Raw genomic sequence first — 57671 nt, forward strand, 5'->3', positions numbered from 1 at the left:
ACATACGAAAATAGTGCTCCGCTCTCCCGATCCTCGCCCCGCATCGCGCCCTCCATGATCGCAAACCAAACGCCATAGAGAATCACGACCAAAAGACTTCGGCGAGCCCTTTTTCAGCAGCCTGCTAGAGCAGATCCCGGTCGGATGGAATTGCCGGAGGCGATCCATCGACCGGGATCTGCTCTAACTGTTTGATGGCGATCGGATTCACATGTTTTGGCGCAACCACAAAGTGATTCCGTCAAAACATGATCCGATCTAGGCCGTCCAGTAGGTCCGCAACAGCGATAATCTGTAACCCCCACGATCTAGGCTCAGGACCCATTAATCCAGCAGGGTGGCACGACCGCACTGCGCCCTTTGTGGGTATTGGCACGTACCGCTGGAAATGTGCGGATGAGGCAGCCGGCATTCCGGTCGGAGACGCCCAGCGGTTTGCCGCTGATCGGTCTTGGGCGGCAGTCCGCCGATCCTTCTGCTCTACCTCCTCGGTCCAATGCTCCCGTCCGAGGGGGGAGAACATTTCCAGGAGATTGCCTTCCGGATCGCGTAGATGGACGGCTCGGATTGTCCAGCCGGGATAGTCCTTTGGCGCGTTCACGAAATCGGCGCCTTTCTCTGCAAGGCGCTTGTGGGCAGCATCCACATCATCGACCTGCAAAACGACCACAAAGGAATCCTGTTCACGTGCAGCGGACGGAAGGTCTGCCGTGCCGACGGCTTCTGACATCAGATCTCGAGAGAACAGGGCGAGCATCGTCTCATCCCCAACCCGAAAGTCGGCATAGGGTCCCGATTCATCTCCCCAAACCGGTGCCAGTCCGATGATGTCTCGGTAGAACCTGAAGCAGGTGCCGAAATCCTGCACCAGCAACCGAACGCTGTACATCCTCATTTTGTACGTCTCCGACAGAACCGGATCTTGTGAGGGTAGATGAACAAACGGCCATCGCAATGACATCGATCAACTTACCCACTGCCTGTAGCGCCGTGGAATCGAACCATCTGCCGGCTGCCCATGATGTCTGCTTCGTTCCGCATCTCAGTCATTCACCACTTTATCGGTTCCGTACCCGCGCAACGCGTGATTCAAGTGAGCAAGAGAATCTGCTCATGCCAGATAACTATTGGATCAGCGAAACCCAACTCGAACGCATCAAACCTTACTTCCCGCGATCTCACGGTGTGCCGCGTGTTGACGACCGACGCGTGATCAGCGGGATTATCCATGTCATCCGCAACGGCCTCAGATGGCGGGACGCGCCCGAAGTCTATGGAGCGCACAAGACCCTCTACAATCGGTTCGTCCGTTGGTCACGGATGGGTATGTTCCGCCGGATATTCGAGAGCTTGGTCAGCGAAGGCATGCAGCCTGAGCAACTGATGATCGACGCTACACATCTCAAAGCGCATCGCACGGCGGCAAGTCTAGCAGAAAAGGGGGCTCTCCGCGCAGGATAGGGCGAACTAAGGGTGGCCTGAATTCCAAGCTTCATGCCGTGACCAATGGCGAGGGCAAGCCCATCATGCTGATGCTCTCAGAGGGCCAGATGAGTGACCACACAGGGGCGAAGCTGCTCTATCCCCATCTGCCTGGCGCCAGCATGTTGATCGCCGACAAAGGTTACGACAGCGATGAGTTCCGGAATGCGCTCGCGGCGAAGGGCATCAAGCCCTGCATTCCGCCAATGCTAAACCGGCGTGAAGATATTCACTACGACAAGGACGTCTATAGAACGCGCGGTCGTATCGAGATCATGTTTGGCAGACTAAAGGGCTGGCGACGCATCGCCACGCGCTATGATCGCTCCGCCCACACCTTCTTCTCGGCAATCTGCATCGCTGCCACTGTTATCTTCTGGCTCTGATTAATGAGTCCTGAGCCTAGATATTTTGCAGACGACACCGATCACCGTCAGCACGACGCGGCATTTCAAGGCCTGAATACAGGTACAAATCGAGGGCGCGCGGCAAAATCCAGCAATACTCAACCCTGTTTTGAATCCAGATGAGTTGCCTTCCTCCATTCCGGCGAGAAGACCGCAACATCAAGTACCGGGATCGCAAACCTAGTTGATCCGCTCGCCGGTCGCGCTTTCGAAAAGATGCACGTCATCAATCGCCCGGTCGACAAACACTGCCTTTCCAGCGTCATGCTGGTAGCGTCCCTGTACCAGTAGCGCACCGCGAACCTGCTCGCCGAAGCTGACCAGAACTTCGGTTTGAGATCCCGTGGGCTCGACCAGATCGATCGTGACCGGAATACCTGTAGTGGCAAAGTTCAAGGCCTCGGGACGAACGCCTACTGTAACCGACCGGCTTTTGAGCCCCTTGACCTCCGGCAAAGAAACAACGGCATTCGCGCCGATCCTTACGTCCATACGCCCGCCATCTGCCTGCTCTACCACGCCATCCCACAGATTGATCTTGGGTGTGCCAAAAAAGCTGGCAACGAAGGTGTTGACCGGGCGCAGATAAAGATCATCCGGTGCGCCGAACTGTATGATTTCCCCCGCCCTCATGATCGCAATACGGTCGGCCATAGTCATAGCCTCGATCTGATCATGGGTAACGTAGACCATCGTGCGCCCCAAGCGTTTGTGCAGCGCTTTGATCTCGCTGCGCATGGCATTTCGCAGGGCTGCGTCCAGATTGGACAGCGGCTCATCCAACAAAAACGCGCCGGGCTCACGCACCATGGCGCGCCCCATCGCGACCCGTTGTCTCTGCCCCCCGGACAGCTGGCGTGGCTTGCGATCGAGGTAATCGCTGATCTCTAGGGTTTTAGCGATGGCCTCGGTCCGCCGATTGATCTCATCTTTGCTCATGCCGGAGATCTTCAGACCAAATGAGAGATTCTTGCGCACCGACATCTGCGGGTAGAGCGCGTAATTCTGGAACACCATCGCCAGATTTCGCTTCTGCGGTGGAACAGATGTCATGTCCCTGTCGCCGATCAGTATCGCGCCGCCACTTGCATCCTCAAGGCCGGCGATAATCTTCAGCAGCGTGGATTTACCGCATCCCGACGGGCCAATCAGGGTAACGAATTCGCCCTCATCGATATCCAGGCAGATGCCCTTCAAAACGGAGTGGTCTCCGTACTTCTTCTCAAGATTTTGAATGGATATGTTGGACATCTTGCCTCAGGGTCCCGCTATTTTTCCGAGCCGGCCGACCGCACCGCACAAAGTCAATGGGTGGCCGGTGAATTGCCTAAACGCCTGAAAGGTCGGCGAGACTGGGTTCCAAGCGACGGATTCCCAGTGGCTGCCCGGCCTGTCACAGAGCCGGACCGCGAATCCCCCAATCTGTTATTCGCTGATACGCATCGCCCAATCCGATAACAGCGGCCTCGCCGATTGGCTGGGCGATGGCCTGGAACGAGTGGGGCTGATCAGCAGCGGTTACCCCACAGGGCCTGGCCATCGCCGGGACAACCCGGTCACATTCGCGTGTGCGGACAGACGAACGACGACAGGTGGCCGGCACGCCCGCGGCATCGTGGCGTTCCTCGATGCCGATGTGATGCACCGGCGCACGATAGCCCTGCACCGAACGGCGGACGGGATTGGTGGCCACCCGGCCCTATGACCTGACACCCGGCGGCCAGGTCAAACCTCAGCCTGCAGAAACTGCAGAAACAGCGCCAAGGCTTCGCTTTTTTCTCTGTCTTTGGGCCAGACCAGAAAATACGTGCCTTCAACCTCCATGTAGTCCGGATAGGCGGGCACAAGCCTACCCCTTCGAACCTCCGATTCTGCGAGGAACTCCGGTAACAGCGCAATTCCGATCCCCTCGGCTGCGGCTTCGGCCATGTTGGTGAATTGATCGAACAACATTCCGCCCAGCCTGTCGGCCGGAACACCGTGACGTGAAAACCAGGACTCCCAGGATCCGGGGCGGCTTTCCAGGTGAAGCAAGGGCAAGTTGGTCATTTCTGCCGCAGACAGCGGCGTGCTGTCGACGAAGTCCGGAGCGCATACCGGGATCATTCTTTCCTTGGACAAGGGAAGGTAATTGACTCCCATCCAGTCCCCGGTCCCATAGTGAACGGCTGCGTCGAACTTTTCGCGGTTGAAATCAAACGGCGCGATCCGCGTGGCCTGGTTCACAAGAATGTCCGGATGTTTTCCCGTGAAGGCGCGTAAACGTGGGCTTAGCCAGTACATTGCAAAAGCCGGCAAGACAGCAAGGTTGACGCTGCGACGCGACCCGTTCGCTTTGATCTTCAAGCTGGCGCGGGCAAGGTCCTGCAGGCACTCACGAACGGACTGAGCATAGGTTACGCCGGCTGGCGTAAGCTGCAGTCCCTTCCCTTCACGTATCAACATCGTGACGCCGATCTGCTCCTCAAGGACTTTCAGCTGCCTGCTTACTGCTGAGTGCGTCAACGAGAGTTCTTCAGCAGCTGCGGTAGCAGTGCCAAGTCGTTCCACAGCCTCAAGTGCAAGAAGGGAATTGATTGACGGCAGGAAGCGGCGGGGGGCAATCATGTGAGTTTTTCTCCAAGGAATGGGAGATTATATTGATATTTTGCTGGAAGAAAATCCGGTAGTTTCGCAAAAATGGCAAAGGTATGGAGTGAGTTGACTGGATGAACGTTCTTCCAGGGTTTCGGCGAGCCTCACGGATCGCGTCTCTCGAAATATCTGAAATCGTGCAGTTGACCGAGCACGCGGCGGCGCTTAGGGCCGAGGGGCGAGACGTGATCGCACTTTCGACCGGGGAACCGGATTTCCCGACGCCCGCCCATGTGATCCAGGCCGCTCATGCTGCGGCCTTGGCGGGCAAGACACGTTACCCGGCAACGGCGGGAACACCCGAACTGCGTGACGCCATCGCGCAACGCAATGGTGTGACGCGGGCCGAGGTGATCGTATCCACCGGGGCTAAGCAGGTTCTTGCGAACGCGATGCTGGCCTCGCTCGACGAAGGCGACGAAGTCATTGTGCCTGCGCCTTATTGGACCAGCTATTCCGACATCGTTGCCATGGCGGGCGGAACGCCTGTCGTTGTGCCCTGTTCAATGGCGCAGAGCTTCAAAATCACGCCGGCGTCGCTGCGGGCCGCGATCACGCCGAAAACCCGGTGGATCATGCTGAATTCGCCGTCCAACCCGTCGGGGGCGATCTACTCCGCCGGCGAACAGCGGGCCTTGGCGGATGTTCTGGCGAAGCACCCACATGTTTTGATCCTTGTGGATGAGATCTACGAGCACCTTAGTTACGTTCCGTTCAGCTCTTTCAAGAGTGCCGCGCCGGAGCTCGCAGAGCGCATTCTGATCGTGAACGGCGTCTCCAAGGCCTATTCGATGACCGGCTGGCGGATTGGTTGGGGCGTCGGACCGGCAGCGATGATCCGGGCCATGGGGGCGGTACAGGGGCAAGTCACGTCTGGAGCATGTTCTGTCTCGCAGGCCGCCGCGCTTGCGGCCCTTCAAGGCGACGAGAGCCTGCTTGAATCGCGCCGCGAAACGCTGCACGCACGGCGGGACAAGGTCGTCGCCGCCCTCAATGCCGTCCCCGGGATCCGATGCCCGACCCCCGACGGCGCGTTTTACGTGTTCCCCGACGTAACGGGCGCCATGCAACGGGGCGGCTATGCGAACGATGCGGATTTCTGCGCGGGTCTGCTTGACAGGGCTGGGCTGGCAATCGTGCCCGGTCGCGCCTTTGGGCTTCCCGGCCATGTCCGCCTGTCTTTTGCCTATTCCGAAGCCGAGCTGGATGCAGGCTTGTCGCGCATCGCCGAGATACTGAAAGGAAACTAACATGCCGACGACTGCTTTCACCCCGATGGACCCGTTCCTTCTCGACAAACAGCTGACCGAAGAAGAACGCATGATCGCCGAGGGCGCCCGCGCCTATTGCGCCGACAAGTTGGCGCCGCGGGTCGAAGAGGCCTATGAGGACGGGAAAACAGACCCGGCGATCTTCACCGAAATGGGCGCTCAGGGCTTTCTGGGCGTGACCATTCCCGAAGAATACGGCGGGCTCGGCGCCGGCTATGTCACCTACGGCCTCGTGGCCCGCGAGGTTGAGCGCATCGACTCCGGCTACCGCTCGATGATGTCTGTGCAGTCTTCGCTGGTAATGTATCCGATCCACGCCTATGGCACCGAGGAACAGCGGAGGAAATATCTGCCCAAACTGGCCAGCGGTGAATGGATTGGCTGTTTCGGCTTGACGGAACCTGACGCCGGCAGCGACCCGGCGGGCATGAAAACCCGGGCTGAGAAGACCAGTGATGGCTACCGTTTGACAGGTTCCAAGATGTGGATCTCGAATTCCCCCATCGCCGATGTCTTTGTGGTTTGGGCCAAATCCGACGCCCACGATGGCAAAATTCGCGGCTTCGTCCTGGAGAAGGGCATGGCTGGGTTGTCGGCACCGAAGATCGGAGGCAAACTCTCACTCCGCGCTTCGGTGACCGGCGAGATCGTGATGGACGGGGTCGAGGTCGGTGAAGACGCCCTGTTGCCGAATGTGCAAGGACTCAAAGGCCCGCTTGGCTGCCTCGACCGCGCCCGCTTCGGCATTGCCTGGGGCGTCATGGGGGCCGCCGAGGATTGCTGGCAGCGTGCGTTGCAATATGGGCTCGACCGGACCCAGTTCAGAAAACCGATCGCCGGGACACAGCTGTATCAGAAGAAGCTTGCCGATATGCAGACAGAGATCGCCCTGGGCCTGCAGGCGGCGTTCAGGGTTGGGCGGCTCTTCGATGAAGGCAGCGCCGCACCTGAAATAATTTCGCTCATCAAGCGCAACAATTGCGGCAAGGCGCTCGACATCGCGCGGCACGCCCGCGACATGCACGGAGGCAACGGCATTTCAGGTGAATTCCAGGTGATGCGGCACATGATCAATCTGGAGACGGTGAACACCTATGAGGGCACCCATGACATTCACGCCTTGATCCTGGGCCGGGCGCAGACCGGCCTGCAGGCTTTTTATTGAGAGTTGCCGCGATATGGACCGGTCTGTCATCGTTCATGAAAACTTCCTGAAGCGAGTCACTGAGGGTGATTTGCCAAACGGGGCATCTCCGCAGGGACCGCTCGGTCGTGAACTGGCGGTTTCGATCTACCGGTCGGGCTGCCTATCGCGCGCGCTCGATCGCAAAGGCCGCGCCATGCAGGCAGCCGGACAGGGGTTTTACACGATCGGCTCGTCAGGCCATGAGGGAATGGCGGCCATCGCCGCCGCCTTACGACCCACCGACATGGCTTTCCTGCACTATCGCGATGCGGCGTTCCAAATTCAGCGCGCGGGACAGGTCCCTGGCCAATCGATAACGTGGGAGATGCTGCTGTCCTTTGCCTGTTCCCTGGAAGACCCGATCTCGGGCGGGCGGCACAAGGTGCTCGGCTCAAAGGCACTGACGATCCCGCCGCAGACCTCGACCATCGCCAGCCACCTGCCCAAGGCGGTTGGGGCGGCCTATGCCATTCCGGCGGCGCGGCGACAGCGGCCCGAACATGCCGGTCTGCCAAAAGACTCCATCGTCTTTTGCAGCTTCGGCGACGCCTCGGCCAACCATTCCACGGCGCAGGGGGCGTTCAACACGGCACAGTGGACGTCGTTTCAATCGGTGCCGCTGCCCTTACTCCTTTGTTGCGAGGACAACGGCATCGGGATTTCGACCAAGACGCCGAAGGGCTGGATTGCGGCGGCATTCGCAAACCGTCCGGGCTTAGAGTATTTCGCCTGCGACGGGCTCGACATCTACGACACCTATGCCACCGCCCTGAAGGCGGCAGACTATGTCCGTCGTCGCAAAAAGCCTGCGTTTCTGCATGTCCGCACCGTGCGACTGTATGGGCATGCGGGGGCCGATGTGCCAACCACCTATCTGCCGGTCACCGAGGTCGAGGCGGATGAGGCCAGTGATCCGTTACTGCATTCCGTGCGACTGCTGTCAGAGGCCGACGCTCTTTTGCCGGACGAGGCGCTCCGCATCTACGATGAGACCAATGCAAGGGTCGAGCGCGTCGCCCGGGAAGCCGTGACACGTCCACACCTGGCATCTGCACGGGAGGTGATGGACAGTCTGATACCACCTGCCCGCGCCTGCAAACCCAGCAATGGGCCTACGCCAGAGCAGCGCGCAGCAGCCTTTGGTGCCGATCTGAAGGCGATGGAAGAGCCGCAGATCATGTCGCGGCTGATCAACTGGGCGCTAACCGATCTGATGCTGACCCATCCCGAGGTCGTCATGATGGGCGAGGATGTGGGCCGCAAGGGCGGTGTCTATGGCGTGACGCAAAAGCTGCAGAAGCGGTTTGGCCCGGACCGGATGATCGACACGCTGCTTGATGAGCAATCGATCCTGGGGCTGGCAATCGGCATGGCGCATAACGGCTTCGTTCCGATACCGGAAATCCAGTTCCTGGCCTATCTGCACAATGCCGAGGATCAGATCCGGGGCGAGGCGGCGACGTTGTCTTTTTTCTCCAAGGGGCAATACACCAACCCGATGGTTCTGCGGATCGCCGGACTGGGCTATCAGAAGGGCTTTGGCGGGCACTTCCACAACGACAACTCGGTTGCCGTGCTGCGTGATATCCCCGGGGTGATCCTTGCCGTGCCGTCGAACGGGGCGGATGCAGCTGGTATGATTCGGGAATGCGTGCGGCTGGCGCGCGAAGAACAACGGGTGGTGGCGTTTCTTGAACCCATCGCGCTCTATCCAATGCGCGACCTGCATGCGGCCAAGGATGGCGCGTGGATGCGCCACTATCCCGATCCCTCCGAGAAAATTACCTTGGGCGAGGTCGGCGTGAACGGCGATGGAACGGATCTGGCCATCGTCACCTTCGGCAACGGGGTCTACCTGTCGAACCAGGCACTGCCCCGGATTGAGAAAGCCGGGATCACGTCGCGAATTGTCGATATGCGCTGGCTCTCGCCCCTACCGAAAGAGGCGCTCAACAGAGCCGTGGAAGGCTGCCGAAACATCCTGATTGTCGACGAGACGCGCCATTCCGGCGGCGTAGCCGAGGCGCTGATGGCACATTTCCACGAGACCGAGTCGGCAAGGCTCGCGCGGCTCACGGCCGAGGACAGCTTCATAGCCACCGGGCCGGCCTATGCAGCGACGATGCCGTCAAAAGACAGCATAGCCGCGGCCGCTCAGACGCTTGTTGGACAGCCGAAATGACGCGCACTGCCGTTGTCATCTGCCCGGGGCGCGGCACCTACAACGCGACCGAGTTGGGTTATCTGGCGAGGCATTTCCCCGACCCCGCCCTCCTGAAGGTCTTTGACGCAGAGCGCGAAGCCTTGGGACAGGACACGCTGAGCGCGTTGGACGGCGCCGTGAATTTCTCGTTGTCGAAACACAGCCGGGGCGACAATGCTTCAGGACTCATCTTTGCTGCGACGCTGGGCGACTTCCGGTCTATCAACCGTGCGGGCATCGATATCGTGGCCGTCACCGGGAACTCCATGGGCTGGTATTCGGCACTGACCTGCGGCGGGGCATTGTCGCCGGAGAACGGGTTTCGCGTGGCCAACACCATGGGCACACTGATGCAGCAAGCGCTGATCGGTGGGCAACTCATCTATCCCTGGGTGGACACGGACTGGGTGCCGCAACCGACCCGGCGAGACGCTCTTCTCTCCCTGATCGAAGAGATAAATCGGCGGCGCGAACATGCACTGGCGCTTTCAATCGATCTTGGCGGAATGCTGGTACTGGCCGGCAACGAGGTCGGCCTAACGGCCTTTGAAACCTCGGTCGATCCTCTGCAAGGCCGCTTCCCGATGCGGCTCGGCAATCATGCGGCCTTCCATACTGGGTTCCAGGCGCCGGTCGCTGAAAAAGGGCGCGCGCAGCTGAAGGCAGAGCTCTTTGGCCAGCCCGAGATCCCGATGATCGACGGACGCGGGGCAATCTGGTGGCCCGGTGCGACGGATCCGCGGGCGCTCTGGGAGTACACGCTGGGGACGCAGGTCACCGAGACATTCGATTTCACGCGGGCGATTGCTGTGACAGCTCGAGAATTCGCCCCTGATCTTTTCATCATAACCGGCCCGGGCACCACATTGGGCGGCGCCGTTGCACAGTCCCTGATCCTCACCGATTGGCGCGGGCTGCGGGACAGGAACAGCTTTCAGGCGGTTCAGACAGAGGATCCATTGCTGATCTCCATGGGAATGGACGATCAGCGCGCGCGCGTAACTCAAGGAGACGCTCAATGACCCATTCTGAAACCCTCGCCAAAGCTGGCCTGACCGAAGCCGAACTCTCCGGTGGCACACTTGCCGTGCATTCGCCCATCGACGGCGCGGAGGTCGCGCGCCTCAAGCAAACGGATCCGTTCGACATGCCTGCCATCATCGCAACTTCCCAGGAAGCGTTCCAAATCTGGCGCAGAGTGCCCGCACCGCGACGTGGGGAACTGGTACGTCTCCTGGGGGAAGAGTTGCGCGCGGCGAAGGACGAACTCGGGGCCCTGGTGACCCTGGAAACGGGCAAGATCACCGCAGAAGGTCTTGGTGAAGTGCAAGAGATGATCGACATCTGCGACTTCGCCGTCGGTCTGTCGCGGCAGCTTTATGGTCTGACCATCGCCTCGGAACGCCCTGGCCATCGCATGACTGAAACCTGGCATCCGATCGGGCCGGTTGGCGTGATTTCGGCCTTTAACTTCCCGGTCGCAGTCTGGAGCTGGAACACGGCGCTGGCACTTGTCTGCGGCGACCCGGTGATCTGGAAACCCTCGGAAAAGACTCCGCTGACCGCCCTGGCCTGCAAGAAGATTTTTGAAAAGGCGGCGGCAAGGTTTGGCGATGATGCGCCCGAGGGGCTGTTGCAGCTGGTGATCGGTGGTGCTGAAGTTGGCGAAGCGCTTGTGGCGTCCAAGGGCGTTCCGGTCATCTCGGCAACCGGTTCGACCCGCATGGGTGGTGTTGTCGGTCCGAAGGTGGCGGCCCGTTGGGGGCGGCCGATCCTGGAGCTTGGTGGAAACAATGCGATGATCGTCGCCCCCTCGGCGGATCTCGATATGGCCGTGCGCGCCATCGTATTTTCGGCAGTGGGCACGGCCGGTCAGCGCTGCACCACACTGCGCCGCCTGATAGTCCACAAGTCGATCAAGGCGGAGCTTGTCGAGAAGCTGATCAAAACCTATGCCACCTTGCCCATCGGTGACCCCCGTTCGAAAGGCACCCTGATCGGGCCGCTGATCGATCAGGGCGCATTGGATGCGATGCAGACATCGCTTGAAGTTGCCAAGGCCGAAGGCGGCACTGTGCATGGCGGGGGCCCGGTAACCGAAGCAGTTCCGGGCGGGGCCTATGTTGCGCCCGCTTTGGTCGAAATGCCCGGCCAGACCGACATCGTGAAGAAGGAAACCTTCGCGCCGATCCTGTATGTGCTGGAATACGTGGGGCTGGACGATGCAATTGAGATACAGAACGAAGTGCCGCAGGGCCTGGCATCCTGCATTTTCACGCTGAACGTGCGCGAGGCGGAAACCTTCCTGTCGTCTGTAGGTTCGGATTGCGGCATCGCCAATGTCAATATTGGCCCGTCCGGTGCCGAAATTGGCGGCGCTTTCGGCGGAGAGAAGGAAACAGGCGGCGGCCGGGAATCCGGGTCGGACGCCTGGAAGGGCTACATGCGCCGCCAGACCTCGACGGTGAACTATTCGGCCGAGCTGCCTCTTGCCCAGGGTATCAAGTTCGATGTCTAGAGCAGATCCCGGTCGGATGGAATCGCCGGAGGCGATCCATCGACGTTGCAACCGAAGGTGTTGATGACAATATCGGATAAGGTTGGCTGAAAGCACGGACGGGGCGAACGGGCTGCGACTGGGTGAAATGCCCCAAAACGGGTTCGGTAGGGACCTTATCAGCTCTGCGTGTCGTACCTAGGATTACCGGAGAACATACCATCCGGAGGCTGAACATGGCCGAAATCACGATTGTCGAAGATCAGGGAATTCCCGCCGGCAACATCGCCACAGTGTTGAAAAACATGGGGATCGACACTGTTCGCGGTGACCGGATCGCTCCAGCCGTCCTGAACGAGATCCACGTCGTCGCGATCGTCAAGGTGAATGCTGCAGCAGCCGTCTCCGATCATGCCGAAGCCTAGGACGATCTGGTTCCTTGCGACCTCAAAGAGCGGGTTGGGACACCTGCGCCGCATCTCCAACATTGCGGGTCATATAGCGGAGAGTGACGCGTGTCCGGCTATCGGTCTTTTGACAAACGCAAGCTTGCCGCCGGGTCTGGATGAGGCGTGTGGGAAGATCTACAGCCATATGACGGTCGCCGAGCGACCCAATATGACCGGGCGGCTTGCAGGAGAAAGCGTCACCGCGATCGTTGTCGATACAGCAATTGTCCCGCGCCTTAACAGCCGGGACGAGCCCTTGGTTTTGATCCTGCGCGAGATGCCGGAGGATCGGGTCGAGGCGTTTCGGCTTCCCGGTGAACGACCTTGGGACCTGGTCATCGTCCCGAACCCTGAGGACCACTGGATGCCGAAGCTGGGACAGGGCTTTGCCCGAAATGTTGCGACGGTGGGATGGATCTATCGCCGGCCCGCCGCCGTCCCTCGACGGGCGGGTGCTGTGCCCAGGTTGCTGATCGCCACAGGTGGTGGTGGCAAGGCGGATGAGGCGGCCGTGCTGCGCGGGCAACTCGACACTATCATTGCTTCGCTGCGAACCGGCACAGCTTGTCCGTTCACGGTGGAGCAGGCACTTGCCACGCGCGCACCTACTCAAGCCCGCTTATGCGGGGCGGACAGAGTGTTCGACCCCGGCACAGCTCTCAATGACTGCTTTGCCGCGGCGGACATCGTCGTAAGCACCGCCGGATACAACTCCGTGCTGGAACTGGCGATGACGGAAACCCCAACGATGCTGGTTCCTATGGCGCGGTCAATCGACGACCAGGTGGAACGGGCGAAGGCCTGGGGGCCGCGTGTGGGCTGTTTCCTGGACCCGGCGGTGCCGGAAGCCGCGCTCGAATGGTTGAGACAGCAGATCGAAGTGCCGGTGCGGCGGCCGCCGGTGGATCTCGGCCCGTCCGGCGGCGCAGAAGCCGCTCGGCGGATTCTCGCACTGCTATGACCAAAGAGCTGGCGTCTCCGGCCAAAGATGCCGGGTTCCGCGCAACACGGAGGGAATCCCGGACTGCCGGTATCCCGCAGTTCACACTAGCAACAGAAGGGCGGTAGTCATGGTTGGTGCGATATTGGTGACGGGAGGCGCCGGCTACATCGGCAGCCACGTGGTTCTGACGCTTCTGGAAGCCGGATACCCGGTCGTCGTGCTCGACGACCTCTCGACAGGCCGGCGCGCCGCCGTGCCGAAGGCCGCGCGCTTCGTCAAAGGAGATGTCGGCGACCGCGCTCTGCTTTCACAGATTCTTGGCCAGCATGCCGTCACCAACGTCATGCATTTCGCCGGAGCGATTGTCGTGCCGGAATCCGTCGTCGACCCGCTGAAGTACTATCTTCAGAACACCGGCAAGAGCCGCAACCTGATCCAAGCCTGCATCGAAGCGGCGGTCAGCGGCTTCATCTTTTCCTCAACGGCGGCGGTCTACGGCCAGGGCGATGGGGCACCGGTTTCGGAAACGGCCCCGGCCCAGCCCGCCAGTCCCTACGGCACCTCAAAGCTGATGACCGAGTGGATGCTCCGCGACGTCGCCCGGGCCCACGGCCTGAACACGGCCGTGCTTCGCTACTTCAATGTGGCCGGTGCAGACCCCAAGGGACGCAGCGGCCAAAGCACACCCGGCGCGACCCACCTGATCAAAGTCGCCTGTGAGACGGCCTGTGGCCGGCGCCCCTCCATGAAGATCTTCGGCACCGACTACGACACGCCGGACGGCACCTGTATCCGCGATTACATTCATGTCACGGATCTGGCGGACGCCCACCTTGCCTGCCTGCAGGCGCTCGAGAACCAAGGCGGCCAGTTCCTGTTCAATTGCGGCTATGGTCACGGCTATTCGGTGAAACAGGTCCTGGAAGCCGTCGAGCGGGTCTCCGGCCGGAAACTGAAGACCCGTCAGGCAGAGCGGCGGCCCGGAGACGTGGCCAGGATCGTCGCCGACGTTTCGGCGATCCGCCGTCAGCTCGCTTGGCGGCCCCGCTGCAACGATCTGGACCTGATCGTGAAGACCGCCCTCGCCTGGGAGCGAAAGCTGGTTGCGGAGAGTGAGCAGGTTGTTGAAGAAGCTTGAAGCCGCGTGATGTCTTGTGTGGTTCACTGTCCGTGGTTCAGGCCCGAGGCAAGGAGTGTGCAGATCGGATGAGCGCTCCCACGATGAAAGAGCGGACCTGGCGAGGCGGCGCGCGGTTCTACAAGCGCGTCAACGGCCCTGCGGAAGCCAGGTGCCTGATTGGCCGCGCACATCAGATCACCGAGGCAGGAGCGCTCACGCCAGAGCCCGAATACTGCCCGGATCGAAACGTCTTGACCTTTCCGGTCATAGACGGTCCTTCCGGCACAACGTTGATCGACGCTGTCGCGTTGTCGGAGCTGTTAGCGCCATTGCAGGTTGTTCGTCGTGCCAACATGCCGGATCTACCGGTCTTCGACCCCTTTGCCAAGATTGCCGCACGACTGAAGCCGGACGCGCCGCATTGGCTGATCGACCGTGTTGCGCGGCTGCAAGGCGTGGACGCCGGCCCTGCCGGTATTGTTCATGGCGATTTCCACTGCGGCCAGTTGATCCGGGATTGCGGGGGCCGTGTCTGGATCATTGACCTGGAAGACATGTCCCAGGGGCCGGTCGAGGCGGACCTGGGTAATTTCGCGGCACATCTGGCGACGCACCCCGAGACAGGGTGGCGGGATTTGGCGGAAGGGGTTCAGTTCTGGGCCGGACGGGTTCAGGACGCCTGGAATAGGTTGGGAAAACCTTGCGACGCCGCGCTTTTCCGACGTCATGTCGATGTTGCGCTGACGCGCAGGGCACTGAAGCTACGCCACGACCGGGCAGAGCCCGAGGTCCTGGCAGCGCTGAAGAGCTTACCGGTGATTTCTTGACAGGCCGAACTTCGACATTCGGTAGCGCAACGTATCGCGGGTAATGCCCAGAAGATCTGCGGCTTTTGAAACGTTACCCTCAGTGTACTGAAGCGCTGATTGAAGGGCGGAGCATTCGATCTGCTGGAGATCGAGGTCGGGCTTTGCCCGATTCAGCGCCGACACCCCGGTCAGATATTGAATGTCGCCAACGTCGATCCTGCGATCTCCCGCCTTGAGCACGGCACGCCGCAAGCAGTTCCGAAGTTCCATAATGTTGCCCAGCCAGGGATAAGATAGAAGTTTTTTCCGCGCCTTGGGGGTGAAACGCGGCTTGGGATATCCGTGTTTACGTGCGACCTCGCGGGTCAGCACCGCGGCAATCGGCAGGATATCCTCGCTGCGTTCGCGGAGTGCCGGAACGTCGACCCAGCCTGTCTGAATGCGATAAAGCAGATCGGCGCTAAACGCACCCGACCGGATCAGCGGGCTGAGAGCGTCACTCGACGTGGCAAGGACCCACACATCGTCGGCCAGCCCGGATTCAAGCGCATAAAGCAGCCCGGCCTGGGCCGCGCCATCAAGGGCAGCGATGTTCTTCAGCAGCAAGGTTCCACCCCGCGCCTTTTCCAGCATTGGGCTCCACGGACTGCATGCCGACCCGTCTTCCGTGGCACTCGAAAACGAAGCAGCACAGTCGGACACGACGAACGGCGCTTTGCGGCGCGGGCTTTCCTCGTGCAGGGCGGCGGCAACCTTGGCCTTTGCCAAGCCCTGCTCTCCGGAAATCAGAACACTCGGTGGTTTCTCGATACCGGATGCAGCGGCAAGTCTCTTAATCGACTGCCTAAGATCGATCGCAGCGTCGGACCTGCCGATGATCCGCCCAATCCCTTTTGAAGGCTCCGTGACACTGCATTGGTTGCCCACCAGTTCTGCTGCCATCATGGCGATGGTGGCCAGCGGCGCCGGCTTGGTCAGAAAATCCCGTGCGCCGCGTTTCATGGCCTCAACTGCGACCGCGATGTCCCCATGACCAGACATTACCACGACCTGCGCTTCCGGGTTTTCTTCCCGAATCCGGCATAGAACCTCCAAACCGCACTCACGCCCGAGCCTGTAATCAACAATGGTGAGCGTCGGCCGCTCTCGCTGGAAAAGCGCGAGTCCGAAACGAGCATCAATCGCGCGGTGGCAGGAAAACCCGCGCCTTTCCAGATAGCTCGCAATAGACCGTCCGAGGACCTCATCGTCATCGATGACCAGCAGCTGTGTCATGACAAGGTGTCGCAGGTTGGGATCGTGCACATAACCTCCACGCCTCGCCTTTTCCGGTTACGCAGCTCGAGCGATCCACCAAGCCGCTCCACAATCCCCCGTGCAAGGACAAGGCCAATGCCGAGGCCGGTCGATTTTCCGCTTTCGAACGGGCTGAAGAGCCGCCGGACCATCTCCCCTGGGATGCCGGGGCCATTGTCTTCGATGAGGATGCAGACCTGACCGTCAGACTGGATATCCCGCGAGATCTTGATCTTTCCGCCGGCCTGCATCGCCTCGATGCTGTTGGACAGGATGGAGTTCAAAACCTGTTCCACCTCGCTCGACTGGGCAACGACGCAGGGACTACGGCCCCGGTAGGCGAACTCCGCAACGATGCCGCGGTCTCGCATCTGAGATAGGAAGTTCTCAAGGCATTTTCCGATGACCTGATCCACATCGGTGTTGCCGACACCCCCCACCGGATCCTCGAGAGCGCGTGTCAGGAAGGAGCGTATCCAACTTTCCAGCCTCTCGGACTGCTCGACAATGTCTGAGACCGGGCCGCGTGCGCTGGCGGGCAGGTCGTCGTCAAGGACCAGTTCGGCACAGGATCGGATCGCAGCCAACGGATTACGCAGGCCGTGGGCGACGGAAGACGCCATTTCACCCACGACGGCCAGCCTCTCCCTCTCAATCAATCTTGCCTCGTGACGCTGCAGTACCCGGGTGGTGTAGATGACTACAAGCAGAAGGCCGCAGAACAGCACTGCCCCCGCCACGGCCTCGCTGGCCCAGGCCAGGTGGGTCACCCGGCCTATCGACCCGAGCAGGGTCTCTGGAACTTTCCGGATCTCGACGGCGCCAACGATACTGGTATCGTCACTGGACCAGATCGGAATTGCAAACGTCACGAACGATGTTGCGCTGGGGGGAATGGCCGAGAGGCCGTGGCGATCTGCCTGCGGCAGAGGCCGAATTTCCGGATTCAACGTACCGCTCAGCGCTCCGGCCAGTTGGTCGTTTTCCTGGACACCCGCGCTGTTGAGCGTTCCATCGGTAGACCAGATCATGGAACCGTCCGCGCGATAGATGGTCGCCAGATAGACGTCCGGAAGATGTTGGAGATACCGTAGGATCACCGCCATTTCAGGTGTATCAGCGCCTTGGGAATCTTCGTGAAAACCACGTTCGGCACCCTCGGCACGAACCAGCGCGTTAAGCGACTCCGTCGCCTCGACGGCGTCCTGAAATGGCATCTGCCGGGTGAGATAGCTTGATAAAAAAAACCCGAGCGTGGCCGTCGTAGCGACAATTACAAGAAAGCTGAGGATCGCAAAACGCCGCACAAGCCGTATGTGATGCGATGAGCCCTGCCGCCTTGGGTTTCGTGCCACAAAGGCAAATCCAGGTTGCCTGGATTGACGTTGCCATCGGCCAACCGCAGGCAAGGGCCGGTCTTCTCCATTCGCTTGATACATCCCAATCGGCCTCCGCGTTTTGCCGCACTCGCTGGGCTCCACCGTCTGAAGTGGCGCGTGCCGGCGGCAACACCTCCGTCTCCGATACCATCGCCGATCAGCCCGGGGAGGGCTTGACTGGGCGATTAACGACAAGTGACAGAAAAGTGAATTTTTAATGAAATCCGGTCACCCGGGCCCGACTGGGTGAAATGCCCCAAAAGGGTTCCTTCGAGGACTTATCGGCCCTGCGCGTCGTGCTTAGGCTTGCCGGCAATTCTTCAATCGGAAGGCTGGTTATGACCCAGGTCATGATTATCAAAGACGAAGAGACCCTGGTCCACACCATCGCCAAGGCCTTGGCGCGGTTTTGCCCGCCAGCCCCGCGTGAAGCCACATGACCAAATCGGCCTTTCCCCACGATGCCACGATGCCCGGCATGTCTCTGGCTGTCGACCCATCGACGATGCAGGCGATATTCGCTGCCGAGCTGCTGCAGAGGAACGGGACCGCATACAAGATCGACGGATGCCGCCTCTTGCGCATCCGCTACCGACCGGCTGAACACTGTTTCGTGCACTACGAACTCGACTTACGCTCAGCGAAATCCGGGCAGCGCACGGCGGTCTGGCTGACCGGCATTATCTATCCGGATGAGCGCCCACGCCGCCGCCTGAAAAAGCTTCTCGCCGCTTGCGAGGGAGAACCGATATCCGATGGCTGGCACGCGTTCGGCCCGGCCTTTTATCTGCCGGCGCCGCATATGCTTGTGCAGACCTTCCCCTGCGACCGGCGCTTGCCGGGCTTACCCCATATCGTTTCGGGTGCGGCGGCGGACCTCGAACCCGAACTCGCCAGGGCGCTGGGTCCCGGTGATTGGGAAACAGCCGTGCGCAGCATCCAGCCGGTGCGGTATCGGGCCTTGTCTGGCGCCGTTCTGCGCTTCTCCATCGAGGCTACAGAGCGCAAAACTGGCGAGCGCAAGACAAAGACGCCTTATGTCAAGGTCAGTCGCAATGGCGAGGGTGAACGCGAGGCCCGCTTGCTTGAGACGCTGCATTCGCAGGCTCAAGCGACGAACCAGCCGTTCACGGTCACCAGACCTCTCGCATACATTGACAGTTTGTCCGCCCTCATCGTCGAGGAGGCGCCCGGCGACTCCTTCGAACAGGCTGTCCTCAACGGGATCGACGTGGAAGGCTCGGCGCGCCGAACCGCGCGCGGCCTGGCCGCGCTCCATCAATGGACCGTAACGCCGCCGGCCGCCACCAATGCGGTGATCGCCAGAGCGCTGGTGGCCGCCGAGTACGTTGGCTGGGCCTGCCCGATGCTGGCCGACGAGGCGCAGGCAATCGTCTGCGCTGCGGAAGCGGCACTGGCGCGTACGGCGCTTGGCCCAACCCATCTCGACCTCAAGCCCGACCATGTCTTCCTCGACGGTGAACGCGTCGTATTCATAGATCTCAACACCTTCGGGGCCGCCGATCCGGTACTCGACATAGCGACGCTGCTGGCACGCTTGGCAGCCATGCCCGCCCGCTTCGGCGCAGCGCCCGCACATGTCGAAACGGCGGCGCGCGCCCTCACCGAGGAGTATTTCGCTCGGGTACCGGCGGATTGGCGGCTGCGGCTCGATATAAACCATGCCGTAGCCGCAATGCAGGTCGCGTCGGAGTTTTTCCGCCATCAGCACCCGGATTGGCGCGAGCTGGTCCCAGCCTGGATCGCGCAGGCACGGCATGCCGCTGCCGCTGCCCCGCTTGGTTTGGCGATTCAGAACAAAGCGAACCAAAGGAGTTGAAACTTTGCGCCGTGTGATGTTGCCGCGCTCTTGCGGCGCGCCGCCGCGCACCGGCTGCAGGCTACCTCGTCTATCCGCCCAACCAGGACTGCTTTGGGCCGCCACAGGAAGCCGTCGCCCTATACGGCCCGGTCATACCCGGGCGCTTCTGTTGTGCCTCTTTGGCGCCACGGCGCTTCTCGCCGCACAGCGGGTCGCTGAGTCCGAGCCGCTCGCTGAGATTCCCTCAGAGGGTCCCAACGGCGCCGCGGTACAGTTCGATTTCGATGATCCGCCAGACACCAAGAACCGGCTGACGCAAGATCTGACATTCGGCGGCAAGGTCACCCTCGGCTTCGATTATGAGCAGGATTACGACCTCGACAGGGATGAGGACGACGATCTCGCGACCTGGGCGCCGGAACTTGAGGTCGCTTTTTCCTATGACCCCTATCCTTGGTTCCGCGGATTCTTGAACCTCGAAGTAAAAAGGGAATTCCAGATAGAAGAGCCGGATGGGCGAGCGCCGCAAGAGACGGAGTTTCTGGTTAAAGAAGCCTTCTTGAACTTCCGGGAGATATTGCCGGGAGTATCGATGACGCTCGGCCGGCAGGAATTCAAGGACGAGCGTGAGTGGCTCTATGACGAGGACCTGGATGCTGTCCGGCTGTTCTTGCGGTATTCCGATTTTGGTCTCGAGGTGTCTGTCAGCCGCGAAGAACTGGTCGACAAAGATCTCTTCAACGACACATCCGCGGACGAAATCAACAACTACTTTCTTTTTGGGCGCTACGCTCTCGGAGATGACTCCGAGCTCAGCCCTTACCTGTTCTTCCGGGACGACCGTACCAGCAGCGATGAGGACCTGATCTTCATAGGCCTGAGCTCGAGCGGCGAACTGACATCGGATATCGACTACTGGGTGCAGGCCGCTCACGTGCGCGGCAGCGAAGACGGCACCGATGTCAGTGGATACGGGTTCGATATTGGCGCAACCTACACCTTGGACGCATCGTGGGAGCCGTCTCTGACCCTTGGTACAGCTTTCGGCAGCGGTGACAACGACCCGGACGACACGGACCGGAACTTCCGCCAGACCGGCCTGCAGGACAACAACGATCGCTTCAACGGCGTTACAAGCGTCAAGTACTATGGCGAGGTTTTGGATCCGGAACTCAGCAACCTGTTCGTCCTGACCGCCGGCCTGGGTATTCGCCCAACCAAGCGAAGCTCAATCGACCTCATTTATCACCACTATCGGCAACATCAGGCATCAGACGAACTTCGCGATGTTTCGATCGATGCCGATCCCGATGGTCAGGACCGGACATTGGGTAACGCATTGGATCTCGTTGTCGGCTATCGCGAAATCGAGAACTTCAATGCAGAGGCGGTCTTTGGCTTGTTCGCGCCGGGGGCGGCCTTTTCGAACGATGCAAGCACGGCATATTTCGTCGGTATCGAGCTGGAGATTAGTTTTTGATTGCCCGTCTCCCCAAAGATCGCACTGCAGGCGGAGCCCCGGGATGAGCTGGGTTTTCGCAGCCTCAAAAAGCGAACCCGAGCACTTGCGGTTCCTATCCAATACAGCGCGCCAAGTGGAAGCGGCCGCGGCTGGGTGAAATGCCCCAAAACAGGTTCCTTCGGGGACTTATCGCTTCAGCACATTGTCCATAGGCTTGCCGGCAGCATTGGCACCGGAGGCTTTGAATGACCCAGGTCCTGATTGTCGAGGACGAAGAGATCCTGGCCCGCAACATCGCCACGGCCTTAAGGCGTGCGGGCGTCGAGGTGGCCGTCGCCGGATCGTGCTCGGCGGCGCGCTCCGAGATCGCAAGCAGCCCGCCCGACCTTGTTATCGCAGATGTCAACCTGGGCGACGGCGACGGCATCGATCTGCTCGCCGATTGGCGGCAGGATCATCCGGATGTTCCGGTGGTTGTTATGACGGGACAGGACAGCCTGTCGAACCGCCTGCGGGCGGAGCGGCTCGATGCGACTGCATTCTTGTCCAAACCTTTCGCCATGAGACGACTGCGGGAACTCATCCTGATTCTTCTGGCTGAAGGCAATCCGGGCCTGGGTCCGGGAATTCGCGGCCCGTCGGTGATGATGTACTCCCACGACACCATCGGCCTCGGTCATATGCGCCGCAACGCCTCCATCGCATCCGCGTTGATTGAACGGTTTCCCAACGCCTCGGTCCTGATGATGGTGGGCTGTCCCGCCGGTATGGTGTTCGAGCTGAAACCCGGCATCGACTTCGTAAAGCTCCCTTCACTTACCAAACTCGGGCGCAACCAATGGCGACCGAGCAGCCTGCGGGTTTCTCCGGACACGACACGGTCCATACGCATGGGAATACTGGAGCGCGCAGCCGAAGCGTTCCGACCCGACATTCTACTGGTCGACCACGAACCAGCGGGTGTCTGGGAAGAACTGGTTCCGACACTCAAGGCGATCCGTCTTCGCGGTGGCGCGTCGGTGATCCTGGGTCTCCGCGACATCCTCGACGATCCGAAACGCACGCGTGCGCTCTGGGACAAGCAAGGCACTGCACAGGTTGTTCGCGACCTCTATGACGGCGTTTTCGTTTATGGCGACCAGAGAGTCTTCCCCTCTTCGGACCACTACGGGCTGGAAATGCTACAACCTGACAACGTCACCTACTGCGGCTACGTCACCACCGCCCATCGGGGTTCGAACCGGGACCGCAAGAACGCGATACCGCGCCGCATTCTCGTCTCCGGCGGTGGCGGGCGCGATGCCTATCCGGTCTTGAGCGCATCGCTTGAGGCTCTTGCCTGCATACACCCTGAAAGACGGCCCGAGATGACCTTGATCGCCGGGCCGCTGATGGATGAGGAGTTGCGTGCGCCTTTGTCAGCAAGGGCAAAGCAGCTGGATGCGGAGTTTCTGGACAGCACGTCCGACATGCCCGCGTTGCTGGATGCTGCCGACCTACTGGTCACCATGGGCGGTTACAACTCCGTGACCGAAGCCATTGCCGCTTGCTGTCCAACCATCGTCATCCCCCGGATCGGCCCATCGAGCGAGCAGCGCCTGAGAGCCGAGTGTCTGGAGAGGTTCGGTCTTGTTGAAACGGTATCCCAGGAGGCGCTGGATCCAGAGGTCCTGGCCAAGCGCTTTCGCCGATACGACGGGTCACGGACACCCATGATCGAAGTGCCCCTTAATGGCGCCGTCATGGCAGCGAACTTGATCGCCGAGCGCCTGGCGACCATTCGGCCTGACACACCTAAAGACGCGAGAAGCGCCCATGGTTGAGACCGCACCCCTGCGCATCGGCTACGTCCTGAAACGCTTCCCCCGGCTCAGCGAAACCTTCATCCTGAATGAAATTCTTGCGCTTGAGCGGGCCGGAGTCGAGGTGGAGATATTCTCTCTGCTCCGTCCACCCGCCGAGGACCGGCACGCCCTGTTGAGCGAACTGAAGGCGCCGGTCACTTATCTTCCGTCCAAAGCTTCCGCCGCCCGCCTTACACTGAAAACAGGTCTGGAAGCGGAGAGAGCCAGCTTCGCTGATGTCTTTGACGATCTCGTCACGCATCCGCCGCTCTTCTCCGGCAAGTCGCCCGAGGACGTGGCGGTACTCCATCTCAAAGCGAGCGTCCTCGCCTTTCTCGCCCATCGGCGCGGCATCAGACACTTTCACGCGCACTTCGGCTCCGATGCGGCGACGGCTGCCTTGTTGCTGAGCCGGCTGACTGGGGGCAGCTTTTCCTACACCGCACATGCGCGCGATATCTATCACACCTATACCTCACCGCTGGATGATGCCCGCATGCGCCGCGCGAAGATGGCGGAGGCGCGGTTCCTGGTGACGGTGTCGGACTACAACGCAGAGCATCTGCGAAGCCTTTGCCCCAATGCCGCCCAACGAATTCACCGGCTCTACAATGGGATCGACCTGACGCGGTTTGTGGCGAACGAAACCATGCGGCAACCTGGCCGGATCATCTCGGTCGGCCGCTTCATAGAGAAGAAGGGTTTCCCGATCCTGATCGAGGCCTGCCGTATTCTGCGGGATCGCGGTCAGCTTTTCGACTGTCTGATCCTGGGTGATGGCCCGCTGCGTACGCAGCTGGAAGCCCAGATAGACCGGCTCGGGCTCACCGATGTTGTTCGGCTTGGTGGCTCACTTCCCCAGGAGCGGCTGATCGCCGAAATGCAGACCGGCGCGGTTGTGACCCTGCCCTGCATCGTGAGCGAAAGCGGCGATCGCGACGGACTGCCAACGGTTTTGCTGGAAGCCATGGCGCTTGGCCTGCCGGTGGTCACAACGACCGTCTCCGGCGGACCGGAGATCGTGGTCGAGAGTGAGACCGGTCACCTCTGCCCACCGGGAAACCCGGCTGCGCTTGCGGCGGCGCTGGAAAGCCTGCTCGTCAATCCGCTCCGCGCGGCGCAGATGGGCGCGGCTGGGCGCGGCCGCGCCGAGCGCCTGTTCGATCTGGAGAGGAATGTAGCGTCACTCCGCGTCCTATTCGAGAACGCGCAGGGTGGCACGGCAAGAATAGCAGAGGTCGGATCATGAGACTTGTCTATGTCAACGCCGACAATGGTATCCCGGTCTTCGGCAATAAAGGGGCGTCGGTCCATATCCAAGAGATGGCGCGGGCGCTTACATCGCTCGACTGCGAGCTGCGCATTCTGACAGCGCGCAAGGGTTCCGCCCCGACAGGGGGTCTTGCCGAACTGGTCGAAGCCGTAGAGGGACCGGATCGCGTCAGCACGCTGACCGGCCGGGACGAGAAGGAGCGGCTTTATGTCGAAACCGCCCATCAGATCGAGACGCGCCTGATCGCACTCCACAAATTCTGGCCTTTCGACTTGATATACGAACGCTATTCGCTTTGGTCATCCGCGGGCGTGCGCGCCGCGCGCCGCCTGGGCATCACTTGCATAATCGAGGTCAACGCCCCGCTGGTCGAAGAGCAGGCGGCGTACCGCAAACTCGCGCTGGATGAAATTGCACGGGGAATCGAAGCAGAGGTCTTCGCCAAGGCCGATGCATTGATGGTCGTCTCCAGGCCCTTGGCGGACTACGTCCACGGGCGGGGCGCCGCACCTCAGCGCGTTCATGTAACCGGCAACGCGGTCGACGGCACGCGTTTTCATCCCGGCGTCGTGCCGGCCGACGTACCTGACATTCCCAAGGATGCCTTCGTCCTTGGCTTCTCCGGATCCTTGAAGCGCTGGCATGGCGTCGATGTTCTGATGACGGCCTTCCGGAACCTGAAGTCACGCATGCCCGAGGCGCACCTGCTGATCGTCGGCGACGGGCCGAAGCATGGTTGGATCGAGGGATTTGCTCAAGGAGCGGATCTGATGGACTCGGTCACGATGACGGGCTGGCAGCCGCATGCGGCGCTTCCGGGTCTGATCGCGCGCATGGATGTCGCGACCGCACCCTATCCGCAAAGCGACAACCACTATTTCTCTCCCCTGAAGCTCTTTGAATACATGGCCGTGGGCCGACCGATCATTGCAAGCCGCATCGGGCAAACGGCGGAGGTAATCGCCGATGGCCGGAACGGTGTGCTGGTGCCGCCCGGCGACGCGGATGCACTGGCCGAAGCGGTCATGATTCTGCGCTGTGAACCGGACATCGCCCGACGCCTCGCCGCCGCTGCTGCGGAAGAGGGCAGGAAACATGACTGGAAGCGGAACGCGCGTGCCGTTCTGGACACAGCCCGGGGCGCTCGGAAGGTCGCCTGATGGGAAACCGCAGCCGCAAGATTCAGCCAAAAGTGCTTCGCCGCCTGGCCAGCCGCCTGGGTCCGCACCTGCGCCCCCATCGCAGTCCGTTGACGATCGGGGCGCTGGCGATCGTCGGCGTTGCGGTTTCGGAGATCCTGAAGCCCTGGCCGCTCAAGATCATCTTTGACGGTCTGCTGATCCCTCAAGGCAATCCAGATGCCATCATTACCTGGTCGGTCGCCACCTTCGGCGACGGCGGTACGCTGCTCGCCGCTGCATCGATCGCCATCCTGCTGATCGCAGTGATCGGCGGCGCCTTGACCTTTGCGCAATCCTTTTTGATCGCAAGCGTCGGTCAAAAGGTGGTTGCCGAGATTCGACTGGACCTCTACCGACACATTCAACGCCTCTCGCATTCGTTCCACGACACCGCCAGTACAGGGGAGATTCTGTCTCGGCTGACGGGCGACGTGAACTTGATGCGCAACCTGCTGATCGATGCGGTCGCGTTCTTCAGCGCGCGGATTCTTGTATTCCTGGGCATCCTGATCGTCATGGCGCTGATGGACTGGCGGCTTACGCTGGCCGCCCTGGTCATTCTGCCGGGGCTGGCTTACATCACCGTGCACTTCAGTCGCAAGATCAAGGGAGCGGCCAGAAAGCAGCGCCGCAACGAAGGCAAGATCGCCGTTGTGATGGCAGAAGGGCTCTCGGCCATCAACGTCGTAAAAGGCTTCGCCCGCGAAGCCTACGAAGAAGAACGCTTCGCAAAGCAGAGCAATTCCTCGGTCAGGGCGGGGGTTCACGCTACGCGCCTGGAGGCGCACATGGACCGGCTGGTACAGGTCACGCTGGCGCTCGGCACCTGTATCGTTATCTGGTATGGGGTGCTTCGGGTGCAGGACGCGGCGATCAGCCCAGGGGATCTGCTGGTCTTTACTGCTTATCTGACAACGCTTTACAAGCCGGTCCGCAAGATGGCGTCGATGACCGGGCGGGTGGCGAAGGCCTCTGCCAGCGGCGAGCGGCTGCTGGAAATCCTGGACCTTGAACCGGACGTGAAGGAAAGCCCGGATGCCATCTGCGCCGCCCACTTCAGCGGGCGGATTGTCTTTGAGAACGTCGATTTCGCCTACGCCGGCGGCCCGAAGGTGCTGGATGACGCCTCTCTGACCATTGAGCCCGGCGAGACGGTCGCATTGATCGGTGAAAGCGGCGTGGGAAAGTCCACGGCGGCGCGGTTGCTGATGCGGTTCTACGATCCGCTCGCCGGGCGGATCACGATTGACCGGCAGGACATAGCGAGCTTCACGCTCGACAGCCTGCGCGACCAGGTAGCAGTCGTCCTGCAGGAAGGCGTTCTTTTCGGGACGACGGTCCGGGATAACATTGCCTATGGTCGTCTCGACGCCCGTGACGATGAGATTGAGGAGGCGGCGCGCCAGGCAAACGCCCACGACTTCATTACGGCCCTGCCGGACGGATACAACACGATCGTCGGGGAACGCGGAGAGACACTGTCCGGTGGCCAGCGCCAGCGGGTCGCGATCGCACGGGCCATTCTGCGCGATGCGCCGATACTGATTCTGGACGAGCCGCTGACCGGCCTCGATAAATCAACGGCCGAACCCGTTCTGGACGCGCTGCGGGCGGCGGCAAAATCCCGCACAACACTACTGATCGCCCACGACGATCTGTCACTAAGCCTCGCCGACAGGGTCTTGCGTGTCCAGGACGGCCGCTTTGCCGAAGACTGGAAGCTGGAGGAGATCAGATGATGAATCCGGCGATGGACGTCTCCCGTGACATCGGACAACCGGACCCTGAGACCGTGGCGGCCCTGTTGCAGCCGGATTACGGACAGAAAGCATTCGCCCGGTTCTGCGGTGCGGAGGATTATCGAATAGAGCGGATGTATTTTTCGACTTCCAAGCCGCTTTCGCTCCACTGCCAGGCGCGGCTGCCGGATGGAATGGAGCAGACGGTGTTTGCCCAGTGGGTCGGGACAGAGGCCGTATCTTTCGCGCAGGCTGAGATCAGCCGTCTTCAGAAGTCCCGCTGCGGTCAATTGCGCAAGGAAGCTATGGGCGCGTTACTGGGTGATGCCGCATCCGGCCTGGTGCTGCGCGCACCGGGGCTCGACGCGCGGCTTCCAGGACTGCGAATGCTTCACAGCCGTCAGACCGAGCGGGACTTCGCATTGCTCTCCCCCGCGGTCACTGCGATGGACGTCACCCTGCGCGGGCATCGCCTGGGTAAGCGAGCAGTGCTTCAGTTCGATCTCTTCGGCGCCGATCCGAGGCAGGTTTTCGTGAAACTTCGGCCGGTCTCCAGCAACGCGGGCAGGCGAGCTCACGACCGGCATGTCGCTTTGTTCGAGCGGCTTCGAGGGGCCGTAGCGTTGCCCAAGCCGCTTGGCTATGACCCCGACTGCGGGGCCTCGGTGATTTCGGCGCTACCTGGTGTTCCACCTGACTTCGAGAGCAATGAGCCTACACTCATCGCAGAGGCATTGCGCCGCTTGCAGCAGGTCGCTGACCTTCCGGTTGAGAGCCACACCGCGGCCGACGAACTTGCCCTGCTGGAGGTCTGGTGCGATCGGGCGGCCACGGTCTTTCCGGATCGCGCGGGCTTGTTCACCGAGGCCTTTGATCGGGTTTGCAAGGACCTCCTTCGCCTACCCGATCTACCGCCTGTCCCCTGTCATCGTGATTTCCACGAAGGCCAGATACTCATCAACGACAACGCTGCCGGTTTTCTCGACTTCGATACCTTGCGGGTTAGCGACCCGGCACTTGATCCCGGCAACCTGATCGCGCACCTGCGGCTGGCTGAAACCAGAACAGGCCGGGGACTGTCGGCGGCTGAAACGGCAATCACGGCGGCAATGCACCCTGTTCCGGCCAACCGCATTTCAGCCTGGACGCGCGCCGCGCTGTTGCGGCTCGCCGCGATCTACTCCTTCACTTCAGAGCCCCGGGAAACGCTGCAGAAGCTACTGGAAGATGTCGTTGGAGGCACAGATGACCGTTGTCTTGACCGGCTCTAGCAGCCGTCCTGCCTTGAAGACCGCGACTGTGTCGATCCCGTGAAACGCCGCGCTGGCAGCGTGCCAGGGCCGAAAACCATGTGAGGAGCGGAAACCATGCATTTCAGAATACTGACGGCGATCCTGTTTCTGAACTTCACCATCGCAGTTGATCGCGCGGCTGCGGATAAGGTGGCTCTACCGATGACGGACTTCAACGTGATTACCGCCGTCGACATCTCTGACTCGATTACACGCCACGATGAATGGTTGCAGTATAGCGGCCTTGCCCGCGGCGTGACCGACCCAGGCTTCCTTTCGTTGATCGGCGAAGGGTTGACGCGACGTATCGGCTTCATGGTGTTCACCTGGTCGAGCAACGGTCAATCGAGTGTCATTGTACCTTGGACGATAATCGCCAACCAACAGGACGCCGCAGAGGCCGCCGCAAGGCTGCGCAGCGCGCCGCGCATCGACCGCTCCCGCTACGAAAGCAATCACCAGGGCCCGGAAGCCACCCAGAGCGATACAGCTTCGTCAAGCGGCGGCATGACCGACATCGCTCAGGCCATCGGTACAGCTTTGCGGCTGGCAGCCTCTGCCCCCTTTCAGGGGCGCCGGGCGGTGATCAACATCCTCAGCAACGGTGTCGACAATGCCGGGGTCGGCCCCGGTCCGCAGCGCGATAAGGCTATCCGCCAGGGCGCAACGGTCAACGGGGTGGTTTTCGGACCCCGGCGCGATCTGCCCGCCTACTTCGAGCGCAACGTGATCGGCGGTCCAGGCGCCTTCCTGATGACCGTGCGCGACCCGGCCGACCTGCCCAAGGCGTTGGAGAAGAAGTTCTGGCGCGATCTGATCGCCGGCAATACCGCTGTGCCGTGGGCCGGAAAGTTGGCCGCCGACGCCCGGGTACTGCGCGAACGGAAAGAGCACGCCAGGAGGCTTGTGTACCGAACCCAGACCGCGCTCAAATCAACTCAAAGTACCATGGTGCGAAGAGCGAGAAAGCGATCCACATCAGAAATACAAGAGGCAACCCGAGGCGTATGAAATCCGAGAAGCGATAATGGCCGGGACCCATGATGAGTAGGTTCGTTTGATAGGCGATCGGCGTGGCGAAGGAGCAATTGGCGGCGAGGAGTACAGCCAAGGCAAAGGCAGTCGGCGACTCATCGAGACGGTAAGCGATACTGACGGCGATCGGCGTGAAGATTATGGCGGTCGCATTGTTTGTGAGGATGTTGGTCATCAGCGCCACGATCAGGAACAGCAGAGAGAGCACGACCGCCGGGCCGAAAGCTTGAAAACCGATCAGCAGTTCCTGGGCAAGGAGAGTCGCGCCGCCGGACTTCTCAAGTGCAGCGCCCAGCGCCAGCGAGGTGGGAACAAGAAGCACGATACGGCGATCGAGTGCGCGCACTGCTTGCCCGAAAGTCAAAACGCCCGTGGCGATCATGGCGACACAACCAAGCAGCGCGGCTATCACCACCGGCAACAGGCCTGTCGCGGCCACGAGAACGACCCCCACGAAGATTGCCGCAGCGCGTTTTGCCAACTGAGGTGCGGGCAGTTCGACCACAGTTTCGTCGAGCGGCAGGAAGTTACCTGTCCGGCGCAGGGTTCGGAGCTGCTCACGGGTCCCCTGGACAACCAAAACATCTCCAGCGAGAAGGCGAATCTTCGTCAGTTGATCACGAATCATGTGAGAGCGTCGTTCAAGCCCCAGGACGAGACACTGATAGCTGCGATAGAACCCTATGCGTTCCAGGGACTCTCCAACCAGTCGGGAACCCGGCGGTATCATCACTTCAGCCAAGACCTGATCCCCTGCCGTAAACGGCACCTGTTCCTCGTCGGTCGAGCCCAGCTTCTCAGCCGCAAGCGCATTGTGCAGCAAACCGGGATAACGCGCCGCAAGATCCACCAAAGCCGTGCGCGTCGCCAAGACAACCAGCAGGTCACTGGAGCGCAATCGAACATCGCGGAAGGGTGGCAGTAAGGCCCGCTCACCGCGTTGGACCAGAATCAGTCTCGTGTTCGGTATGTTGAGGACGTTGGAAGCCGCCGCTTGGTCAATCAGGCCGGTATCGGAGGCAACGGTCAGTTTCGCCACAAAACGAGGAATGCGGCCGGTCATCATTCGCTCGGGCAACGACGGTCTGTCGGGGAGCAGGCGTGGCCCAAGCACGGCGAGGTAGACGAGCCCTACTGCAACGAGCACCAACCCGGGCACAGTCATGTCGAAAAACTCGAGCGGCGCTTCGCCGAGCTGAGTCAAGGCACCGGAAACGAGCAGGTTGGTGCTGGAGCCGATCAATGTCGTCATCCCGGCAAGGACCGCAACAAAGCTCAATGGCATCATAACCCGGCTTGCCGGGTGCCGCAGGCGATGAGCGAGCACCTGCAGGATCGGTATGAAGAGCACGACGACCGGCGTGTTATTGAGAAAAGGGCTGAGGACCAGGACACAACCAAATGCCAGAGCAAATGACAGCGTGACGTTCATGCGTGCCAAAGCCAGCACGTAACCCGTCGACCACCCAAGTGCATCTGTTCGAATGACGCCCTGACCAAGGACGAGCAGCGCCAGCACAGTAATCAATGCGGGATTGGCAAAACCTTGAAGCAGAACTGGAGCGCCCAGGAGGTTCTGCCCGCCTGCATCGAGCAAGGGAAAGATCTCAAAGAAGAGCAAGAGCACGCCAAGAACCGCGAGCGCAGAAAGCTCGATCGGAACGCGCTCGATCGCGAACAGTACGATCGCGACAAGAACAATCAGGAATGTGAATGCTTCAGGAAAGGATATTTCCATCAGCATCCTCTCCGTGTAATTTAAAGACCATGCTCAATCATCATATCCCAGACGGCTTCCGAATTCCTGGGTAGATTGTGCGACAGTCCTATCGTCAGGCGAACCGTATTCCCTGTGCTGCCATCCGATGACATTACTGCGGCGGTCGCACCGCCTTAAGGCGGTTGAGCCGATCAGATGCCAACCCTGAAAGACCGTCGTAGCAGGCAGCGTCTGATCACATAGGCTGGGATCTCGAGCGAACTATGATGACCAATCTCAGAGGCGGATAATCAGTGGAAGCCTGGCTGTTCGCTTGCGTCCCGGCATTGAGGTCTCTCGTGAAGATTCGATTTGGTCAGCTAATCCACATGAAAGCCTCAAGACCGGAGACGTCTTGCTAGAGCATGTTCCAAACAATTTCGACCAGTACGACGATTTTGGGTGTCACTTCAAGACTCTTGATCCGGCGGCGGGAACAGCAAAGACCGGCGGATTGCCGCTAACCCTTCGGCAACGGCCCAGCGCCACCGGCTTGTCGTCTGCGCTATGGGATCAGTGACCGCCTTGTGGAAACAGGTTCAAGCAGCCAGACGACCGCTCAAAGGATCTCTGCCTCTTTCCACATGGAGCTTTCGCCCCTGCAGGTTCTGGTCATTCGCGCGGTCAAGCTGCGACGGGTCGTCCCGACCCGCAGTCACGTTGGACGCGCCATTTGATATTTGGACCGGCCTTACTACTGACCGCCCGGCGTTTCACCGTCTGCTCCAGATTTCCCGCCTTGGCGCATCGCCAGTTGGAAGAAAGCCCCGGAACTATTCTGGAAACTCCAAGACGCGGGCTCTCCACCTCACTTACGAGCCAGCCCTGCTTGCCCTATATCGACTGTCGAGGTCGTTGATTGCATGGACGTTGGCGGCAGATCGACTGTTCTCATCAAAGGTGTTCTCAAGCCACCTATCAACGATGACCTTCGCCACTTCCGGTCCGATGACGCGGGCCCCCATGGTAATGATCTGCGCATTGTTGCTAAGTGCCGCGCGCTCGGCAGAATAGGTGTCATGGGTGAGTGCGGCCCGGATGCCGGCTACCTTGTTCGCTGAGATGCAGACGCCGATACCGGTGCCACAGACCAAGACCGCACGGTCGAATTGGCCGCGCATAACCGCACTACCGATGCGGTCGGCGAGATCGGCATAATACTCCTCCGAACCGTCTTCGGGCGTGCTCATATCCACAAGGCGTACAACACGAGGGTGCTGGGAGAGGTGCGGCACAAGCACCTTAACCAGGGACTGCCCCGCACTGTCTCCGCCAACCGCGATCTTCATGACTTTTCCTCCGTCTAACCAGGATTCTTGGTCGGGTCATCTTACCCAGCCTGGGCCAAAACCGTGGCGTAGGGCGGCCTGGACTGCGGCCAACCATCTTGGCTTCGAATGAGCTGGATTACGGGCAGTTTATCTCAATATAACAATTTAAAGTAACAAAATAACTCAAATACAGTGACATTGGGAAATCAAAATGTTAGGAATCGGCCTGCGTTGAGCGCATGACGAGCCCGCCGCGATCGAACAAAAAGACCACCCCACAGGGGATGAAAAGGGAGGAAACCGCATGAACTTCAAACTGAAACTAGGAATCCTTGCAGCGACACTGGCAACCACCGCCGGCGCCGCAATGGCGCAAGAAAAAACCTATGAGGTCGCTGTCATCCGTTGGGATCCGGCCGACATCTACTTCAACGGCGTGCAGTTCGGACAGGACCTCGAGCGCCAGCGCATCGAGAAAGAAGACGGGGTCAAAATCGAGTTCCGCGTTACCGGCGCCAACGATGTGAGCGCCCAGCGGAACGGTTTGGACGCGCAGATCGCACGCGGCGTGGATGGTGTCCTGCTGGTGCCTTGGCGTGGCGAAGCGATGCGCGGTATCGTTGCTGATTTGCGCGAGGAGGGCATCCCGGTGGTCACCAGCAACGCATGGGTTCCGGACGCGCCGCAGACCTTTGTCGCCTTCGACAATTCCGAAGCCGGGCGCCTTGGCGGGGAAGCCATCGTGCGCCGCCTGGATGAGCTTCGCGGTAAAGACTGGCCGACTAAGGGTGGTGTGATCGTCGAGCTGCGCTGCATCATCACGGCTTCTTTCGACATCGGCCGGCACGAAGGGTATCGCTCCGTCTTCGACCCCATCGCGGCGGAGTACCCGAACGTGAAAATCGAAGAGCGCGAAGCCGGATGTGACGGCGGCGATGCGCGCAAGGCGGTCGACGACCTTATTTCGCGCTATGGCGGCGAGAACATCCTGGCCGTAGCCAGCATCGACGGTACCATGGGCATCGGCGGCGCCGTTCCGGCATTTGAGGCCCAGGGCCTGCTGCACCCGCTGGATGATCCCCGGCACATCCCCATTGCGACGGTCGATGGCACCGTACCCGAGCTTCAGGCCGTTGCCCGCGGTGATATCGACCACGTGTCGGTGCAGCCGGCCATCGGGGAAGGCGTGATGTCCATGCGCCTGCTTTACCAAATGATGAAATCCGGCAAGATGCTGGAAACACCGGGCGAAGCGGCGACAATCATGGCCGACAGTGACGAACTCTGGGCGCCTGTCGCCATCGAACCGTCAGGGGTATTCGACGGCGCGTGGTATAGAACAACAGCGTATTCCATTCCGGGGGATGTCAGCCACGATGACCCGCGCGTCTGGTCGACAAAGGTTTATGAGCGCGACAACGGCAAGCTGCCTGCGTTTACCGAATAGGGACGTCCTCCCGGTTCCACGGTCGCGGGCAGCCTGGGGCTGCCCCGGCCGGGGCGCCCGCCGGCAGCAGACGGTGAACGCGCAGAGGTACTGACAACCGGGGGAAATCTTGTCGTGATCAGCCAAGACAACTCATATGTCCTGCAGGATCTCACACGCCGCTTTCCAGGCGTGCTGGCCGTGGACAATGTCAATCTGGAAGTAAAGCAAGGTGAGATCCACGGCATTATAGGCCGCAATGGCGCGGGTAAATCGGTTCTCGTCAACATGGTCGCCGGTATCCTGGCGCCATCGGCAGGGCGCGTCGTTGTCAAAGACGGCTTCCTCTCACCTGATCATTCATCACCGATTATCGCTCACAGGCTTGGAATATCCCTGATCCCGCAAGAACCGACGTTCGCGCGCCAACTCAGTGTCGTGGACAATATGTTCATGGGGCGCAACATCACCGGACCGGCAAACCTCATCCGCCCCCGGCAGATGGCCCGGGCGATAGAGGGGATCTGTGAAAGGCTGACAGTCAAGGCACGCCCGAATCAGCCGATCGGGGAGCTGCCGATCGAGTCCCAGCAGATGCTGGCTTTCGGCAAGGCCGTGTATATCGACCGGGCGAAAGTCATTCTGCTTGATGAGATCACCGCGTCATTGACGCAGGAACGCAAGGACATGCTTTTGAACTTGCTGCAGACAACCACCCGGCAGCAACCCGATCTCTCGTTCACGCTCATCTCTCACCACATCTCCGAGGTGCTGGAATTCACCGACCGGGTCACCGTCATGCGCGATGGCGCGCGGGTGGCCACCATCGACACGCCCGGAAGCAGCAAGGAAGAACTGGCGGGCTGGATCGTGGGCGACGCGCCCAAGGTTCGTATCGACGTTCCCAAGCCACGCGCGCGCACCAAAGCCCCCATCCTGCGCGCTGAAGGGCTTTCGGCCGCGCCGCACCTGAAGGACTTCGATCTGGAGATCCATGCGGGCGAGATTGTGGGATTCGCCGGGCTGGAAGGGTCCGGAAAAGACGCAGCGATCGAGATGCTCTTTGGCCTCCGGCATCCGAGCAGCGGCACAATCGAACTCAACGGCACGGCGGTCGAGCTTCAGGATCCGCTCAAGGCACTGTCATCCGGCATCGCCTTCCTGCCGAAACACCGGGAGGCACAGGCGGTCATCCACACCCGCTCGGTGGAGGAGAATACGCTGATTTCATGCTATCGGCAGTTTTCGAACCGCCTGGGCCTGATCGCCCGGTCGCGGGCGCGCGCCGTCGTTGAAAAGCGCTCAGCTGATCTGCGCGTCAAGACGCCTTCGATTCACGCGGTCATCGACAATCTGTCGGGCGGCAACAAACAGAAGGTGATGATCAACCGTCTTGCCTTGACCGCGCCGCAGCTCTTCCTTCTCAACGAACCGACACGTGGGGTGGACATTTCGGCCAAGCCATCGCTGCTGAAAGTCATTCGCGAGGAGCTCGCGGACAAAAGCGCTGTCATCATGATCTCCGAGAGCGAAGAGGAACTCGTGGAAGTCTGCGACCGGGTAATGGTGTTCTTCAAGGGTAAGGTCGAGCGTGTCATCGAGCGTGGAGAAGCCGAGTTCGACGTGGGCGAGATCTATCGCCAGGTTCAGGGGGTGAGACAGTGACAGACCAGAACGCAACAACCACCAAGGCCAGGCAAGGCGCCTTGGGTGGCCTGCGCTTCGATCCGAAGCTGATCTTTGCGACCATTATCGAGAAGCATCTTATCTGGGCGTTGCTGGCAGCCCTCATCCTGATCGGACTGGCGATGCCCGGCTTCATGAGCACCCGGAACCTCGTCAACGTCATGTGGGCCGCCGCCCCGCTGGGTTGCATGGTATTGGGACTGTTCTTCGTCATCCTGACGGGAGGACTCGATCTCTCGCTGGAGTCCACCTTCGCCCTGGCCCCGACCGTTGCCGTCGTGGTCTTCACCAGCACTTTGGCGGAATACATCTGGCCCGGCTTCGCCATCCTGCTGGTCCCTCTTTTAGGCGCCCTTGTCGGCTGGGTGAACGGCATGTTTTCGGTGAAGCTGGGGGTGAGCGCTTTTCTGGTCACGCTGGGCACACTGCTCATCATGCGCGGCATCGTCATCTACCTGATCCCGGAAGGGGTCTACTACCTGCCGGACGAGATCACCTTCCTCGGCAAGGCACGCCTTTGGGGCGTCCTGCCGGTTGCGGTCATTGTCTGGATCGTCCTCTACATACTGGCCTTCATCGCGATCAACTACCACCGGCTGGGAAAGGACATCTTCGCCCTCGGGAACAATGAGGAAGCGGCGTTCATTGCCGGCGTCAACGTCTCGCGCACAAAAGTCACCTGCTTCGCGATCGCCGGCATGCTCGCATCGATCGGCGGGCTGCTCGAGGTCGGACGGTTGACCTCGGTCGTGGCCGATATGGGCGAGGGCGACATTCTGATGGTCTTTGCCGGCACCATCCTCGGCGGCGCCGCACTGACGGGCGGCGCCGGTACCGTCGGCGGTATCTTTGCTGCCGTACTGGTGATCGCGATCATCGAGAACCTGATGAACCTCTATGGCGTCGAACCGTCCATCCGACAGATCGTCTTCGGCGTTATCCTGATGTGCGCGATCTACCTCGCCAGCCTGCAAGGCAAGCTGCGGAACTGGCGAAAGGACTGAGGCCGTGACCGACAGCTTCATCCTCGGCATCGACAGCGGGAACACGGTGACCAAGGCAGCGGTCTTTTCGGAAGCCGGCAGCCTGATCTCGCTGGGAGACTGCGAAGTCGTGCGGATCAAGCCGCGGCCCCGTTTCGTCGAGCGTGACATGAACGTGCACTGGCAAATGACCTGCCAGGCGATCCGCCAGGCGGTCGCGCAGGCAGGGATCGATCCCTCGCAGATCGCCGCCGTGACGGCGACCGGCCATGGGGACGGCCTCTATCTGGTGGATGAAGACGGAGCCCCCCTGGGCAACGGAATTGTGTCGCTGGACAGCCGCTCGGCACCGGTGATCGAACGATGGGAAGCTGAAGGCGTCCATGACGAGGCACTGAAAATTACCGGTCAGATGCCCTACGCGCCCGCCCCCTCTGCGCTGCTACGGTGGATCAAGGAAAACGAGCCGGAGCGCTATGGCCGCATCCGCTGGGTACTCTCCTGCAAGGACTGGCTTCGATACAAGCTGACCGGCGAGATCGCGACGGACTGGACAGAGGCAAGCACCGCCTTTGTCGATCCCGACACGCAGGACTACAGCGCGGCCGCCCTGCGGCTCTTCGGCCTCGAGGAAATGGAACGGGCCCTGCCTGAAGCGCATGATCCCTGCGCCGTTATGGGCGAGATCACCCCCGAAGCGGCCGAAGCCACAGGCCTGAAGGTCGGAACACCGGTTGCGGCCGGGCTGCACGACGTAACCGCCTCGGCTATCGGATCGGGTGTCGCGGAACAGGGTGTCGTTTCTATCTTGGCCGGGACCTTCAGTGTAAACGAGATCATCTCCGGTGAGCCCAAACCCAGCCCGGAATGGTACTGCCGGAACTCTTTCCGCCGTGGCGAATGGATGAACATGACGCTATCGCCGGCATCCAGCGCGAACATCGACTGGTTCGTCAAACAATGCTGCCGCGACGCGATCCGCCTGGCGGAAGAAAGAGGCGGCTCAGCCTATGACTATCTCGAGGAAGAACTCTCGGAAGCCTTCGCCGGCGACAGCCGGAGCGTCTATCACCCGTTTCTCTACGGCTCACCTCACGGAAACGACTCAAGCGCCGCCTTCCTGGGCCTTCAGGGCTGGCAGCACCGCGGCCATATGATGCGCGCGCTGCTGGAGGGCGTGGTGTTCAACCACCGCCATCACGTCGACGCCCTCAGGTCCGGCTTTCATATCAAGGGCGCACGCCTTACCGGCGGCAGTTCCCGCAGCCCGCGTATCTGTCAACTCTTCTCCGACGGCCTGGGGCTCGACCTGGAAACGGTTGATGTTGACGAAGCCGGCGCCCTCGGCGCGGCGCTCTGCGGCGCGGTCGCGGTTGGCCTTTACGGCGATCTTGGAGAAGCCGCGCGGCGGACGGTCTCGGTATCCTCGACCTTCTCGCCAAGACCGCAGGTCCACCGCACATTGGACGACGGCTACCAGCGCTACAAGAGCACCATCCATCAGCTTCGGTCGGAATGGAGGGGGCTACGCGGCGAGTGACCCTGGACATGACGAACCACATGGGACAGACGCGGGCGATGCCGGACAAGGCCGCGATATCCCGACAAAGCCGCATCGACACCATGCGGGCAAAGGGTCACTATTCAGTGGTGGTTGTAGGTGCGGGAATCAATGGACTGGGGGCTTTCCACGATCTCTGCCAACAGGGCATCGACTGCCTGATCGTCGATCGGGGGGACTTTTGCTCGGGCACCAGCGCCGCGCCGTCGCGCATGATCCATGGCGGTTTGAAGTATCTTGAAACCGGCGACTTTCGTCTGGTCCAGGAATCGGTCCGCGAACGCAATCGACTGCTCAAAAACGCACCGCACCTTGTGCGGCCTCTTGAAATGATCCTGCCGATCGAAACCCTGTTCGGCGGCGAAATAGCTTCCCTCTGCCGGTTCCTGGGCGGGTCGGGCAAACTGAAACGGCGCGGCCGCATGATCGTCAAGGCCGGCCTCGCCGCCTACGATTTTTACAGCCGCCGGAACCGTGTTGCGCCGAAACACCGCATGATCTCCGGTTGGGACCTGCGTGCCGCATTTCCAGGCATAAATCACAGCTTCCGCTACGCGGCGTCCTATTTCGACGCACAGATTACAATGCCCGAGCGGCTGGGGGTGGAACTGGCCCAGGACGGAATGGCTGCCAATCCCGGCTCGATCGCACTGAACCATTGCAACCTGATGGAAACCCGGGAAGGCAAGCTGGTGCTGCGCGACGAAATAGCCGGCGAGCGGCATGAGATCCGCGCAGATCTTGTCGTCAACGCAACCGGCCCCTGGATCGACGCTGCGAATACCGCGATGGGCGCCCGGTCCGGCCTGATTGCAGGCGCCAAGGGTTCGCATATCCTGCTCGACCTTCCTGCATTACATGACGTTCTTGCCGGGCGCATGATTTACTTCGATCCGGGTGATGGCCGCATCTGCCTCGTCACTTCATTGGCCGGCAGAGTACTTCTGGGCTCAACCGACATTCCTGTCGAAAAAGCCGACGACGTGGCATGTGACGACGGGGAGGTTGACTATATGTTCGCGGCGCTCCGTTCAGTTTTTCCAAAGCTCGACGTGACCCGCAGTAATATCGTCTTCACCTATTCCGGCGTCCGGCCGCTGCCCATATCCAACGGCGCTCATCCGGATGCAGTGACCCGCGACCACTCGATCCACGTTCACGAACCTTCGGCAGAGCGCCCCTATCCTATCCTGTCGCTGATCGGCGGCAAGTGGACCACCTATCGTGCCTTTGCAGCGGAGGCCGGCGACGCGGTCCTGAAGCGCTTGGGAAAACACCGTCGCCAGACAACCGAGGATCTGAAGATCGGCGGTGGCCGCGGGCTCTCTGCTCAGGTCGAGGACCTGGCCGGCCTGGCCGGTGAAATCGAAAGCATCCTCGGTGGAGACCGCGCCCGCGCCTGGGCCCTGGTTTCGCGCTATGGCAGCCGGGCCAGAGAAGTTGCCTCGCTGGATGTAGAGGGCGGTCAAACCATCCCCGGGCTCCCAGGTATTTCGGAAGCTGAGATCGTCTACATAGCAGAAGCTGAAATGTGCGAAAGCGTCAGCGACCTCGTCCTCCGCCGCCTGCCCCTGGCCCTGAGCGGCAACATCACGCTGGAGAGCGCCGGGACACTCGTCGCGATCATGGCCCGCGTAAAGGGCTGGACGCCCGAAGAGAACAGGCGCCAAATCACCTCGCTATCCCAGACCCTGCTGTGTAAACATCGCATCGACCTGAAAACTGGAAAGTTCCAATAAGAAAAAGGGGTGCGGCGTGAAGGCAGAGGCAAGGCGACAGGCCATCATGGAGTTCCTGATGGAGGCGGGATCGGCAAGCGTTGATGAAATCGCCGAGCTTTTTGCTGTAAGCAAGATGACCGTCCACCGGGACCTGGATCAGCTTGAAACGGAGAGCCTGCTTCGCAAGGTCCGCGGCGGCGCAACCGTGCAGTCGAGCTCGCAGTTCGAAAGTGACTTTGTTTACCGCGCCCGGCTCGCAACGGATGAGAAGCGCGCCATTGCCCAGGCTGCCGCGGAGCATGTGGAACCCGGGCAGTCGATCATCCTCGATGATGGCTCCACAATTGCCGAAATGGCGCGGTTTCTTCTGGAGCGCCGTCCCCTCACCCTGATCACCAACAACGCCAACGTCATGAGTACCATGATGGGCATCCAGGGGTTGAAGCTCATCTCGCTGGGCGGCGACTACAACAAACGCTTTCACGGCTTCTTCGGGCTTCTTACCGAGCAGGCGCTGGATTCGATCCGCGCCGACCAGGCGTTCATTTCGACCTCGTCCGTCTCGGACGGCACTGCATTCCATCAGGACCAGGAAATCGTAAAGACAAAGAGGGCGATTATTGCCGCCGCCGACACCCGCCACCTTCTGGTGGATCACACCAAGTTCGATAAGACCGCCCTGCACGCCCTTACCGGACTGGGCGAATTCGCCAGGGTCATTACCGGCGCGGCAATATCCGACCGGGCCCGCAGCGGCATCGAGGAGGCCGGGGCAGTCTTGGAGATCGCCCGCGGGCAGGCTGAGACACCCTTATAAATGACGCCTGAGTCGGCACCAGTTGGAAAATGAACAAGACACGGCCGGGGCTTGACGCAAAAACTTGGCGAGGGCCATGTCGAATTCGCCGTCGTTATCGAAGACAAGTTCGCGCAGGCCCTGATCCAAGGGATGTGGCAAAACAATCCGGCCTCGACACCCGGCTTCGCGCAAGAGCGGCGGCAATGATCCCCGCAACGCCCGGCCGCAGGCCGATCGGGTCGAGCAGCCGTCCGGGGAAGGCTGCACCGGCGAGCGCTTCGGGCAGGTCTATCTCGACATGCCCGCCCCTTCCCGCGAAAAACGGCAGGCAAAGTGCCGACCCGTCGACCCTGGCGGCCTCGGCGACGTAAGGTTGCTCGTCGATGAAGCCGAGGTGAAGCGCGCGGAACACATCTGCCGCTGTGATGAACCGGGCGACCCGATCGACGGCTTTGCGTGGTCGCGGATCCGACGGCGATCCGTGGGCAGCCAAGAGGATCGTTGTCTTTTCGGGCTGCAGGTCTTCATGCAGAGCCGCGTTACGAAGATAATCCAGACAGAACGCCGAGACTGCGGGATCGAGGCCGAGAGGCGGCAAGATGTCGAAGCTGTCGCCCTGAATACTGCGAATCTTCTGCGGCAGCATCTTACGGACGAACCACCCGTCCGCCATAAAGAACGGATAGATCAGGGGCCGCACGCCGCCAATCGTCTCCAATGCCGCTTCGACCGCGCCTTCCCCCGCCAGGGTCGCGCCGCGAACGTGCCAACCCGGCAAGTAGCCGGAGACCTGCTCGGCCAAGCTGCGCATCGCCATCTCCGGTCCCCAGGGTGTCGAAGGAGCGCCGTGAGCGACGATCAGTGCTGAGCGTGGCTCAGTGGCTAGTGCCTTCAGAGAAGGTGACCTTGTTCCAGACATTGTACTTTCCTGACGGCTTGCGCATCGGCAAACGGGTGACTTCTTCCAGTGTCGCGGCGTCGTAGACGATCACCGCGCCGTCATCTTCCCAGACGCTGACCAGGGCGTGGCGGCCATCGCGGTCGAATTCGACATGGGCGACCGTCGCACCGGGCACCGGCCGCAGCGTCTTCACGATTCCCAGAGACTGCTTGTCGATGACATGGACCGCATCACGGTTCGGGCCGAAGAAAACATCCGCCCAGACATGGGCGGCGTTCTCGTGGCTGCGCAGGAAGAAGCCGGGGCCCAGCGTTTCAATGGTTTTTACGACCTGCCAGGTCTCGATGTCGATAACCGACAGCCGCGCTTCCTTCAGATGTGGCGTCGCCATCACCCGCCGCCCATCGTTGAACCAGGAGATCCCCGAACCGAGGTGCGGCAGGCCCGGTAACGGCAGCTCGGCGATTTCGCGGCCGACGTGGAGGTTGACCACGACACCCCGTGCGCCGTCGCGCGACGCACCGATCAGGTGGCGATAGTCCGGCGTGAAGAAGAAATCGTCGATCGGCTCACCCACCTCGATCCGCCGGAGGGCAAAAAGCCCTTCGGAAGACGGCAGAGCCTCCACCATGCCTTTCTCGTAGCTGTGGACCTTGCCTTCATAGACAGCTTCGGCAGCGGGATCGGTGGCGATCTCCCAGATTTCCGGAGCGTCTTTCAGGGCGAGAATGAAGCTGTCGCGCTGAGGCGCCTGATAGACAGCCGAGACCCGCGATGCTTCGCCGTTCCTCGCCACCACATCGAAGACCCGTTCGACCGAGAGATCCGCGGTCGAGAGGATGGTCAGCGTTCGCGGCAGATAGTTCGCGACTGCCAGATAGCGGCCGTCCTTGGAGATCGCGATGTTGCGGCTGTTCAGCCCGGCACGGATCCGCCCGACCTCGGCCAGAGACCAGAGGTCATACTTCTGCACCCAGCCGTCACGCGACATGATGAAGACGAAGCGACCCTCGGGCGTGAACTTCGGGCCGCCATGAACCGCAAAGGGCGTTGGAAACCGGTCCATGACGGTGAACCGGTCGCCGTCGACCACGCTGACATGGTGATCGCCGGTTTCGACGACCAGAAAGACATTCATCGGGTCGGCATCGAAGACCGGCGCCGCGGCGGGCCGATAGCCCGGGTCCAGCTGGCGGCTGGCTGCGATCTGCGCCGGGCCCCAGTCCGGAACCTCTTTCAGGGGGACCTTCACATAGTCGATAACCGCGGCAATCTCTTCGGCGGTCAGTGTCTCGCCGAAAGCCGGCATCTGGGTTGCCGCCCGGCCCGCGCCGATCACCGTGGCGAGTTTCGGGCCACGCATGCGCTTCAGGGTTTCCGGGATCAGGGCCGGTCCCGTCCCGCCCAGACGGTCGGTGCCGTGGCAGGCGGCGCAGTGTTCGAAATACAACTGCTCTGCCGGTACCACAGGGTCGGCAGCACCGAGGCCCGCGAAGAGGACCAGGGCGCTAGAGAAAGCGATGAAGCGGATCATGACTTTTTCCCCGGAAGGGCGTCACGGTCAGGCGATCTCCACCCTCGACACCGATTTCCGCGTCGCTCATGTAACAGGCCGGGTCCTCGGCCCAGGGGTCACCGGTCAGCTGCAACGCCCGGATACGGGTGTTGCCGCCGCAGACATCCTGATGGGCGCAGGCCCCGCAGCGGCCCTTCAGCGGGCGCGGCCGTCGGCGAAGCTGGGCCAGCATCGGATCGTCGCCGCTCCAAAGCTCGGAGAACTTCCGCTCTTTCACACTGCCGATCGTGTAGTCCGACCAGTAGGTGTCCGGGTGGACCCGGCCCTGCGGATCGATGTTGGCGACACCGACGCCCGAGGCATTGCCGCCCCAGGACGCAAGATGCGCGCGCAGGTGTTCAACCTTGTCGGCCGAGAAGTTCTCCGCCGCCCAGCGCAGAAAGTAGACCGCGTCCGCGTCGTTGTTGCCGGTCACGATGTCCAGTGGCATGTCCTCCGCTGCCGCAATCCAGGCCCGGTCGATCAAAAGATCCATGGCATGACGCGAGCGCCGCCAGCTTGCATCGGCGCCGCGGTGTTTGTCGCCGCGCCCGGCATAGACCAAGTGAGACAGGTAGAACTTGTCCACGCCCTCAGCGTCGGCCAGCGCCAGAAGATCGCGGAGTTGATGCGCATTGTCCTCGGTAAGGGTAAAACGCAGACCCACCTTGATGCCGCGATTCTTACAAGCCCTGACCCCGGCAAGCCCCTGGTCGAAAGCACCGTCCTGGCCGCGAAACCAGTCATTTGTCTTGCCGATGCCATCCAGGCTTATGCCGACATAATCGAAACCGATTTCGGCCACGCGGTCGGCCTGCTCTCCGACGATCCTGGTGCCGTTGCTTGAGAGCGCCAGATACACCCCCATCTCCCGGGCGCGTGCGGCGATCTGAAACAGGTCATGGCGGTCCAGGGGCTCTCCGCCGGAGAGGATCAGGGCGGGAATGTCGAACTTTCCCAGATCTTCCAGCACCTCCATCGCCTGTTCGTGCGTCAGCTCGCCCGGGAAGTCCCTGTCGGCGGAGACTGAGTAGCAATGCCGGCAGCGCAGATTGCAGCGCCGCGTCAGATTCCAGATCACCACCGGCTTCACCGGATGACGCCTTGGCCGCAGCGGCGTCGGCGAGACAAGTTGGCGCATGTAGTGGGACAGGCGGAACATCAGGGCGCTCCTTTCCGGGTGAGCCGCAATCCGGTCTTCTTCAGGATCCGGGTCGAATAGAGGACCTCGCTGCTGCGACAGGCGTCGCCCAGCAGCGCCGCGATGCCGGCGCGCTTCTCCTCCACCTCGTCTCGATCGGCGCCGTGGACCATGGCAAAGAGGTTGTAGGGCCAAACCGGCTGGGCGCGCGGCCTGAGATAGCAGTGAGAGACGAAGTCGAGAGCGCCGACGGCCGCGCCGAGCCGGCTCGACTCCGCGTCCTCGACATCCCAGACCGTCATCCCGTTCGCAACCATCCCCATCGCATAGTGGTTGGGCGCGACACCGATCCGGCGGACCACGCCGCGCGCCTGCAGCGCCGCCAAACGGCTGATCACCTCGCCTTCCTCAAGGCCCAGGCTTGCGGCAACTTCAGCATAGGGTGCCGGGGTCAGCGGCAGGCCCGACTGCGTCGCCTCGATGATCCGGCGGTCGCGGGCGCAGAGGGTCATGCCACCACCCTGAAGCCGATGAAGAACTCCTCCTCCTTCGGAAACCGGAGGACGGAAAGACCGGTATCCGCCTCGATGGCGCAGGCCGCCGCTTCGATCTCCTCGGCTGTCTCAGTGGCCAGCACAAACCACATGTTCAGTTGGTGCGCGCGCTCGTAGTTGTGCGCGACTTCGGAATGGGCATTGACCTTGGCCGCGACCGCATCGAACTGCGCCGCCGGGACGGCCATGGCACAGAGACAGAAGGCCCCACCCATCGCCGCTGCATCGAAAAACGGTCCGAAGCGGGTGATGGCACCGCCATCGCGCAACATCGCGAGCCGGGCGATCAAGCTGTTCTCGCTGAGGCCCAGACGCGCCGCCGCCTCGGCATAGGGGCGCGGAGAAAGCGGAAAGCCTTCCTGCAAGGCATTGATGATCTGCCGGTCGACGGCGTCCAGTTTCGGTGGCGGCTTTCTCATGCGGCGGCCCCGTTCGGCGAAACGACCAGCGCGCCGGTCTGTTTGAAGCAACGGATACTGAAGAGCACCTGATGAGGAACCTCGGCCAAGCCCACCTCCTCACAGGCGCGATCCAGTACGGCCATGGCTTCGGCCCGTGTGCGGGCGTGAATCATGCAGTAGAGCGTGTAAGGCCAGACGCCTGGCACCGGGCGGCGCTGATAGCAGAGAGTGACACCGCGTACGGCAGTGAGTGCGGGCCCGACGCGCTCCACCTCTGCTTCCGGCAGTTCCCAGACCACCATGGCGTTGGAGCGCCAGCCGAGCGCCCGGTGGCGAACGATCACGCCGATGCGCGACAGGATCCCTGCCTCGGCAAGAACGGCGATGCGCGACAGAATCTCAACCTCGGTGCGCCCCAGGGCGGTGCTGAGATCGGCATAAGGACGCGCCACCAGGGGCAGACCGTTTGACAGCGCCTGCATGATGGGCCGGTCCTCAGGCAGCAGGACGCCGGCGTCCACCGAGTCCCGCGTCGTCGGCAAGCGGCTGGTTCCATCCAGCGAAAAACCCAGGTTGACGTTGAAGGGGCGCAGCAAGGGCAGATCGAGAATCTCCAATCCGGTTCTCTCCTGGATGCGACTGAGCGTCGCATCGACGTGGGCACGGTCAGGGCCGGTCACCACGAACCAGACATTCCACCTGTTTTCGCGGAGGTAGGAATGGTTCACACCGGGCTCGGCGCCGATGATCGATGCGACCTCATCAATCTGAAAGTCCGGAGCCGCCACCGCCGCCAGGGTACTGGCCCCGGCGGTGTTGGGCCGGCAGGTCGCACCGATGCGGCTGATCGCCCCGGCCCCGGAGAGCCGGCGCAGACGGTCAAGCACCTGGTCCTCGGAAAGATCCAGCTGTTGGCCGATTACCGCAAAGGGGCGTGAGACCAAGGGAAAGTCGCGCTGCCAACCGTCCAGCAAGGCATGATCGATGGGGTCCAGGATCGGGCTCATGGCTCAGAGTCCCGTGCGGTGGGCACGCGCGGTGAAGAAGATGCCCGAGGGCGTTTCGGCGGCGATCTCGCCGAGCTTTTCGAAACTGTGGGTGTCGTAGATGTCGATCCGCCCGGCATCGCGGACCGATACCCAGACCTCATGACCGCGTGGGGTGAATTCAATGTGCAGCACGGCAGGGCCCGGCTTCAGGCTATGGATCACCTCGCCGGAAGGGGTGTCGATCACCTGGACTGTATCGTTCAGGGGATGGGCAAAGTTCACCCAGACCTGACGTCCATCCGGCCGGGAAACGGCGAAGACGGGCTGGCCATGGGTTTTCGTGCGGCCGGTCTCCTCTAGGCTGCGCGCATCGACCCAGAGCACCTCATGGCGGCCGACGGCGGGCAGGACAAAGCGCTCGCCGGCCAGGGCCCAGCCCTCAAGGTGGGGCATCTTGTAAACCGGCAAAGCCTTCTCGCCGCGCCCATAGCCGCCAAGGATGCGCCGCGGCAGCGGCGGCGACTGCCACAGGTCAAGCGCCGTCAGCCCATCCTCGCCAAACAGGCCGGCGATGTAGTGACGTCCGTCGGCGGTGATCAAAGCGTCGTAGGGGTTTTTGCCGATACCCTCGATCCGCGTGATCTCGGGCTCATCGCGCGAGAAGTCCGCGATCCAGGTTTCCCCGGCCTCCCAGAGCGTGAAAACGAAACGCCGGGCCGGGGCGTCCACCAGACCGATGGTCTTGGAGCCCGTCGGGATATCCGCGACCATCTCCAGGGTCTCGGCATCGAAGACCCTGACACCGCCCGGCTCGTAGTTGGAGACGGCAACCAGCGCGCCGTCATCGGAGATCGCGCCACCGATGGCGTTACCCGACTGAAGAACCCGGCCCGCAACAGTCTGGGTCAGCAGGTCGACCTTGCTGAGCCCGCCGTCGCGCCCGAAGACAAAGGCGAAGCGCTGATCCGGCGAGAAAACGACAGAAGCGTGGGAGAGATCGCCAAGGCCCTCGATGCGGCCGATTGCGGCGCGCTCGGACTGATCGACGATCAGCAGCGAGCCGGTGCTGCGCTCCACCACCACCCCCAGGTCGCCGGTGGCGCGGAGCGTATCGGCCAGTACCGTGTTGATCCAGACGGTGAAGCAGATGGTCAGGAACAGCATGCCGGCGGCAATGAATCGGGTCATGGGGCACCTCCCTTCAACAGGAACTCGGCAATCCATTGCGCTTCCGCCTCGTTCAACAGCGGATGCCAGGACGGCATCGGCGTGCCGGGCACGCCTTGCAGGACGATATGGGCCAGACTCTCCGGCGGCGTCCCCGCGAGCGTGCCGGCACGGATGTCCGGTCCGAGCCCGCCTTTCAGCGTCAGGCCGTGGCAGGACCCGCAGTCCTGCAGCACCAGGCGTTCAAGTTCCGCAGCACGGCCCGGCGGCAGATCGGCCGCCGCCGCCGGCAAGGCAAACAGCAGAAAGGCCATCGCGGCGCTACGCATAGGCCGCTTCCTGCACAGGCCGGGCCGCCAGCATGGCCAGTATTTCGGCCGGGCAGCTTTGATAAAGCGAGACGACCCGGCCGATCACAAACAGCACTGGGCCAGAGAACTGCGCCGCCGCTGCTTCGTCCGCGATCCGGTCGAGACGCGAAACAAGCCGCCGCTCCCGTGGCGTGGTGGCGCTGGCGACCGCCAGTACCGGCAGGGACGCCGGCATCCCCTGCCCGGTCAGGCGGGCGGCGATCTCGGCGATGTTGGCCGCGCCCATATAGACAACCAGGGTGGTATCGGGATCGGCCAGCCCCGGCCAATCCAGATCGAGCGGCCGGTCGTCGCGGCAGTGGCCGGTGACGAAACGCAAACCGTTTGCCAGCCCGCGGTGGGTCAGCGGTACGCCGGTGGCCGCCGCCACGCCCTGGGCCGCGGTGATGCCGGGGGCGATCTCGACCGGAATCCCGGCTGCGTTCAAGGCCGCGACCTCTTCAGAACCGCGACCGAAGACCAGCGGGTCACCGCCCTTCAGGCGCACCACCGTCAAACCGTCGAGCGCCAGGTCGATCAGAATCTCGTTGATCTGTTCCTGGGGAACCGGATGTACTTTGGGTGCCTTTCCGACCGGAACCATCCGCGCCAGAGGCGGCGCCAACGCCAATACCTCCGCCGAGACCAGGCGGTCATAGACCACCGCCTGGGCACATCCCAGCAGCCGCACAGCCTTTAGGGTCAGAAGTTCAGGGTCGCCCGGCCCGGCGCCGACCAGAAATACCTGTCCTGGCTTCCTCATGGCGTCCTCCCTGCTGAAGGTTAGGCGGTGGGAAAAGGGGCGGCCCGGCAAAGGCCGCCCCCGCTTGCTGCGTCAGTAAACGTCCTGACGGGTGTTGAAGACATTGAACTTGCCGGTGGGCGTGATGAGACGTGGATCCTTGATCACGTGTTTCATCTTCAAGGTCTTGTCATCCACGATCACGATCGCCGATTCGAGGTCACGGCCATTCCAGACGGAGAACCAGATCTCGTTCCCGTCCTTGTTGAACTCGCCCTGCACGACGCGCGGCTGACCCTCGGCAATGCCGGCCCACTCACCGATCGGCAGGATGGTGTATTCCGGTTCCTCCTGATCCAGTTCATCGACTTTGAACACGGCAATCGAAGCGGAGATCTCGGCCTCCGGGTTCAATGGCGTATCGACATAGAGATGATTGGAGGTCGGATGCGACTTCACGAACAGCGACCCGCCACCAAGGGCATAGAGCTGCTGGACCATCTTCCAGGCATGATCGGGATTGCCTTCCGGGTCCGTGCCGATCAGTGCGACCGTTTCATCGCCAAGATGCGAGGTCGCCCAGACCGGCCCATAAACCGGATGGTTCAGGTTTGCGCCGCGTCCCGGATGCGGCGTCTCGCCACCGCTCTCCAGCAGCGCCGTCAGCGACCCCTCCTTGGTGTCGATCACGGCGATCTTGCCGCGCGCATTGGCGGCCGTCAGGAAGTAGCGCTTGGTGGAATCGAACCCGCCGTCATGCAGGAACCGCTCGGCCTCGATCTCCGTGACCTTCAGGTTCTTGATGTCGGAATAGTCGACCAGCAGAATCTTGCCGGTCTCCTTCACGTTGACGATGAATTCAGGCCGGTAATGGGAAGCGACGATGGCGGCGACCCGGGGTTCGGGATGGTATTCCTGGGTGTCGTAGACCATGCCGCGGGTCGAGACGACCTTCTTCGGCTCAAGCGTATCGCCGTCCATAATGACGTACTGCGGCGGCCAGTAGCTGCCGGCGATGGCATACTTGTCTTCCCAGCCTTTCATCTTGGAGGTCTCGACCGAGCGTGCTTCGGCGCCAACCTTGATCTGGGCGACGGTCGCAGGCGTCTCCATCCACAGGTCGATCATATTGATCAAGGCGTCGCGGCCGATGACGTAGATGTAACGCCCCGAGGCTGAGATCCGCGAGATGTGGACCGCATAGCCGGTTTCGACAATCGCATGAATCTCGTAGGTCGCACCATCGATCAGGGCGACTTGACCGGAATCGCGCAGCGTGACCGAGAACAGGTTGTCGATATCGATATCATTCATCTTCTTGGTCGGCCGGTCCTCCGGCGCGACCAGAACCTTCCAGGTCTCCAGCATCTCGGCCATGCCGAACTCCGGCGGCGATGGCGGCTCGATCAGGAGATAACGCGCCATCAGATCAACCTGGCCTTCGGTCATATCGCCGGAGCTACCCCAGTTCGGCATGCCCGCCGGCGATCCATAGTTGATAAAGTCGCGCAGATATTCGTAGCCGTTCTCGCGCGTGATGTCGGTGGTCAGCGGTTTGCCGGTAGCGCCCTTGCGCAGCACCCCGTGACAGCCGGCACAGCGTTCGAAGTACATCTTGCTGGCGGCTTGGAACTCCTCCGGCGAAATCACCGGGTCGCCGGGCTTGCGCCCGGGAATCTCGACGTCGATCTGGCCGAGAGTCGTCATGCTCGGTTGATAGGACGACGCCGGGCCATCTCCATGAGGCTTCGGCTTTTCCTGCGCCAGGACGCCGTTTGCCAAGAAGGCCATCGGAAGAACAACGGTTGTGAGGAGCGCAAGCTTTCGGATTTCGCGAAGGGGGTGCATGACGATCTCTCCATTGCACTGCTGGGACGAGACCGAAGATGCGCCGCACCCGGCGCCGCTTCCTTGACTTTCGTTAAGGCGATTAAAAGCCGCCGGCGCCAGGGTTCAAACACCGAAAGCGGAGCGTCAGATGCGGCCCCTCCTATCCCTCGTCCTGGTCTTCCTGGCCTGCGTTCTCTTCGCCCCGTCGCACGACAGCCAGGCGGCGGGTGGCCTGCTGCAGCCAACCACGATCGAGGCCGCCGCGCCGGACGCGGCAATCGCCGCCCGTCTTTTCAAAACCGTCGGTCCGCTCCAGCTCAGGCGCCAGGAAAAGCCGGTTCCCGGCTGGGCGGTCGAAGCGCCCGGCGGACCCGTCGGACAGATCGCCTCAACCTGGGAGATCGCCCGCTCGCTGGGCTACTCGGGACGCCCCATCGACATCCTCGTCGCCATCTCCCAGAACGGTCGCATCGCGGGGGCCGAGTTGATGCGTCATAACGAACCGATTCTCACCCTCGGTATCTCCACCGCCGATATCGCGCGCTACGTCGATGGCTTCGCAGGCGTCGACCTGACCCGGTTGCGGGCGGACAATCCGGCCGAACGATCGGAACTGCCCGACATCATTGCGCGGGCCACTGTCTCGACCGGCGTGATCCGCGATGCGATCCTGCGCACGGCCCGTACCGTTGTACTGGAAAGCGATTTGCAAGGCGACGGCATCAACCGGCAAAACTTCGAGGTCCTGTCGTGGTCGGCCCTTCATGAGGAAGGCGCACTCGCCAACACCGTTGTTACGCTTGACCAGGCACGCATCGCGCTGGCCGGTGCCAGCACGCCACCGCCGTCGGGTGACGCGCCTTTCATCGATCTTTGGGCCGCAATTCTCGACCCGCCGACCATCGGCCGCAACCTGCTCGGCCAGCAGAATTATACACGCGCGATGGGCGCGCTCGCGCCCGGTGAGGTGGCGCTTTTCGTCGCCTCGCGCGGTCTGCAGTCCCACCGCGGCACGGCCTGGCGGCGCAGCGGCGTTTTCGACCGCATCCGGGTGATACAGGGCGCACAGACCTTCGGCCTCTCCAGCAACGCCTATCAGCGCCTCGACCGGCTCGCCCCATCGGACGCGCCCGGCTTCAAGGAACTCAGCCTGTTCAGGCTGTCGACCGACGGCTTCGACCCGACGCAACCCTTCGAGATCAGGGTGAGCGCAAGCCGCAGCGCGGCGACGGGCGAGGCCGTCATGGAGATCCCCCTGACCTACAGCCTGCCTGCGCGTTTCCTGCGCCCGGCCGTTACGCTGGCGGAGGCCGAGCCGCTTTGGATCTCCACCTGGCAGAACAAGCGGGTGGAAATCGTTGGCGTCGGGCTGATGCTGACGGTTCTCACGGCCATCCTGTTCTTCCAGGAAGCCTTCGTACGCCGCGCCCGGCTCTGGCGCTGGGGCCGGATTGCCTTTCTGACGGTCACCCTGGTCTGGCTCGGCTGGATCGCCGGCGGTCAGCTCTCGGTGGTCCACGTCGTGGCTTTTCTGCATTCCCTGCTCAGCGGCTTCCGTTGGGAGACTTTTCTCATCGAGCCGGTCGTCTTCATCCTCTGGGGTTTCGTCGCGCTCGGCCTGTTGTTCTGGGGGCGCGGCGTCTACTGCGGCTGGCTCTGTCCCTTCGGCGCGCTGCAGGAGCTGACCAACCAGATCGCACAGCGCCTGCGCGTGCCGCAGATCGCCGTGCCCTTCGTGGTGCAGGAAAGGTTGTGGGTGATCAAGTACACGCTTTTCGTGGCGATCCTCGGCATCTCCTTCTATTCCATGGAACAGGCCCTAATCCTGGCCGAGGCCGAACCCTTCAAGACCGCCATGTCGATGTACTTCCTGCGGGCCTGGCCCTTCGTGGCCTTCGTCGCGGTAGTCCTGATCGCGGGGCTTTTCATCGAACGCTTTTACTGCCGCTATCTCTGCCCCCTGGGGGCCGCCCTGGCCATCCCGGCAAAGCTGAAGCTTTTCGACTGGCTGCGCCGCCGCCCGCAGTGCGGGCGCGAATGCCGGCTCTGCGAGCAGCAATGCACGGTCGGGGCGATCGATCCGATCGGCCGGATCAATCCGAACGAATGCGTGCTCTGCCTGCGTTGTCAGATGATCTTTCACGATCAAGCCACCTGCCCGGTGCTGAAGCGCCGGAGCAGCAGACGCGCACCGGGATGAATCAGCTTGACCATAGTCAAGGTGGACAGAACAGAAAGCCGGCAGAGTCCGTCCTCCGCTATGGAGGACCCTCCCCATGCGCCTCGGTGCATGCCTGACAGCCCTTTTCGCCCTCGCCGCCGGCTTGGTTGCAGAGCCTGCCGTTGCTTTGGCACAGGCGGAATTGCCGCGTTTCATTGCTGAACTTGAGGCATCGGACCTGGTTCCCGGCGCGACGGGCTTCGGGGCCCTGCGCGACGACATACCCGTCGCCCCTGTCCTGAGAGACGGCGAAACCCTGGCCTGGGCCTTTCTGACCTCGGACTTCGTCGGCACCACGGGCTATTCGGGCAAGCCGATCCACGTGGTCGCGGCGATCTCGCCGGAGGCCGTTCTGACCGGCGTCCAACTGGTCGAGCACTCGGAGCCGATCGTTCTCATCGGCATTCCCGAGGCCGAGGTACGCGAACTGACGGAAAGCTACGCCGGCCTCGACCTCAAGGCCGAAGCGGCGGCGGGCGGCTCGGCCCATGACCTCGACATTATTTCCGGGGCAACCGTGACCATCATGGTGATCGACGACTCGGTGGTGCGTGGCGGGCTGAAGGTGGCCCGGACCCTGGGGCTCGGCGGTCTCGCCCCCGAAGCCCGCGGGCCGCAGCGGGCGCTCGATCCCGGCCTGCAACGGCAGGAGGACTGGGTGACCCTGGCAGGCGACGGTTCGCTGCGCAGCCTGGCCATCGATGTCGGCCAGATCAACGCCGCCTTCGCCGCCACCGGCGACGCAAAGGCAGCGGCACGGCCAGAGAAAGGGCGCGAGACCGACACCTTCATCGACATGAAGGCCGCCCTGGTCAGCGTGCCCTCCATCGGGCTCAGCCTGCTGGGCGAGGCGGAATACGCCAACCTGACCGCCTGGCTGGACGAAGGCGAACACGCCATCCTGGTGGCCGGGCGCGGGCGCTATTCCTTCAAGGGCTCCGGCTATGTCCGCGGCGGGATCTTCGACCGCATCCAGCTGATCCAGGGCGACCGCTCGGTGCGCTTCTTCGACCGCCAGCACCGCCGCCTCGGTGAAATCGCGGCGGCGGGCGCACCCTCCTTCGGCGAACTGGATCTCTTCAAGATTCCCGCCGACGCGGACTTCGATCCGGCGGCACCCTGGCGGTTGCAACTGTTGGCCCAGCGCGCGGTCGGACCGGTCGAAAAGAGCTTCCTCACCTTCGATCTCGGTTATCGCCTGCCGGAGCGTTATCTTCTACCCCTCGCCGTGGCGGTCGATGACGCGAGCGAAGAGGCCGCTGCCAAGGCAGCCCTCTGGCAGCGGGTCTGGCGCGAGCGGAAGATCGAGATCGCCGGGCTCAGCGTCATGCTGATCGTCCTCACCGGCCTCTTCTTCTTTCAACGCCAGGCGACCGTCAGCGAACGCGGGCTGTTCTGGTTCCGCATGGGTTACCTGACAGTCACGTTGGTCTTTCTCGGCTGGTACGCCAATGCCCAGCTTTCGGTCGTCAATCTGATGGCCCTGGCAGGCGCGTTGAGAACCGATTTCACCTGGGATGCCTTCCTTCTCGACCCGCTGGTTTTCATTCTCTGGTTCTCCGTTGCCGCCGCCCTGGTGTTCTGGGGCCGCGGCGCCTATTGCGGCTGGCTCTGCCCCTTCGGGGCCCTGCAGGAACTGACCAACCGCATCGCCAGAGCGCTACGGGTGCCGCAGTGGGAACTGCCCTGGGGCCTGCACGAGCGGCTCTGGCCGATCAAGTACATGATCTTCTTCGGCCTCTTCGGCATCTCCCTCGCCTCGATCCCGCTGGCGGAGGCCTATGCCGAGGTCGAACCCTTCAAGACCGCGATCATCCTGAAGTTCGCCCGTGAATGGCCGTTTGTCATCTTCGCGGTCGGCCTGCTGATCATCGGCCTCTTCGTTGAGCGCTTCTATTGCCGCTATCTCTGTCCGCTGGGCGCGGCTCTGGCGATCCCGGCGCGGATGCGCATGTTCGACTGGCTGAAGCGCTATCACGACTGCGGGCGCCCCTGCAAAACCTGCGCAAGCGAATGCCCGGTGCAAGCGATCCATCCGACCGGCGAGATCAATCCCAACGAATGCGTCAACTGTCTCCACTGCCAGATGCTCTATCAGTCGGAAGAGCGTTGTCCGGTCGTCGCCCGGCAGATGAAACGCCTTGCAACCGCCGCCGAGCGGATGAAATCGGCACCCAAACTTCATGACGGCAAGCTCGCCGCCCCAGTTTCTACGAAGGAGAAAGGTTATGTCTGATACATCCGATTCCCGGGACAACCCCCGGAGCAACCCCTGGGCCATCACCCGGCGCGATCTCCTCGGAGCCTCCGCCGGCGGCGCCCTGCTTGCCTCCGCGACCGCCGGCGGCTCTGTTCTTACCGCGAGCCGTCCGGCCCAGGCCGCAAGCGGCGCCTTCGAGCTGGAACCGGGCGAACTCGACGAATACTACGGTTTCTGGTCCTCGGGCCAGGCCGGCGAAATGCGCATCCTCGGCATCCCCTCGATGCGCGAACTGATGCGGGTTCCAATCTTCAACCGCTGCTCGGCGACGGGCTGGGGACAGACCAACGAGTCGCTGAAGATCCTGACCGAGGGATTGCTGCCGGAGTCCAAGGCCTATCTCAAGGCACAGGGCAAGGTCACCTACGACAACGGCGATCTGCACCATCCGCATATGTCCTTCACCGACGGGACCTATGACGGGCGCTACATCTTCATGAACGACAAGGCCAACACCCGCGTTGCGCGCGTGCGCTGCGACGTCATGAAGTGCGATAAGATCATCGAGATTCCCAACGCCAAGGACATCCACGGCCTGCGCCCGCAGAAGTTCCCGCGCACCGGCTATGTCTTCGCCAATGGCGAACACGAGGCGCCGCTGATCAACGACGGCACAATCCTCGACAAGCCGGAAGACTACGTAAACATCTTCAGCGCCATCGACGGCGATGAGATGAAAGTCGCCTGGCAGGTGATCGTCAGCGGCAACCTCGACAACTGCGACGCGGACTATCAGGGCAAGTACGCTTTCTCGACCAGCTACAACTCGGAAATGGGCATGAACCTGGCCGAGATGACGGCCAGCGAAACCGACCATGTCGTGATCTTCAACATCAAGCGCATCGAGGAGGGCGTCAAAGCGGGCGACGTCCAGATACTGCACGGGGTTCCCGTGCTCGACGGACGCAAGGGATCGAAATACACCCGCTATGTGCCGATCCCCAACAGCCCGCACGGCTGCAATACGGCACCGGACAAGCGCCACGTGGTGATCAACGGCAAGCTCTCGCCCACCGTCTCGGTCATCGACGTGACCAAGGTCGATGCCCTGTTCGAGGAAGATGCCGACCCACGTTCCTGCATCGTAGCCGAACCGCAACTGGGCCTCGGCCCGCTGCACACGGCCTTCGACGGCAAGGGCAATGCTTTCACCACGCTGTTCCTCGACAGCCAGGTGGTGAAGTGGAACATCGACAAGGCAATCCAGGCCTATGCCGGGTCCGACGTCGACCCGATCATCTCCAAGGTCGACGTCCACTATCAGCCCGGTCACAACTCCACCTCCATGGGCGAGACGGCAGAGGCCGACGGCAAGTGGTTGATCTCGATGAACAAGTTCTCCAAGGACCGCTTCCTGAACGTCGGTCCGCTGAAGCCGGAGAACGAGCAGCTCATCGATATCTCCGGCGACGAGATGAAGGTGGTTCATGACGGCCCGACCTTCGCCGAGCCCCATGACAGCGTGCTGGTTCATCGCTCCAAGGTAAACCCGGAGGTCGTCTGGAAGCGCGACGATCCCATGTTCGCCGATGCGGTCCGCCAGGCCGCCGCCGACGGGGTCGATCTGGAAGATGGTGCCGAGGAACCGATCCGCGACGGCAACAAGGTCCGGGTCTACATGACCTCGGTCGCGCCTGTCTTCAGCCTGGAGAAGTTCACGGTGAAGCAGGGCGACGAGGTCACGGTCTATGTCACCAACCTGGACGACATCGACGATCTGACCCATGGCTTCTGCCTGTCGAACTTCGGCGTCGCCATGGAGGTGGCACCGCAGGCAACGGCCTCGGTGACCTTCGTCGCCGAACGTCCCGGGGTACACTGGTACTACTGCCAGTGGTTCTGTCACGCGCTCCATATGGAGATGCGCGGCCGCATGCTGGTCGAGCCGAGGGGGGTCTGACCAGATGCTGCGCCTCGGGCTTCTGCTTGCCGCTCTGCTGTTGCCCGCCGCAGTCGCGGCGGAACAACGGGACGTGCCGGCTGAGCCCGGGGCGCTTGCAACTGTCGTATCAGAGGCGGCAGCAGGAGACATCCTGCGCCTCGCGCCGGGCCGCCACCAGGGACCCATCATGATCGACCGGCCGCTGACCCTGGACGGCGGCGGTGCCGCTGCTATCGAGGGCAGCGGTACCGGCAGCGTGGTCACCGTTGCCGCACCCGACGTGGTACTGCGCGGCCTGACCATCACCGGCTCGGGCTCTTCGCACGAGACCATTGATGCCGGCGTCTCCCTGGGCCGCAAGGCCGCGCGCGCCGTGGTCGAGGGCAACCGGTTGCTCGGCAACCTCTACGGCGTCGACGTCCACGGCGCCCGTGACGCCCGGGTTTCCGACAATGTGATCGACGGCCGCCGCGACCACCGCGTCAATCAGCGCGGCAACGGTGTCTACGTCTGGAACGCACCGGGCGCCGTGGTCGAAGGCAACGATATCCGATGGGGCCGCGACGGGATCTTCGTCAACACTTCGAAAAAGAATCTCTTCAGGAACAACCGCTTCCGCGACCTGCGCTTCGCCGTCCACTACATGTACGCCGATGACAGCGAGGTCTCCGGCAATGTTTCGATCGGCAACGATCTCGGCTTCGCGGTGATGTTCTCCAAGCGCCTGCGCATCACCGACAACATCTCCCTCGGCGACCGCGACCACGGGATCATGCTGAACTATGCCAACAGCTCCGTGGTAACCGGCAATCTCGTGCGCGGCGGCGGCAACCGCTGCGCCTTCCTCTACAATGCGCATAAGAACCGGATCGAGGGCAACCGTTTCGAGCGCTGCGGGGTTGGCATCCATTTCACTGCCGGGTCGGAGCGCAATGCGATGACCGGCAATGCCTTCATCGGCAACCGCACCCAGGTGAAGTACGTCGGTTCGCGCTGGCTCGAATGGTCGGATAACGGGCGCGGCAACCATTGGAGCGACCTTGCCGCCTATGACGTCGATGGCGACGGCATCGCCGATGCGCCCTACCGCCCGAATGATCGCATGGATCACATCCTCTGGACGCAGCCGGCGGCGAAGCTGCTGCTCG

45 protein-coding genes (1 of these 45 running past the window's edge) are annotated in these 57671 nt (G+C 61.9%); 28 read left to right on the forward strand and 17 right to left on the reverse strand.

The features are described from left to right. Positions 1-241: 241 nt before the first annotated feature. Positions 242-895, reverse strand: a complete 654-nt coding sequence (locus HBA54_RS13740) for a VOC family protein (protein ID WP_167225495.1) — start codon at positions 893-895, stop codon at positions 242-244. Positions 896-1113: 218 nt separating this feature from the next. On the opposite strand from HBA54_RS13740, the gene HBA54_RS13745 reads away from it, so the two are divergent. Further along, a protein-coding gene (locus tag HBA54_RS13745; protein ID WP_167225903.1) for an IS5 family transposase occupies positions 1114-1868 on the forward strand; the annotation gives its coding sequence in 2 pieces (ribosomal slippage) (positions 1114-1444 and positions 1444-1868; 756 coding nt in all). Between the two features lie 201 nt (positions 1869-2069). Here HBA54_RS13745 and HBA54_RS13750 read toward each other — a convergent pair. Together HBA54_RS13750 and HBA54_RS13755 are read right to left on the reverse strand one after the other, a co-directional pair. After that, entirely contained in the window at positions 2070-3140 is a 1071-nt protein-coding gene (locus tag HBA54_RS13750; RefSeq protein ID WP_167225497.1) for an ABC transporter ATP-binding protein, read from the reverse strand. A gap of 474 nt (positions 3141-3614) precedes the next feature. Further along, on the reverse strand, positions 3615-4496 hold the full coding sequence (locus HBA54_RS13755) for a LysR substrate-binding domain-containing protein (protein WP_167225499.1): 882 nt from the start codon (positions 4494-4496) through the stop codon (positions 3615-3617). Between the two features lie 164 nt (positions 4497-4660). On the opposite strand from HBA54_RS13755, the gene HBA54_RS13760 reads away from it, so the two are divergent. The 9 genes from HBA54_RS13760 (at position 4661) to HBA54_RS13800 (ending at position 15019) form a co-directional block, all read left to right on the forward strand. Continuing rightward, entirely contained in the window at positions 4661-5773 is a 1113-nt protein-coding gene (locus HBA54_RS13760) for a pyridoxal phosphate-dependent aminotransferase (protein WP_322096038.1), read from the forward strand. A 1-nt stretch (position 5774) separates the two neighbouring features. Continuing rightward, the gene (locus HBA54_RS13765; protein ID WP_167225503.1) at positions 5775-6959 is read left to right on the forward strand and encodes an acyl-CoA dehydrogenase; all 1185 of its coding nucleotides are present in this window, start codon (positions 5775-5777) and stop codon (positions 6957-6959) included. A 13-nt stretch (positions 6960-6972) separates the two neighbouring features. Continuing rightward, a complete protein-coding gene (locus tag HBA54_RS13770) occupies positions 6973-9162 on the forward strand; it encodes a thiamine pyrophosphate-dependent enzyme (protein WP_167225505.1) in 2190 nt (729 codons plus the stop codon). Further along, positions 9159-10205, forward strand: coding sequence for an ACP S-malonyltransferase (locus HBA54_RS13775; RefSeq protein WP_167225507.1), 1047 nt, complete (start codon positions 9159-9161; stop codon positions 10203-10205). Before HBA54_RS13770 ends, HBA54_RS13775 begins: the two co-directional genes overlap by 4 nt. After that, complete coding sequence (gene amaB, locus HBA54_RS13780) at positions 10202-11701, forward strand: L-piperidine-6-carboxylate dehydrogenase (protein WP_167225509.1); 1500 nt, start codon at positions 10202-10204, stop codon at positions 11699-11701. The genes HBA54_RS13775 and amaB overlap by 4 nt, the downstream gene beginning before the upstream one ends. Positions 11702-11916: 215 nt before the next feature. Continuing rightward, complete coding sequence (locus HBA54_RS13785) at positions 11917-12105, forward strand: hypothetical protein (protein ID WP_167225511.1); 189 nt, start codon at positions 11917-11919, stop codon at positions 12103-12105. Between the two features lie 169 nt (positions 12106-12274). Continuing rightward, a complete protein-coding gene (locus tag HBA54_RS13790) occupies positions 12275-13090 on the forward strand; it encodes a glycosyltransferase (RefSeq protein WP_167225513.1) in 816 nt (271 codons plus the stop codon). Positions 13091-13199: 109 nt separating this feature from the next. Beyond that, complete coding sequence (galE, locus tag HBA54_RS13795) at positions 13200-14210, forward strand: UDP-glucose 4-epimerase GalE (protein WP_167225515.1); 1011 nt, start codon at positions 13200-13202, stop codon at positions 14208-14210. Between the two features lie 68 nt (positions 14211-14278). After that, positions 14279-15019 (forward strand): phosphotransferase family protein, encoded by a 741-nt coding sequence (locus HBA54_RS13800; protein WP_167225517.1) that lies wholly within the window; start codon positions 14279-14281, stop codon positions 15017-15019. On the opposite strand, the gene HBA54_RS13805 is transcribed toward HBA54_RS13800, so the two are convergent. Further along, positions 15002-16276, reverse strand: coding sequence for a sigma-54-dependent transcriptional regulator (locus HBA54_RS13805; protein WP_167225519.1), 1275 nt, complete (start codon positions 16274-16276; stop codon positions 15002-15004). The genes HBA54_RS13800 and HBA54_RS13805 overlap by 18 nt on opposite strands. Then, the gene (locus HBA54_RS29665; RefSeq protein ID WP_167225521.1) at positions 16273-17604 is read right to left on the reverse strand and encodes a sensor histidine kinase; all 1332 of its coding nucleotides are present in this window, start codon (positions 17602-17604) and stop codon (positions 16273-16275) included. Before HBA54_RS29665 ends, HBA54_RS13805 begins: the two co-directional genes overlap by 4 nt. A 508-nt stretch (positions 17605-18112) precedes the next feature. On the opposite strand from HBA54_RS29665, the gene HBA54_RS13815 reads away from it, so the two are divergent. The 8 genes from HBA54_RS13815 (at position 18113) to HBA54_RS13850 (ending at position 29300) form a co-directional block, all read left to right on the forward strand. After that, on the forward strand, positions 18113-19516 hold the full coding sequence (locus HBA54_RS13815; protein ID WP_167225523.1) for a phosphotransferase family protein: 1404 nt from the start codon (positions 18113-18115) through the stop codon (positions 19514-19516). A gap of 151 nt (positions 19517-19667) precedes the next feature. After that, the gene (locus tag HBA54_RS13820; RefSeq protein ID WP_167225525.1) at positions 19668-20978 is read left to right on the forward strand and encodes an alginate export family protein; all 1311 of its coding nucleotides are present in this window, start codon (positions 19668-19670) and stop codon (positions 20976-20978) included. 227 nt (positions 20979-21205) lie between these two features. Further along, positions 21206-22783: a response regulator gene (locus HBA54_RS13825; RefSeq protein ID WP_167225527.1), complete on the forward strand. Its 1578-nt coding sequence runs from the start codon at positions 21206-21208 to the stop codon at positions 22781-22783. Further along, complete coding sequence (locus tag HBA54_RS13830; protein ID WP_167225529.1) at positions 22776-24053, forward strand: glycosyltransferase; 1278 nt, start codon at positions 22776-22778, stop codon at positions 24051-24053. The genes HBA54_RS13825 and HBA54_RS13830 overlap by 8 nt, the downstream gene beginning before the upstream one ends. Then, a complete protein-coding gene (locus tag HBA54_RS13835) occupies positions 24050-25237 on the forward strand; it encodes a glycosyltransferase family 4 protein (RefSeq protein ID WP_167225531.1) in 1188 nt (395 codons plus the stop codon). Before HBA54_RS13830 ends, HBA54_RS13835 begins: the two co-directional genes overlap by 4 nt. Further along, complete coding sequence (locus HBA54_RS13840) at positions 25237-26997, forward strand: ABC transporter ATP-binding protein (protein WP_167225533.1); 1761 nt, start codon at positions 25237-25239, stop codon at positions 26995-26997. Before HBA54_RS13835 ends, HBA54_RS13840 begins: the two co-directional genes overlap by 1 nt. Further along, positions 26994-28268 carry an aminoglycoside phosphotransferase family protein gene (locus tag HBA54_RS13845; protein WP_167225535.1) on the forward strand — a complete coding sequence of 425 codons (1275 nt, stop codon included), beginning with the start codon at positions 26994-26996 and terminating at the stop codon, positions 28266-28268. The genes HBA54_RS13840 and HBA54_RS13845 overlap by 4 nt, the downstream gene beginning before the upstream one ends. A gap of 96 nt (positions 28269-28364) precedes the next feature. Then, positions 28365-29300: a DUF1194 domain-containing protein gene (locus tag HBA54_RS13850; protein ID WP_167225537.1), complete on the forward strand. Its 936-nt coding sequence runs from the start codon at positions 28365-28367 to the stop codon at positions 29298-29300. Here the strand turns inward: HBA54_RS13850 and HBA54_RS13855 are convergent. Further along, positions 29218-31062 carry an SLC13 family permease gene (locus tag HBA54_RS13855; RefSeq protein WP_240932681.1) on the reverse strand — a complete coding sequence of 615 codons (1845 nt, stop codon included), beginning with the start codon at positions 31060-31062 and terminating at the stop codon, positions 29218-29220. The genes HBA54_RS13850 and HBA54_RS13855 overlap by 83 nt on opposite strands. An 833-nt stretch (positions 31063-31895) precedes the next feature. Next, on the reverse strand, positions 31896-32372 hold the full coding sequence (gene derI / locus HBA54_RS13860) for a D-erythrulose-4-phosphate isomerase (RefSeq protein WP_167225541.1): 477 nt from the start codon (positions 32370-32372) through the stop codon (positions 31896-31898). Positions 32373-32658: 286 nt separating this feature from the next. Between derI and HBA54_RS13865 the strand changes: the two genes are divergently transcribed. From HBA54_RS13865 to HBA54_RS13890, 6 genes are all read left to right on the forward strand, one after another. Beyond that, on the forward strand, positions 32659-33801 hold the full coding sequence (locus tag HBA54_RS13865; protein ID WP_167225542.1) for a sugar ABC transporter substrate-binding protein: 1143 nt from the start codon (positions 32659-32661) through the stop codon (positions 33799-33801). 114 nt (positions 33802-33915) lie between these two features. Next, a complete protein-coding gene (locus tag HBA54_RS13870) occupies positions 33916-35445 on the forward strand; it encodes a sugar ABC transporter ATP-binding protein (RefSeq protein ID WP_167225544.1) in 1530 nt (509 codons plus the stop codon). Next, on the forward strand, positions 35442-36470 hold the full coding sequence (locus tag HBA54_RS13875) for an ABC transporter permease (protein ID WP_167225546.1): 1029 nt from the start codon (positions 35442-35444) through the stop codon (positions 36468-36470). Before HBA54_RS13870 ends, HBA54_RS13875 begins: the two co-directional genes overlap by 4 nt. 4 nt (positions 36471-36474) lie before the next feature. After that, positions 36475-37989, forward strand: coding sequence for an FGGY-family carbohydrate kinase (locus HBA54_RS29670; RefSeq protein ID WP_167225548.1), 1515 nt, complete (start codon positions 36475-36477; stop codon positions 37987-37989). After that, positions 37986-39749, forward strand: coding sequence for a glycerol-3-phosphate dehydrogenase/oxidase (locus tag HBA54_RS13885; protein WP_205944645.1), 1764 nt, complete (start codon positions 37986-37988; stop codon positions 39747-39749). Before HBA54_RS29670 ends, HBA54_RS13885 begins: the two co-directional genes overlap by 4 nt. Before the next feature lie 16 nt (positions 39750-39765). Next, positions 39766-40548, forward strand: a complete 783-nt coding sequence (locus tag HBA54_RS13890) for a DeoR/GlpR family DNA-binding transcription regulator (RefSeq protein ID WP_167225552.1) — start codon at positions 39766-39768, stop codon at positions 40546-40548. 94 nt (positions 40549-40642) lie between these two features. On the opposite strand, the gene HBA54_RS13895 is transcribed toward HBA54_RS13890, so the two are convergent. From HBA54_RS13895 to HBA54_RS13940, 10 genes are all read right to left on the reverse strand, one after another. Next, entirely contained in the window at positions 40643-41332 is a 690-nt protein-coding gene (locus HBA54_RS13895) for a sirohydrochlorin chelatase (RefSeq protein WP_167225554.1), read from the reverse strand. A 73-nt stretch (positions 41333-41405) separates the two neighbouring features. Beyond that, the gene (locus HBA54_RS13900; protein ID WP_167225556.1) at positions 41406-42965 is read right to left on the reverse strand and encodes a nitrite reductase; all 1560 of its coding nucleotides are present in this window, start codon (positions 42963-42965) and stop codon (positions 41406-41408) included. Then, positions 42940-44148, reverse strand: a complete 1209-nt coding sequence (gene nirJ, locus HBA54_RS13905) for a heme d1 biosynthesis radical SAM protein NirJ (RefSeq protein WP_167225558.1) — start codon at positions 44146-44148, stop codon at positions 42940-42942. Before nirJ ends, HBA54_RS13900 begins: the two co-directional genes overlap by 26 nt. After that, positions 44148-44639, reverse strand: coding sequence for a siroheme decarboxylase subunit beta (gene ahbB, locus HBA54_RS13910; RefSeq protein ID WP_167225560.1), 492 nt, complete (start codon positions 44637-44639; stop codon positions 44148-44150). Before ahbB (HBA54_RS13910) ends, nirJ begins: the two co-directional genes overlap by 1 nt. Next, positions 44636-45100 (reverse strand): Lrp/AsnC family transcriptional regulator, encoded by a 465-nt coding sequence (locus tag HBA54_RS13915; RefSeq protein ID WP_167225562.1) that lies wholly within the window; start codon positions 45098-45100, stop codon positions 44636-44638. The genes ahbB (HBA54_RS13910) and HBA54_RS13915 overlap by 4 nt, the downstream gene beginning before the upstream one ends. Beyond that, complete coding sequence (gene ahbB / locus HBA54_RS29100) at positions 45097-46089, reverse strand: siroheme decarboxylase subunit beta (RefSeq protein WP_167225564.1); 993 nt, start codon at positions 46087-46089, stop codon at positions 45097-45099. Before ahbB (HBA54_RS29100) ends, HBA54_RS13915 begins: the two co-directional genes overlap by 4 nt. 3 nt (positions 46090-46092) lie before the next feature. Next, positions 46093-47259, reverse strand: coding sequence for a cytochrome D1 domain-containing protein (locus tag HBA54_RS13925; protein ID WP_167225566.1), 1167 nt, complete (start codon positions 47257-47259; stop codon positions 46093-46095). Further along, positions 47256-47567 carry a c-type cytochrome gene (locus tag HBA54_RS13930; RefSeq protein WP_167225568.1) on the reverse strand — a complete coding sequence of 104 codons (312 nt, stop codon included), beginning with the start codon at positions 47565-47567 and terminating at the stop codon, positions 47256-47258. The genes HBA54_RS13925 and HBA54_RS13930 overlap by 4 nt, the downstream gene beginning before the upstream one ends. Continuing rightward, a complete protein-coding gene (cobA, locus tag HBA54_RS13935) occupies positions 47560-48351 on the reverse strand; it encodes a uroporphyrinogen-III C-methyltransferase (RefSeq protein ID WP_167225570.1) in 792 nt (263 codons plus the stop codon). Before cobA ends, HBA54_RS13930 begins: the two co-directional genes overlap by 8 nt. 72 nt (positions 48352-48423) lie before the next feature. Further along, positions 48424-50178, reverse strand: a complete 1755-nt coding sequence (locus tag HBA54_RS13940) for a nitrite reductase (protein WP_167225572.1) — start codon at positions 50176-50178, stop codon at positions 48424-48426. 130 nt (positions 50179-50308) lie between these two features. On the opposite strand from HBA54_RS13940, the gene HBA54_RS13945 reads away from it, so the two are divergent. The 4 genes from HBA54_RS13945 to HBA54_RS13960 all read left to right on the forward strand — a co-directional run. After that, the gene (locus HBA54_RS13945; RefSeq protein WP_167225574.1) at positions 50309-52360 is read left to right on the forward strand and encodes a NosR/NirI family protein; all 2052 of its coding nucleotides are present in this window, start codon (positions 50309-50311) and stop codon (positions 52358-52360) included. Positions 52361-52436: 76 nt separating this feature from the next. After that, entirely contained in the window at positions 52437-54617 is a 2181-nt protein-coding gene (locus tag HBA54_RS13950) for a NosR/NirI family protein (protein WP_167225576.1), read from the forward strand. Next, the gene (nosZ, locus tag HBA54_RS13955) at positions 54610-56541 is read left to right on the forward strand and encodes a TAT-dependent nitrous-oxide reductase (protein WP_167225578.1); all 1932 of its coding nucleotides are present in this window, start codon (positions 54610-54612) and stop codon (positions 56539-56541) included. The genes HBA54_RS13950 and nosZ overlap by 8 nt, the downstream gene beginning before the upstream one ends. Positions 56542-56545: 4 nt before the next feature. Further along, positions 56546-57671, forward strand: partial view of a nitrous oxide reductase family maturation protein NosD gene (locus HBA54_RS13960; RefSeq protein WP_167225580.1) — the 5' portion only. The gene runs 140 nt beyond the window's last position; the window shows 1126 of its 1266 coding nt (coding positions 1-1126); its start codon is at positions 56546-56548; its stop codon lies beyond the right edge, outside the window.

It is taken from the genome of Pelagibius litoralis (assembly GCF_011683915.1).
Taxonomy (GTDB): domain Bacteria; phylum Pseudomonadota; class Alphaproteobacteria; order Kiloniellales; family Kiloniellaceae; genus Pelagibius; species Pelagibius litoralis.

Excerpts from the sequence above, each read along its gene's own strand:
- HBA54_RS13805 (WP_167225519.1), bottom strand. The coding sequence starts at position 16,276 with ATGACACAGCTGCTGGTCATCGATGACGATGAGGTCCTCGGACGGTCT.
- HBA54_RS13940 (WP_167225572.1), bottom strand. The coding sequence starts at position 50,178 with ATGCACCCCCTTCGCGAAATCCGAAAGCTTGCGCTCCTCACAACCGTT.
- HBA54_RS13800 (WP_167225517.1), top strand. The coding sequence starts at position 14,279 with ATGAGCGCTCCCACGATGAAAGAGCGGACCTGGCGAGGCGGCGCGCGG.
- HBA54_RS13845 (WP_167225535.1), top strand. The coding sequence starts at position 26,994 with ATGATGAATCCGGCGATGGACGTCTCCCGTGACATCGGACAACCGGAC.
- ahbB (WP_167225564.1), bottom strand. The coding sequence starts at position 46,089 with ATGAGCCCGATCCTGGACCCCATCGATCATGCCTTGCTGGACGGTTGG.
- HBA54_RS13835 (WP_167225531.1), top strand. The coding sequence starts at position 24,050 with ATGAGACTTGTCTATGTCAACGCCGACAATGGTATCCCGGTCTTCGGC.
- HBA54_RS13930 (WP_167225568.1), bottom strand. The coding sequence starts at position 47,567 with ATGCGTAGCGCCGCGATGGCCTTTCTGCTGTTTGCCTTGCCGGCGGCG.
- HBA54_RS13825 (WP_167225527.1), top strand. The coding sequence starts at position 21,206 with ATGACCCAGGTCCTGATTGTCGAGGACGAAGAGATCCTGGCCCGCAAC.
- HBA54_RS13855 (WP_240932681.1), bottom strand. The coding sequence starts at position 31,062 with ATGGAAATATCCTTTCCTGAAGCATTCACATTCCTGATTGTTCTTGTC.
- HBA54_RS13900 (WP_167225556.1), bottom strand. The coding sequence starts at position 42,965 with ATGATCCGCTTCATCGCTTTCTCTAGCGCCCTGGTCCTCTTCGCGGGC.
- HBA54_RS13785 (WP_167225511.1), top strand. The coding sequence starts at position 11,917 with ATGGCCGAAATCACGATTGTCGAAGATCAGGGAATTCCCGCCGGCAAC.
- HBA54_RS13945 (WP_167225574.1), top strand. The coding sequence starts at position 50,309 with ATGCGGCCCCTCCTATCCCTCGTCCTGGTCTTCCTGGCCTGCGTTCTC.
- HBA54_RS13750 (WP_167225497.1), bottom strand. The coding sequence starts at position 3,140 with ATGTCCAACATATCCATTCAAAATCTTGAGAAGAAGTACGGAGACCAC.
- galE (WP_167225515.1), top strand. The coding sequence starts at position 13,200 with ATGGTTGGTGCGATATTGGTGACGGGAGGCGCCGGCTACATCGGCAGC.
- HBA54_RS13915 (WP_167225562.1), bottom strand. The coding sequence starts at position 45,100 with ATGAGAAAGCCGCCACCGAAACTGGACGCCGTCGACCGGCAGATCATC.
- HBA54_RS13815 (WP_167225523.1), top strand. The coding sequence starts at position 18,113 with ATGACCAAATCGGCCTTTCCCCACGATGCCACGATGCCCGGCATGTCT.
- HBA54_RS13765 (WP_167225503.1), top strand. The coding sequence starts at position 5,775 with ATGCCGACGACTGCTTTCACCCCGATGGACCCGTTCCTTCTCGACAAA.
- ahbB (WP_167225560.1), bottom strand. The coding sequence starts at position 44,639 with ATGACCCTCTGCGCCCGCGACCGCCGGATCATCGAGGCGACGCAGTCG.
- derI (WP_167225541.1), bottom strand. The coding sequence starts at position 32,372 with ATGAAGATCGCGGTTGGCGGAGACAGTGCGGGGCAGTCCCTGGTTAAG.
- HBA54_RS13740 (WP_167225495.1), bottom strand. The coding sequence starts at position 895 with ATGAGGATGTACAGCGTTCGGTTGCTGGTGCAGGATTTCGGCACCTGC.
- HBA54_RS13790 (WP_167225513.1), top strand. The coding sequence starts at position 12,275 with ATGACGGTCGCCGAGCGACCCAATATGACCGGGCGGCTTGCAGGAGAA.
- nosZ (WP_167225578.1), top strand. The coding sequence starts at position 54,610 with ATGTCTGATACATCCGATTCCCGGGACAACCCCCGGAGCAACCCCTGG.
- nirJ (WP_167225558.1), bottom strand. The coding sequence starts at position 44,148 with ATGTTCCGCCTGTCCCACTACATGCGCCAACTTGTCTCGCCGACGCCG.
- HBA54_RS13755 (WP_167225499.1), bottom strand. The coding sequence starts at position 4,496 with ATGATTGCCCCCCGCCGCTTCCTGCCGTCAATCAATTCCCTTCTTGCA.
- HBA54_RS13925 (WP_167225566.1), bottom strand. The coding sequence starts at position 47,259 with ATGACCCGATTCATTGCCGCCGGCATGCTGTTCCTGACCATCTGCTTC.
- HBA54_RS13950 (WP_167225576.1), top strand. The coding sequence starts at position 52,437 with ATGCGCCTCGGTGCATGCCTGACAGCCCTTTTCGCCCTCGCCGCCGGC.
- HBA54_RS13840 (WP_167225533.1), top strand. The coding sequence starts at position 25,237 with ATGGGAAACCGCAGCCGCAAGATTCAGCCAAAAGTGCTTCGCCGCCTG.
- HBA54_RS13775 (WP_167225507.1), top strand. The coding sequence starts at position 9,159 with ATGACGCGCACTGCCGTTGTCATCTGCCCGGGGCGCGGCACCTACAAC.
- HBA54_RS13830 (WP_167225529.1), top strand. The coding sequence starts at position 22,776 with ATGGTTGAGACCGCACCCCTGCGCATCGGCTACGTCCTGAAACGCTTC.
- cobA (WP_167225570.1), bottom strand. The coding sequence starts at position 48,351 with ATGAGGAAGCCAGGACAGGTATTTCTGGTCGGCGCCGGGCCGGGCGAC.
- amaB (WP_167225509.1), top strand. The coding sequence starts at position 10,202 with ATGACCCATTCTGAAACCCTCGCCAAAGCTGGCCTGACCGAAGCCGAA.
- HBA54_RS13850 (WP_167225537.1), top strand. The coding sequence starts at position 28,365 with ATGCATTTCAGAATACTGACGGCGATCCTGTTTCTGAACTTCACCATC.
- HBA54_RS13865 (WP_167225542.1), top strand. The coding sequence starts at position 32,659 with ATGAACTTCAAACTGAAACTAGGAATCCTTGCAGCGACACTGGCAACC.
- HBA54_RS13770 (WP_167225505.1), top strand. The coding sequence starts at position 6,973 with ATGGACCGGTCTGTCATCGTTCATGAAAACTTCCTGAAGCGAGTCACT.